The 56771-nt window shown below is 66.0% G+C and carries 51 protein-coding genes and 1 tRNA gene (2 of these 52 cut by a window edge); 32 read left to right on the top strand and 20 right to left on the bottom strand.

Annotation, left to right across the window (positions count from 1 at the left end; genetic code table 11):
• The 4 genes in view from EUB48_RS18175 to EUB48_RS18160 are tightly spaced (at most 48 nt apart) and all read right to left on the bottom strand, a layout consistent with a single transcriptional unit that may run on beyond the window.
• A protein-coding gene (locus EUB48_RS18175) for a DUF3108 domain-containing protein (protein ID WP_142820436.1) crosses the window boundary here: on the bottom strand, positions 1-604 show its 5' portion. The gene continues 476 nt to the left of window position 1, outside the view; 604 of the gene's 1080 nt are visible here — the first part of the coding sequence; the start codon lies at positions 602-604; the stop codon falls past the left edge of the window.
• A complete protein-coding gene (locus EUB48_RS18170) occupies positions 583-2361 on the bottom strand; it encodes a M61 family metallopeptidase (RefSeq protein WP_142820435.1) in 1779 nt (592 codons plus the stop codon). Before EUB48_RS18170 ends, EUB48_RS18175 begins: the two co-directional genes overlap by 22 nt.
• Before the next feature lie 34 nt (positions 2362-2395).
• Positions 2396-3121 (bottom strand): DsbC family protein, encoded by a 726-nt coding sequence (locus EUB48_RS18165; RefSeq protein WP_420821421.1) that lies wholly within the window; start codon positions 3119-3121, stop codon positions 2396-2398.
• A 48-nt stretch (positions 3122-3169) separates the two neighbouring features.
• Positions 3170-4297: an FAD-dependent monooxygenase gene (locus tag EUB48_RS18160; RefSeq protein ID WP_142820433.1), complete on the bottom strand. Its 1128-nt coding sequence runs from the start codon at positions 4295-4297 to the stop codon at positions 3170-3172.
• 58 nt (positions 4298-4355) lie between these two features.
• Here EUB48_RS18160 and EUB48_RS18155 point away from each other — a divergent pair, with 58 nt between their 5' ends.
• Together EUB48_RS18155 and ychF are read left to right on the top strand one after the other, a co-directional pair.
• A complete protein-coding gene (locus tag EUB48_RS18155; protein WP_142820432.1) occupies positions 4356-5222 on the top strand; it encodes an MOSC domain-containing protein in 867 nt (288 codons plus the stop codon).
• A 72-nt stretch (positions 5223-5294) separates the two neighbouring features.
• On the top strand, positions 5295-6386 hold the full coding sequence (ychF, locus tag EUB48_RS18150; RefSeq protein ID WP_142820431.1) for a redox-regulated ATPase YchF: 1092 nt from the start codon (positions 5295-5297) through the stop codon (positions 6384-6386).
• Positions 6387-6464: 78 nt separating this feature from the next.
• Here ychF and EUB48_RS18145 read toward each other — a convergent pair whose 3' ends face one another.
• Complete coding sequence (locus EUB48_RS18145; RefSeq protein ID WP_142820430.1) at positions 6465-6947, bottom strand: YqaA family protein; 483 nt, start codon at positions 6945-6947, stop codon at positions 6465-6467.
• Positions 6948-7071: 124 nt separating this feature from the next.
• Between EUB48_RS18145 and dusB the strand changes: the two genes are divergently transcribed.
• The 8 genes from dusB (at position 7072) to EUB48_RS18105 (ending at position 14999) form a co-directional block, all read left to right on the top strand.
• Complete coding sequence (gene dusB / locus EUB48_RS18140; RefSeq protein WP_142820429.1) at positions 7072-8148, top strand: tRNA dihydrouridine synthase DusB; 1077 nt, start codon at positions 7072-7074, stop codon at positions 8146-8148.
• Positions 8129-8365: a Fis family transcriptional regulator gene (locus tag EUB48_RS18135; RefSeq protein ID WP_077564047.1), complete on the top strand. Its 237-nt coding sequence runs from the start codon at positions 8129-8131 to the stop codon at positions 8363-8365. The genes dusB and EUB48_RS18135 overlap by 20 nt, the downstream gene beginning before the upstream one ends.
• Positions 8356-9945, top strand: a complete 1590-nt coding sequence (gene purH, locus EUB48_RS18130; RefSeq protein ID WP_210411769.1) for a bifunctional phosphoribosylaminoimidazolecarboxamide formyltransferase/IMP cyclohydrolase — start codon at positions 8356-8358, stop codon at positions 9943-9945. The genes EUB48_RS18135 and purH overlap by 10 nt, the downstream gene beginning before the upstream one ends.
• Positions 9946-10262: 317 nt before the next feature.
• Positions 10263-11042: a putative hydro-lyase gene (locus EUB48_RS18125; RefSeq protein ID WP_244618450.1), complete on the top strand. Its 780-nt coding sequence runs from the start codon at positions 10263-10265 to the stop codon at positions 11040-11042.
• Positions 11043-11094: 52 nt separating this feature from the next.
• A complete protein-coding gene (locus EUB48_RS18120) occupies positions 11095-12351 on the top strand; it encodes an MFS transporter (protein ID WP_142820426.1) in 1257 nt (418 codons plus the stop codon).
• Positions 12348-13136, top strand: a complete 789-nt coding sequence (gene pxpB, locus EUB48_RS18115; RefSeq protein ID WP_142820425.1) for a 5-oxoprolinase subunit PxpB — start codon at positions 12348-12350, stop codon at positions 13134-13136. The genes EUB48_RS18120 and pxpB overlap by 4 nt, the downstream gene beginning before the upstream one ends.
• Positions 13133-14185, top strand: a complete 1053-nt coding sequence (locus EUB48_RS18110; RefSeq protein WP_142820424.1) for a 5-oxoprolinase subunit C family protein — start codon at positions 13133-13135, stop codon at positions 14183-14185. The genes pxpB and EUB48_RS18110 overlap by 4 nt, the downstream gene beginning before the upstream one ends.
• A gap of 40 nt (positions 14186-14225) precedes the next feature.
• Complete coding sequence (locus EUB48_RS18105) at positions 14226-14999, top strand: LamB/YcsF family protein (protein WP_142820423.1); 774 nt, start codon at positions 14226-14228, stop codon at positions 14997-14999.
• Between the two features lie 133 nt (positions 15000-15132).
• Here EUB48_RS18105 and EUB48_RS18100 read toward each other — a convergent pair whose 3' ends face one another.
• From EUB48_RS18100 to thiD, 3 genes are all read right to left on the bottom strand, one after another.
• The gene (locus tag EUB48_RS18100; RefSeq protein ID WP_142820422.1) at positions 15133-16011 is read right to left on the bottom strand and encodes a LysR family transcriptional regulator; all 879 of its coding nucleotides are present in this window, start codon (positions 16009-16011) and stop codon (positions 15133-15135) included.
• 69 nt (positions 16012-16080) lie between these two features.
• Positions 16081-17394 (bottom strand): glutamate-1-semialdehyde 2,1-aminomutase, encoded by a 1314-nt coding sequence (gene hemL / locus EUB48_RS18095; RefSeq protein ID WP_142820421.1) that lies wholly within the window; start codon positions 17392-17394, stop codon positions 16081-16083.
• On the bottom strand, positions 17378-18322 hold the full coding sequence (thiD, locus tag EUB48_RS18090; protein WP_142820420.1) for a bifunctional hydroxymethylpyrimidine kinase/phosphomethylpyrimidine kinase: 945 nt from the start codon (positions 18320-18322) through the stop codon (positions 17378-17380). The genes hemL and thiD overlap by 17 nt, the downstream gene beginning before the upstream one ends.
• A gap of 95 nt (positions 18323-18417) precedes the next feature.
• Here thiD and EUB48_RS18085 point away from each other — a divergent pair, with 95 nt between their 5' ends.
• From EUB48_RS18085 to EUB48_RS18005, 17 genes are all read left to right on the top strand, one after another.
• Positions 18418-18591, top strand: coding sequence for a rubredoxin (locus EUB48_RS18085; protein ID WP_077564055.1), 174 nt, complete (start codon positions 18418-18420; stop codon positions 18589-18591).
• Positions 18592-18654: 63 nt separating this feature from the next.
• The gene (locus EUB48_RS18080; RefSeq protein ID WP_142820419.1) at positions 18655-19065 is read left to right on the top strand and encodes a response regulator; all 411 of its coding nucleotides are present in this window, start codon (positions 18655-18657) and stop codon (positions 19063-19065) included.
• Positions 19052-19417, top strand: a complete 366-nt coding sequence (locus EUB48_RS18075) for a response regulator (RefSeq protein ID WP_142820418.1) — start codon at positions 19052-19054, stop codon at positions 19415-19417. Before EUB48_RS18080 ends, EUB48_RS18075 begins: the two co-directional genes overlap by 14 nt.
• 14 nt (positions 19418-19431) lie before the next feature.
• Positions 19432-19962: a chemotaxis protein CheW gene (locus EUB48_RS18070; RefSeq protein ID WP_142820417.1), complete on the top strand. Its 531-nt coding sequence runs from the start codon at positions 19432-19434 to the stop codon at positions 19960-19962.
• A gap of 177 nt (positions 19963-20139) precedes the next feature.
• Complete coding sequence (locus EUB48_RS18065) at positions 20140-22245, top strand: methyl-accepting chemotaxis protein (RefSeq protein WP_244618449.1); 2106 nt, start codon at positions 20140-20142, stop codon at positions 22243-22245.
• A gap of 44 nt (positions 22246-22289) precedes the next feature.
• Positions 22290-28181 carry a FimL-related protein gene (locus EUB48_RS18060; RefSeq protein ID WP_142820416.1) on the top strand — a complete coding sequence of 1964 codons (5892 nt, stop codon included), beginning with the start codon at positions 22290-22292 and terminating at the stop codon, positions 28179-28181.
• 166 nt (positions 28182-28347) lie between these two features.
• Positions 28348-28947 carry a YqgE/AlgH family protein gene (locus tag EUB48_RS18055; protein WP_077564061.1) on the top strand — a complete coding sequence of 200 codons (600 nt, stop codon included), beginning with the start codon at positions 28348-28350 and terminating at the stop codon, positions 28945-28947.
• Complete coding sequence (gene ruvX / locus EUB48_RS18050; RefSeq protein WP_142820415.1) at positions 28944-29360, top strand: Holliday junction resolvase RuvX; 417 nt, start codon at positions 28944-28946, stop codon at positions 29358-29360. The genes EUB48_RS18055 and ruvX overlap by 4 nt, the downstream gene beginning before the upstream one ends.
• Positions 29357-29854, top strand: a complete 498-nt coding sequence (gene pyrR, locus EUB48_RS18045; RefSeq protein ID WP_142820414.1) for a bifunctional pyr operon transcriptional regulator/uracil phosphoribosyltransferase PyrR — start codon at positions 29357-29359, stop codon at positions 29852-29854. Before ruvX ends, pyrR begins: the two co-directional genes overlap by 4 nt.
• Positions 29827-30819, top strand: a complete 993-nt coding sequence (locus EUB48_RS18040) for an aspartate carbamoyltransferase catalytic subunit (RefSeq protein WP_420821461.1) — start codon at positions 29827-29829, stop codon at positions 30817-30819. Before pyrR ends, EUB48_RS18040 begins: the two co-directional genes overlap by 28 nt.
• A gap of 81 nt (positions 30820-30900) precedes the next feature.
• A complete protein-coding gene (locus tag EUB48_RS18035) occupies positions 30901-32199 on the top strand; it encodes a dihydroorotase (protein WP_142820412.1) in 1299 nt (432 codons plus the stop codon).
• 189 nt (positions 32200-32388) lie between these two features.
• Entirely contained in the window at positions 32389-33132 is a 744-nt protein-coding gene (locus EUB48_RS18030) for a lysophospholipid acyltransferase family protein (protein WP_142820411.1), read from the top strand.
• A gap of 306 nt (positions 33133-33438) precedes the next feature.
• Positions 33439-34650 carry an amino acid ABC transporter substrate-binding protein gene (locus tag EUB48_RS18025; RefSeq protein ID WP_142820410.1) on the top strand — a complete coding sequence of 404 codons (1212 nt, stop codon included), beginning with the start codon at positions 33439-33441 and terminating at the stop codon, positions 34648-34650.
• A gap of 24 nt (positions 34651-34674) precedes the next feature.
• Positions 34675-35538 (top strand): branched-chain amino acid ABC transporter permease, encoded by an 864-nt coding sequence (locus EUB48_RS18020; protein WP_142820409.1) that lies wholly within the window; start codon positions 34675-34677, stop codon positions 35536-35538.
• Positions 35535-36482, top strand: coding sequence for a branched-chain amino acid ABC transporter permease (locus EUB48_RS18015; protein ID WP_142820408.1), 948 nt, complete (start codon positions 35535-35537; stop codon positions 36480-36482). Before EUB48_RS18020 ends, EUB48_RS18015 begins: the two co-directional genes overlap by 4 nt.
• Positions 36479-37213: an ABC transporter ATP-binding protein gene (locus EUB48_RS18010; protein ID WP_142820407.1), complete on the top strand. Its 735-nt coding sequence runs from the start codon at positions 36479-36481 to the stop codon at positions 37211-37213. The genes EUB48_RS18015 and EUB48_RS18010 overlap by 4 nt, the downstream gene beginning before the upstream one ends.
• Complete coding sequence (locus EUB48_RS18005; protein WP_142820406.1) at positions 37210-37938, top strand: ABC transporter ATP-binding protein; 729 nt, start codon at positions 37210-37212, stop codon at positions 37936-37938. Before EUB48_RS18010 ends, EUB48_RS18005 begins: the two co-directional genes overlap by 4 nt.
• A 137-nt stretch (positions 37939-38075) precedes the next feature.
• Here EUB48_RS18005 and EUB48_RS18000 read toward each other — a convergent pair whose 3' ends face one another.
• From EUB48_RS18000 to EUB48_RS17965, 8 genes are all read right to left on the bottom strand, one after another.
• Positions 38076-38963 (bottom strand): DMT family transporter, encoded by an 888-nt coding sequence (locus tag EUB48_RS18000; protein ID WP_142820405.1) that lies wholly within the window; start codon positions 38961-38963, stop codon positions 38076-38078.
• Positions 38964-39093: 130 nt separating this feature from the next.
• Positions 39094-39168 (bottom strand) — tRNA-Arg (locus EUB48_RS17995).
• 44 nt (positions 39169-39212) lie between these two features.
• Positions 39213-43085, bottom strand: a complete 3873-nt coding sequence (locus EUB48_RS17990; protein ID WP_142820404.1) for a translocation/assembly module TamB domain-containing protein — start codon at positions 43083-43085, stop codon at positions 39213-39215.
• A complete protein-coding gene (locus tag EUB48_RS17985) occupies positions 43085-44956 on the bottom strand; it encodes an autotransporter assembly complex protein TamA (RefSeq protein WP_244618261.1) in 1872 nt (623 codons plus the stop codon). Before EUB48_RS17985 ends, EUB48_RS17990 begins: the two co-directional genes overlap by 1 nt.
• 4 nt (positions 44957-44960) lie before the next feature.
• Positions 44961-46163, bottom strand: a complete 1203-nt coding sequence (locus tag EUB48_RS17980; protein WP_142820403.1) for a vWA domain-containing protein — start codon at positions 46161-46163, stop codon at positions 44961-44963.
• A gap of 13 nt (positions 46164-46176) precedes the next feature.
• Positions 46177-46770 carry a GNAT family N-acetyltransferase gene (locus EUB48_RS17975; protein WP_142820402.1) on the bottom strand — a complete coding sequence of 198 codons (594 nt, stop codon included), beginning with the start codon at positions 46768-46770 and terminating at the stop codon, positions 46177-46179.
• Position 46771: 1 nt separating this feature from the next.
• The gene (locus tag EUB48_RS17970) at positions 46772-47002 is read right to left on the bottom strand and encodes a hypothetical protein (RefSeq protein ID WP_142820401.1); all 231 of its coding nucleotides are present in this window, start codon (positions 47000-47002) and stop codon (positions 46772-46774) included.
• 14 nt (positions 47003-47016) lie between these two features.
• Positions 47017-47859, bottom strand: a complete 843-nt coding sequence (locus EUB48_RS17965) for an AAA family ATPase (protein ID WP_142820400.1) — start codon at positions 47857-47859, stop codon at positions 47017-47019.
• A gap of 102 nt (positions 47860-47961) precedes the next feature.
• Here EUB48_RS17965 and EUB48_RS17960 point away from each other — a divergent pair, with 102 nt between their 5' ends.
• The gene (locus EUB48_RS17960) at positions 47962-48633 is read left to right on the top strand and encodes a c-type cytochrome (protein WP_142820399.1); all 672 of its coding nucleotides are present in this window, start codon (positions 47962-47964) and stop codon (positions 48631-48633) included.
• A 172-nt stretch (positions 48634-48805) separates the two neighbouring features.
• On the opposite strand, the gene EUB48_RS17955 is transcribed toward EUB48_RS17960, so the two are convergent.
• Positions 48806-49240, bottom strand: coding sequence for a DUF1841 family protein (locus EUB48_RS17955; protein WP_142820398.1), 435 nt, complete (start codon positions 49238-49240; stop codon positions 48806-48808).
• A gap of 103 nt (positions 49241-49343) precedes the next feature.
• Here EUB48_RS17955 and EUB48_RS17950 point away from each other — a divergent pair, with 103 nt between their 5' ends.
• Complete coding sequence (locus EUB48_RS17950; RefSeq protein WP_142820397.1) at positions 49344-49565, top strand: hypothetical protein; 222 nt, start codon at positions 49344-49346, stop codon at positions 49563-49565.
• A 19-nt stretch (positions 49566-49584) separates the two neighbouring features.
• On the opposite strand, the gene EUB48_RS17945 is transcribed toward EUB48_RS17950, so the two are convergent.
• Complete coding sequence (locus EUB48_RS17945; protein ID WP_142820396.1) at positions 49585-50388, bottom strand: IclR family transcriptional regulator domain-containing protein; 804 nt, start codon at positions 50386-50388, stop codon at positions 49585-49587.
• 132 nt (positions 50389-50520) lie between these two features.
• On the opposite strand from EUB48_RS17945, the gene EUB48_RS17940 reads away from it, so the two are divergent.
• From EUB48_RS17940 to pcaF, 3 genes are read left to right on the top strand one after another with little or no spacing between them, the layout of a single operon-like run.
• Entirely contained in the window at positions 50521-51225 is a 705-nt protein-coding gene (locus EUB48_RS17940) for a 3-oxoacid CoA-transferase subunit A (protein ID WP_142820395.1), read from the top strand.
• 54 nt (positions 51226-51279) lie between these two features.
• Positions 51280-51924 (top strand): 3-oxoacid CoA-transferase subunit B, encoded by a 645-nt coding sequence (locus EUB48_RS17935; protein WP_142820394.1) that lies wholly within the window; start codon positions 51280-51282, stop codon positions 51922-51924.
• Positions 51925-51942: 18 nt separating this feature from the next.
• Complete coding sequence (gene pcaF, locus EUB48_RS17930; RefSeq protein ID WP_142820393.1) at positions 51943-53148, top strand: 3-oxoadipyl-CoA thiolase; 1206 nt, start codon at positions 51943-51945, stop codon at positions 53146-53148.
• Between the two features lie 176 nt (positions 53149-53324).
• Here the strand turns inward: pcaF and EUB48_RS17925 are convergent, their stop codons facing one another.
• Both EUB48_RS17925 and EUB48_RS17920 read right to left on the bottom strand, forming a co-directional pair.
• Entirely contained in the window at positions 53325-56285 is a 2961-nt protein-coding gene (locus EUB48_RS17925) for a DEAD/DEAH box helicase family protein (protein ID WP_142820392.1), read from the bottom strand.
• Positions 56282-56771 carry the 3' end of a site-specific DNA-methyltransferase gene (locus EUB48_RS17920; RefSeq protein ID WP_142820391.1) on the bottom strand. Its footprint extends 1721 nt past the window's final position, so 490 of the gene's 2211 nt are visible here — the last part of the coding sequence; the start codon falls outside the window, past its right edge; its stop codon occupies positions 56282-56284. Before EUB48_RS17920 ends, EUB48_RS17925 begins: the two co-directional genes overlap by 4 nt.

The raw sequence follows: 56771 nt of genomic DNA, 5'->3' as shown, positions 1-56771 counted from the left end.
GGCTGGTCATGCTCATGCTGAGCAGCCAGCCGATGTTCACCTCGATGCGGGACTGGTACTGGTCGCCCTGGCGTTGCCACAGCACCTGCGCGTCGCCGTGCAGCGCCCCGCGGTAGTTGCCACTGAGACGATAGATCAGGCGCGTGTCGTCGGGCCAGATGTCCAGGTAGTTCGTGGCGGCATGGGGGTTGGCGCTGTCGTCCAGCGGCGTGACGCTGTTGGTGCCGGCCGGGATGGATGCCGGCGCCTCGGGGGCGCTGGCGGTAGCGGTGGCGGCGCTGCCGGCCACCTCGGGCGCGGAGGCGGCAGGCTCCGGCGGCGCCACGGCGGGCGGCTGCGGGGTCGCCGTGGCTTCGATTGCTATTGATTTGGTAGCTTTGTGTGCACGTGTGGCATGGGCTGGCGCTGCTTTTCTCTGAAGAACGGGCGGCGGCGCCGGGGCCGTGGGCACGATCTCGCGGGTCAGCATCGGCGCGGCCATGGGCCGCAGCACGGAGGTTTCCTGCCAATGGGCGGCCAGCCAGGCCAGCACGGCCCAGTGCGCCAGCAGCACGGCCAGCGTCAGTGCGGCAACCGTGCGGCCTAGTCCTGGGATGCGAGCCACGGCTTGGCCAGTGCGGCGTCGCGCAGGGCCAGACGCCACGTGGTGACGGCGGGGGGCAGGGCCAGCGTCAGCCGCAGCAGGCGCTTGTCGCGCGCGATGATGACGGTCACTTTTCTGGAAGACCCCGCGTACAGCAGCAGCTCGTCGAGCTTGTTCAGGCGCCAGCTGCTGGGAGACGCCTTGGTGCCGACTTGGACGCCCAGCCATTCGTCGCCCGCGGCCAGGCCGGCGCGCTCGGCCGCCCCGCCGCGCAGCACGGTCTTGACCTGGATGCCGTTGCTCTCGCTCACGCGCAGGCCCAGCCGCTGCGCCAGCTGGGCCGGCTCGTCGAGCACGGCCACGCCGTGCCGCTCGAGCAGGTCGCGCAGCGGCAACTCGCGCGTGCCGTGCACCCAGCGGGCGATCTCCTTCGAGAAGGAGCGGCCGCCCAGCTCCTGCAGCACCGCGGCGAAGTCGGCCTCGGTCAAGGGGCCGGCCTGGCAGCGCCGCCACAGGGCGCGCATCACGTGGTCGAGCGTGGTGTGGCCTTCCAGGCGCAACGTCAAATCAAAACACAGCGCCACCAGCGCGCCCTTGGTGTAGTAGCTCACCGTGGCGTTGGGCGTGTTCTCGTCGACCCGGTAGTACTTGACCCAGGCGTCGAAACTGGCCTGCGCGACCGACTGCAGCGCGCGTCCCGGCGTCTGCTGCACCTGGTTGAGGGTCTTGTTCAGCAGGCGCAGGTAGCCGGCATCGTCGACCAGACCGGCGCGGCGCAGCAGCAGGTCGTCGTAGTAGCTGGTGAAGCCCTCGAAAAACCACAGCAGCTGCGTGTAGTTTTCCTGCGTGTAGTCGTAACGCGTGAACTCCTCCGGGCGCAGGCGCTTGACGTTCCAGGTGTGGAAGTATTCGTGGCTGATCAGGCCCTGCAGCGTCGTGTAGCCCTCGGGCGGCTTTTTCTCGCCGAGCCGCGGCAGGTCGCGGCGGTTGCAGATCAGCGCCGTGCTGGTGCGGTGTTCCAGCCCGCCGTAGCCGTCGTCCACGGCGTTCAGCATGAACAGGTAGTTGGCGTGCGGCGCGCGCGCCTTGGCACGGGCGCCCGTGCCAAAGGCGCCATGCCAGAAGCGGATTTCGGCCTCGCAGATTTTTTGGGCGTCCGCCAGCAGCCGGTCAAAGTCGAACGAGGGCGCTGCGCCGGCCACGACAAAACGGTGCGGCACGCCGGCGGCCACGAAGGCACCGCTCAAGAACGTGCCCATTTCCACCGGGCAGTCCACCAGCTCGTCGTAACTGGCGGCGAGGTAGCGGCCGAAGCCCTTTTTATCAATCTTTTGCGCTGTAGCCGGCGTGGCTACTTGCCAGTGCGCTATGGATTGACTAGCAACGAGTTCCAGCCCATGCGGCTGGTCTTCCTGGCCCAGGACGCGCAGGCACAAACTGGTGCCATTGAAAAAGCCACGCGCGGCATCCAGCCACGCGGTGCGCACCGAAGGGTCCAGCGCATACACCTCATAGCTGAGCACCAGCGGCTTGGCCGGCAGGCATTCCACCTCCCAGCTGCATTTGTCGAGTTGGCGCAGCGGGGCAGCCCGGGTGCCTTGGCGCGCCTGCAACTGCTGCAGGTTCTTGGAGAATTCGCGCACCAGGTAGCTGCCCGGGATCCACACCGGCAACGCCACGCGCTGCTGTGCGGCGGGCTCGGCAATGGTGAGCGTGACGCGGTACAGGTGCGCGTGCAGGTCGGCCACCTCCACGCGGTAGTGCAGGGGCGGGACCATCAAGCGGGACTTCAAGATGTGCGGCCGATGCGGTCTATTTGGCGGCAGCCAGCTGTTTTTCGACCTGCTGCGCGTCGATGTAGCCCGGCACGCGCGAGCCGTCGGCGAAGAACAGGGTCGGCGTGCCGGTGATTTTGTAACGGGTCGCGAACGCCAGGTTGCGGGTCAGCGCGCCGGTGTCGCAGGTGGCGGCCGGAGGCGCGGCGTCCTTCAGCATCAGGTCCTGCCAGGCCTTGGCGCGGTCCTTGGCGCACCACACGTTCTTTGATTTCTCGGGCGAGTCGTGCCCCAGGATGGGCAGCAGGAACATGTGGATGGTGACGTTGTTGACCGCCTGCAGGTCGCGCTCGAAGTGCTTGCAGTACGGGCAGTTGGGATCCTCGAACACGGCCAGCTTGCGCTTGCCGTTGCCGCGCACCACGGTGAAGGCGTCCTTGATGGGCAGGGCGGCGAAGTCCACCGCCGTGAGTTTGTCCATGCGTTCTTCGGTCAGGTTGCGGCGCAGTTTGGTGTCGATCAGGGCGCCCTGGATCAGGTAATTGCCCTCCGAGTCGGTGTACAGAATGTCGGAGCCGTTCACGCGCAACTCGTACAGGCCGGGCATGCCGGTTTTGCTGACCTCGTCGATCTTCGGCATCTGCGGCACGCGCTCGGCCAGGTTCTTGCGAATCACCGCCTCCTGGGCGCTGGCGCCCAGGCAGCTCGTCAGGGCGGCCACCGCGAGCACCGTGTGCAGCAGGGTTTTCAGTAATTTCGTCATCATGGTTCCGGTTATTTTCAATTCCTGCCGTGGCGGCCGCGATTCAGCTCAGGTGCGGCGCAGCCCCATCGCCTGCCGGGCCAGCCAGGTCTTCAGCGGCCCGCTGCGTTCAAACCCGTTCATGCCCCAGTTGCGCAAGGCCTGCAACGGCCCCGCGCCGCGCGCAAACAACTGCTGCAAGCCGTCGGTGGCCAGCCCCATCGACAGCACGTCGACCTTGCGGGCGCGCTCGTAGCGGCGCAGCAGTCGCAGGTCGCCCACGCTGCGCCAGTAGTCGCGCTCGTGCAATACCGCGGCCAGCTCCGCCGCATCGGCCAGGCCCAGATTCAGTCCTTGCCCGGCCAGCGGATGCACCGTGTGTGCGGCGTCCCCGGCCAGCGCCCAGCTTTTCCCCGCGTGCGTGCCGACCCAGCGGCCGGCCCGCGCCAGTTGCAGCGGCCAGGCGGCGCGCTCGCTGCCCAGCGTCAGCGCGCCCAGGGCGCCGTGGCTGGCGACACCGAGCTGCCGTGCAAATTCTTCGGGGCTCAGGGCCAGCAGCTGCGCCGCACGCTCCTGCGGGACAGACCACACAATCGCCACCGAGTTCCCCTGGTCACCGCCCAGCGGCAGAAACGCCAGGATCTCGTTGTTCGCAAACCACTGGCGCGCGATCTGGCCATGCGACTTTTCACAAACCAGCCGGGCCGCAATCGCCCGCTGCGGATAGGGTGTCACGTCAAAATCGACGCCGAATTCCGCGCGCGCGCTGCTGGCGCGGCCCTCGCAGATCACCGTCAGCGCCGCACTCTGCGGCGGCGCGTCCACAACCTCGACCAGCGGCTGGTAGCGCACCGCCTCGGCCAATTGGGCTTCGAGGGCGGGCACATCGACAATCCAGGCCAAGGCCGGCGCGCCTTGCGCCGCGGCGCTGAAGTTGACCTCGCCGCCGTCATCGCCGCACACCTGCATGCCCAGCACCGCGGTGGCAAAGGCGTCGTCGGGCCAGCCGCGCAGCGATTCGAGCAGCGCGCGCGCCGCGGCGTTGAGCGCATAGGCGCGCACATCGGTGGCGGCTGCGGCCGGCGCCGTGGGCCCGGCCACCAGGGCCACGCGCAGCCGGTCGCGCGCCAGCAACAAGGCGAGCGTGCGCCCCACCACCCCGGCGCCGCGAATACATACATCAAAGGGTTGAGCCATAAGTCCACAATTGTAGGAGGCGGGGCAAAATCGGAGCTTTCGTTGAAAGGATGCCCCCGTGACCTCTTCCAGTCCCGACGTGACGGGCCGCATTGCGCGGCTGTTCCTCTACCCCATCAAGTCGTGCGCCGGCATTGAAGTGCAGGAGGCCCTGCTGCTGGAGACCGGGCTGGAGTGGGACCGCGCCTGGATGGTGGTGGACGAGGCCGGCGACTTCGTGACGCAGCGCACGCTGCCGCGCATGGCGCTGATCCGCCCGCAGCTCAAGACCTCCGAGATGGTGCTGCGCGCGCCCGGCATGCTGACCCTGCACGTGGCGCTGGACGCCGTGGAGCAGCCCGCGCGCGTGCGGGTCTGGGACGACGTGGTGGACGCCTGGGACATGGGCGCGCTGGCGGCGCAGTGGTTCAGCGACTTTCTGGGCAAGAAGCTGCGCCTGGTGCGCTTCGATCCCGACGTGCAGCGCCTGTCCAGCCTGAAGTGGACCGGCGGCGTCGAGGCGCCGGTGCAGTTCAACGACGGCTTTGCGCTGCTGGTGACCAGCGACGCGGCGCTGGACGACCTCAACACCCGGTTGCAGGCGGGCGGCCACGGGCCGGTCGGCATGGAGCGCTTTCGCCCCAACCTGGTGCTGTCGGGCGTGCAGGCACACGATGAGGACCATCTGGACACCCTGCACGTGACGACCGAACAGGGCCCGGCGCAGCTCAAGCCCGTCAAACCCTGCGTGCGCTGCCCGATTCCCAACGTCGACCCCGCAAGCGGCATCCCCAGCCCCGAAGTGAGCGACACCTTGCAGACCTACCGGCAGGACGCGCGCATGGACGGTGGCATCACCTTCGGCATGAATGCCATCGTGCTGGCCGGCGCCGGCCAGCTGCTGCGCGTCGGCCAGAGCGTGGCGGCGGACTACGTTTTCGACTGACCGGGCCAAACCGGGCCGTCGCTTGCGTCGCTTGGGTCGCTTACACTTGGCCCCTGATTTTTGGGGTTTGTTATGAGTCTGAAGTGCGGCATTGTGGGCCTGCCCAACGTGGGGAAATCCACCCTGTTCAATGCCTTGACCAAGGCCGGCATCGCGGCCGAGAACTATCCTTTTTGCACCATCGAGCCGAATGTGGGCATCGTGGAACTGCCGGACCCGCGCCTGGACCAGCTGGCCGCGATCGTCGAGCCCGAGCGCATCGTGCCCGCCATCGTCGAATTTGTCGACATCGCCGGTCTGGTGGCCGGCGCCAGCAAGGGTGAGGGCCTGGGCAACCAGTTCCTGGCGCATATCCGCGAGACCGACGCTACCGTCAACGTGGTGCGCTGCTTCGAGGACGAGAACGTGATCCACGTCGCCGGCAAGGTGGACCCGATCTCCGACATCGAAATCATCCAGACCGAACTGTGTCTGGCCGACCTGTCGTCGGTCGAGAAGGCGCTGCACCGCCACACCAAGACGGCGCGCTCGGGCGACAAGGAGGCGATCAAGCTGGTGGCCCTGCTGGAGCAGTGCCAGGCCGCGCTGAACCAGGGCCAGCCGGTGCGCGCGCTGAACTTCAACAAGGAAGACCAGCCGCTGATCAAGCAGCTGTTCCTGATCACGGCCAAGCCCGCGATGTTCGTGGCCAACGTGGCCGAGGACGGCTTCGAGAACAACCCGTTCCTGGACCGGCTGCGCGAGTACGCGGCCAAGCAGAACGCGCCCGTGGTGGCAATCTGCGCCAAGATGGAAGCCGAAATGGCCGACATGGAGGAGGAGGACAAGCAGATGTTCCTGGCCGAACTTGGTCAGAGCGAGCCGGGCTTGAATCGCCTGATCCGCGCGGCCTTCAAGCTGCTGGGCCTGCAAACCTATTTCACCGCCGGCGTCAAGGAAGTGCGGGCCTGGACCATCCACGTCGGCGACACCGGCCCGCAGGCGGCCGGCGTGATCCACACCGATTTTGAGAAGGGCTACATCCGCGCCCAGACCATCGCGTTCGACGACTTCATCGCCTACAAGGGCGAGCAGGGCGCGAAAGACGCGGGCAAGATGCGCTCGGAGGGCAAGGAGTACGTCGTCAAGGACGGTGACGTGATGAACTTCCTGTTCAGTTCCTGAGATTTACAGGAAATAGGGCTTCGGCCCATGATTGGCGTTGGCTGGTAGCTATGTATTTAGTAGCAAACCGGCGCCCAGTCAAAACGTGAACCGCCCCGGGAACACCCAGATCAGCGCCGCCGTCATCGCGACGTAGCGCAGGAACTTGCCCACCGCCATCCAGGCCAGGCAGGGCCAGAACGGCAGCTTGAGCCAGCCGGCGACGGCGCACAGCGGGTCGCCGATGCCGGGCAGCCAGGACAGCAGGCAGGCGATGGGGCCGAGTTTTTCGAGCCAGTTCAGGGCTTTCAAATGCGTCGGCGAATGGCGGTATTTGTCCAGCACCCTGTGCGCGCCGTAGCCCATCCACCAGTCCAGCGCACCGCCCAGCGTGTTGCCCGCCGTGGCGACCAGAATGGTCGGCCAGTACAGCTCGGGGTTGAGCTTGATCAGGCCGAACACCACCGGCTCGGAGCCCAGCGGCAGCAGCGTGGCGGAAATGAACGACACCACGAACACCGTGCTGAGGCCCATTTGGGGCAGCGCCAGCAGCGTGAGCAGTTGTTGGATCCAGGCTTCCATGGGAGCCACGAGTATAGGCAGACCGTTGCGTGAAATTTCAATTGCTGAAATTTTGGGCGACTACAATGGCAGACCCCACCCAGAGCCGTTTTTTTCAGCAACGCGTTTGCGTCTTCACCGCCCCATGAACATCGGCCCCTTCACCCTGGCGAACAACCTGTTCGTCGCCCCGATGGCGGGCGTGACCGACCGGCCGTTTCGTCAGCTCTGCAAGCAGCTCGGCGCCGGCTATGCGGTGAGCGAGATGGTGACCTCGCGCCGCGATTTGTGGAACACGCTGAAGACCTCGCGCCGCGCCAACCATGCGGGCGAGCCCGGCCCGATCGCCGTGCAGATTGCCGGCACCGACGCGCCCATGATGGCCGAAGCCGCGGCCTACAACATCGACCGCGGCGCGCAGATCATCGACATCAACATGGGCTGCCCGGCCAAGAAGGTCTGCAACAAATGGGCCGGCTCGGCGCTGATGCAGGATGAGGCGCTGGCGCTGGCCATCGTGCAGGCCGTGGTGGCCGTGTGCGCGCCGCGCCAGGTGCCGGTCACGCTCAAGATGCGCACCGGCTGGTGCCAGTCGCACAAAAACGCCGTTACGCTGGCGCGCGCGGCGGAAGACGCCGGTGTGCAGATGGTCACGGTGCATGGCCGCACGCGCGAGCAGGGCTACAAGGGGCGCGCCGAGTACGACACGATTCGTCAGGTCAAGGCCGCGCTGCGCATTCCGGTGGTGGCCAACGGCGACATCGCCACACCCGAGCAGGCCCGGGGCGTGCTGCGGGAGACCGGGGCCGACGCCGTGATGATCGGCCGCGCGGCGCAAGGCCAGCCCTGGATCTTTCGCGAGATCGCGCATTTTCTGGCGACCGGCGAGCATCTGGCGCCGCCGCTGGTGGCCGAGGTGCGGCGCGTGCTGCTGGACCATTTGCAGGACCACTACGCGCTGTACGGAGAGTTCAGCGGCGTGCGCACCGCGCGCAAGCACATCGGCTGGTACGTGCGCGCCCTGCCGGGCGGCGAAGCCTTTCGCGCGCGCATGAACCTGCTGGAAAACTGCCAGGCGCAATGCGCCGCGGTGGCCGATTTTTTTGACGAACTGGGTGCCTCCAACGACCGGCTGCCGCGCGGCTTGGCCCGCGCACCCATAGACCTGGGCGAAGAACAAGAGCGACAAGGGGAACAAGGGTATGAGCAAGAAGCACATTGAAGAGTGTGTGCGCGCCAGTCTGGAAGGCTACTTCAGGGACTTGCGCGGCACCGAGCCGGGCGGCATGTACGAGATGATGGTCAAGGTGGTGGAGCGTCCGCTGCTCGAAGTGGTGATGAACCAGGCCGACCACAATCAATCCAGGGCCGCCGAATGGCTGGGCCTCAACCGCAACACGCTGCGCAAGAAGCTGGTTGAACATAAGTTATTGAAATGAACGCACTGATTTCCGTCTCCGATAAAACCGGCATCGTCGAATTCGCGCGTGCCCTGCACGCGCTGGGCATCAAGCTGATCTCCACCGGCGGCACCGCCAAACTGCTGGCCGACCAGGGCCTGCCGGTGACCGAGGTCGCGGCGCTGACCGGCTTTCCCGAAATGCTGGACGGGCGCGTCAAGACGCTGCACCCGAACGTGCACGGCGCCCTGCTGGCGCGGCGCGACGTGCCCACGCACATGGCGGCGCTCGCACAGCACCATATCGACACCATCGACCTGCTGGTGGTGAACCTGTACCCGTTCGAGGCGACGGTGGCCCGACCCGGCTGCACACTGGAGGACGCGATCGAGAACATCGACATCGGCGGGCCGGCCATGGTGCGCTCGGGTGCCAAGAACTGGAAAGATGTGGCGGTGCTGACCGACGCCTCGCAGTACGCCGGCGTGCTGGACGAACTCAAGGCCGGCGGCGCGATCAGCGACAAGACCAAGTTTGCACTGTCGGTCGCGGCCTTCAATCGCGTGAGCTGCTACGACGGCGCGATTTCCGACTACCTCTCGCGCATCCAGGGCGACGGCAGCCATGCGCTGTTCCCGGGCCAGGCGAATGGCCGCTTCATCAAGCTGCAGGACCTGCGCTACGGCGAAAACCCGCACCAGCAGGCCGCGTTCTACCGCGACCTGTACCCGGCGCCGGGCTCGCTGGTGACGGCGCAGCAGCTGCAGGGCAAGGCGCTGTCGTACAACAACATCGCCGACGCCGATGCGGCATGGGAATGCGTCAAGAGCTTTGGCACGGAAGCGGCCTGCGTCATCGTCAAGCACGCCAACCCGTGCGGCGTGGCGCTCGGCGCCGATGCGCTGCAGGCCTACAGCCGCGCGTTCCAGACCGACCCGACTTCGGCCTTCGGCGGCATCATTGCCCTGAACCGGCCGGTCGATGCCGCGGCCGCGCAGGCGATCAGCCAGCAGTTCGTCGAGGTGCTGATGGCGCCCGGCTATACGCCCGAAGCGCTGGACGTGTTCAAGTCCAAGGTGAACGTGCGCATCCTGCAGATTGCGCTGCCGCCCAACGCCGGCCCGGGCAAGAGCGACTGGGACAACGGCCGCAACGCCGTGGACGTCAAGCGCATCGGCTCCGGCTTGTTGATGCAGACCGCCGACAACCATGAGCTGGCACTCAGCGATCTCAAGGTGGTGAGCCAGAAGCAGCCGACGCCGCAGCAGCTGCAGGACCTGCTGTTCGCCTGGAAGGTGGCGAAGTACGTCAAGTCCAATGCCATCGTGTTCTGCAAGGACGGCATGACGATGGGCGTCGGCGCGGGCCAGATGAGCCGGCTCGACTCGGCGCGCATCGCCAGCATCAAGGCGCAGCATGCCGGCCTGTCGTTAGAGGGCACGGCGGTCGCGAGCGACGCCTTCTTCCCATTTCGCGATGGGCTCGACGTGGTGGTGGACGCCGGCGCGACCTGCGTGATCCAGCCCGGCGGCAGCATGCGTGACCCCGAGGTGATCGCGGCCGCCGACGAGCGTGGCGTGGCCATGGTGTTCAGTGGCGTGCGCCACTTCCGCCACTGACATTCAAGAGAAAAGTGCCTGCAGCCCATGAGGGGTGGGCGCTGTATGCTGCTATTTTGATAGCAATCTGAAAATGCTGCAGACCACGCCAGCCATCCCGGCGATGGCTTATGCACTGTCGTCGCCGCAACGGCGGGCGGCCGACCTCCCATCGAAGAAATCGATCATGGCATAACGAAATTTAGCGTTTGTCGCGCCCTGCCGCGCGCTCGATACTGCGCCCCATCTGCACCGTGCAACGGAGCACACGCAGCAAACCGCAGGAGAGTTATGTGACCGTTCTTGATCCTTCTCCATCGGCCGCGGCCGAACGTCCCGTGTTCGCCAACGCGCGCGAGGCGCGCCAGGCAATCCGCGCCGGCCGCTGGCGCGAGCACACCAGCGGCCTGGCGCCGGCCAATGTCCAGGGCAACGTGGTGATCCTGCCGGCGGCGCTGGCGTCCGACTTCCTGCGCTTTTGCCAGCGCAACCCCAAGCCGTGCCCGCTGCTGGCCGTGTCCGAGCCGGGCGATCCGATGCTGCCGACCCTGGGCGCCGACATCGACATCCGCAGCGACGTGCCGCGCTACCGCGTCTGGCGGGACGGCGAGCTGGCCGACGAGCCGAGCGACATCGGCGCGCTCTGGCAGGGCGGCCTGGTGAGCTTCGTGCTCGGCTGTTCGTTTTCCTTCGAGCACGCGCTGATCGAGGCCGGCATCGAGCTGCGCCATGTGCGCGAGGGCAGGAACGTGGCAATGTACCGCACCAACATCCCGACCACGCCGGCCGGCCCGTTCCATGGTCCGATGGTGGTGTCGATGCGTCCCATGAAGGCCGCGGATGCGATCCGCGCGGTGCAGGTCACGGCGCGCGTGCCGGCCGTGCATGGCGCGCCGGTGCACCTGGGCGACCCGGCCTTGATCGGCATCGCCGACATCGGACGCCCCGATTTTGGTGACCCGGTCGAGATCAAACCCGATGAGCTGCCGGTGTTCTGGGCCTGCGGCGTGACGCCGCAGGCCGTCGTGATGGCGGCGCGACCCGCGTTCTGCATCACCCACGCGCCGGGCTACATGCTGATCACGGACCGGCTCAACAGCGATCTGCCGTTCGCCTGAGCCGGCGGCCCCCTTCATCTTCATGCCCGACAACATTCACAGGAGACAAACCATGTGGCTACAGGAAACCAGCAAGGCCGAGCGCAAGACCCTGGTCGCGGCGTTCGCCGGCTACGGCGTCGATGCCTTCGACTACATGATCTACACCTTCATGATCCCCACGCTGATCGCGCTGTGGGGCATGACCAAGGCCGAGGCCGGCTACATCGCCACCGGCGCGCTGATCACCTCGGCCATTGGCGGCTGGCTCGCCGGCATCCTGGCCGACAGGTACGGCCGCGTGCGCATCCTGCAGCTGACCGTGCTGTGGTTCACCGTGTTCACCTTTCTGAGCGGTTTCACGACCTCGCCCGAACAGCTGCTGGTCACGCGCGCGCTGCAGGGCCTGGGCTTTGGCGGTGAATGGTCGGTCGGCTCGGTGCTGATCGCCGAGATGATCCGGGCGCGCCACCGCGGCAAGGCGGTCGGCTTGGTGCAAAGCAGCTGGGCGGTGGGCTGGGGTGTGGCGGCGATCGCATTCTGGGCCGCGTATTCGCTGTTCGCGCCCGAGATGGCCTGGCGTGTGCTGTTCTGGCTCGGCATCCTGCCCGCGCTCCTGATTCTCTACATCCGGCGCCAGATCAAGGACCCCGAGGTTTATCACGCCACACGCGCACAGATGACGAAGGACGGCGACACCGGTAACTTCCTCGAGATCTTCTCGCCCGCGCTGTTGCGCACGACGGTGTTCGCGAGCCTGCTGGCCACCGGCATGCAGGGCGCCTACTACGCCGTGACGACCTGGCTGCCGACCTTTCTGAAGACGGAACGCCATCTGTCGGTGCTGAACACCAGCGGCTACCTGCTGGTGCTGATCATCGGTTCGTTCGCCGGCTACCTGACCAGCGCCTGGCTGTCCGACCGTCTCGGCCGGCGCCAGTGCTTCATCCTGTTCGCGATCAGTGCCGGCGCGCTGGTCGTGGGCTACACGCTGGTTCCGGTGACCGACGCGCTGATGCTGGTCTTGGGCTTTCCGCTGGGCTTCTTCCTGTCGGGGATTTTCTCGGGCATGGGGGCCTACCTGAGCGAGCTGTTCCCGAGCCGGGTGCGCGGCTCGGGCCAGGGCTTTTGCTACAACTTCGGGCGCGCGGTCGGCTCGGTCTGTCCCGCGCTGGTGGGCTACCTGAGCACGTCGATCCCGCTTGGCACGGCCATCGGCTACCTCGCGGGCGCGGGCTACCTGCTGGTCGTGATCGCCGCACTGGCGCTGCCTGAAACGCAGGGGCTGGAACTGAGCGCCGGCGACGAAGCGCTGGCCGCCAAGGCATGAGCGCTGCTGTCCAGCCAGCGCTGCCCGAGGCGCGCCTGCTGCCGCTCGGCGACGCGGCGCTCACGGTGGAGTTCGGCAGCGCGATAGCGCCGCCAATCCACGCCCGGGTGCTCGGCTTCGCCAGTGCGCTGGAGGCGCTCGCCGCGAGCGGGCGGATCGATGGCGTGCTCGAATGGGTGCCGACCTTCCGCTCGGTCACGGTGCATTTCGACCCCGACCGCATCGACGCCGACGCCCTGGCCGCGCAGCTGCAAGCGCTCGCGCGCACCAGCAGCAGCCTCACGGTGGCCGGCTCGCACTGGCGCATCCCGGTGTGCTTCGACCCCGAGTTTGCCCCCGATCTGGATGAGCTTGCCAGCGCCAAGTCGCTGCGCCGCGAGCGCGTGGTCGAGCTCATGACGCAGACCGTGTTCAGCGTTTACATGCTGGGCTTTCAGCCCGGCTTCAGTTACATGGGCGGCCTGCCCGAGGCACTGGAAATGCCGCGCCTGGCCTCGCCGCGCAAGCGTGTGCCGGCGGGCTCGGTCGCCGTGGCGCAGCGCATGTGCGCCGCCTACCCGTGGGAAAGCCCGGGTGGCTGGCGGCTGCTCGGGCGCACGCCCGTGCCGCTGTTCGATGCGGCCGATGCCGAGCGGCCGGCGCTGCTGGCGCCCGGCGACCAGGTGCGCTGGCAGGCGGTCGATCGCGCAGCCTACGAGGCGCTGCAGGCGCGCTGCGCGGCCGGTACGTTCGATCGCGCGAGCCTGTGCCTCGAAGCAAAGCATGGCGCCAAGGTGACCCGATGAGCGCGCAGCTTGAAGTGGTGGAGAGCGGGTTGGCCGTGGCGGTGCAGGATCGCGGTCGCTTCGGCTACCGGCGGCTCGGCGTGCCGGTGTCGGGCGCGCTCGATCCACTGCTGCTGGCGGCGGCGAACGCGCTCGTGGGCAACGCGGCCGGCACCGCGGCGCTGGAGATCCTGCTCACCGGCCCCGCGCTCAAGGTGCGCGCGGGCCGCGTGCGCTTCTCGCTCGCGGGCGAGATAGCCGCCAAGGTGCAGAGCGCCCAGGGCAAGCTGCTGCCGGTGGAACCCTGGTGCACGGTCACGCTCGGGCCCGGCGACAGCATCAAGTTCGGCGCCGCCGCCGCGCCCAAAGCGGGCGGCCTGAGCATCGCCTATGTGGGCATCAGCGGCGGGGTCGACGTGCCGGTCGTGCTGGCGAGTCGCTCGACCTACGCGCGCGCCGCGCTCGGCGGCATGCACGGCCGCGCCATCACCGCGGGCGACCTGCTGCCGTGCCGCAGCGTGGCGGGCGATGCGCCGCTCGAATTCCGTGGCGCCGGACCCCTCGTGCACCCCGAGGGACCGATCCGCGTCGTGCCCGGGCCGCAGGCCGACCATTTCACCGACGAGGCGCTGCAGGCCTTTTTCAGCCAGCCGTTCACGGTCACGCGCGACAGCGACCGCATGGGCATGCGGCTCGAGGGCCCGGCGCTGACTCACAGCGCGCTCGGCGCCGACATCGCCTCCGACGGCGTCACGCCGGGGGCGATCCAGGTGCCGGCCAACGGCCAGCCGATCATCCTGATGGCCGATTGCCAGACGGTGGGCGGCTACCCGAAGATTGCGACTGTGATCCGCGCCGATCTGCCGCGGCTGGCCCACGCCCGGCCCGGCGCGCAGTTGCGCTTTGCGCGCGTGAGCCTGCCGGAGGCCGCGGCCGCGCGCGCGGCGCAGGCGCAGCAATTGGCGCTCTGGGCCGGCCGCATTGCCGGTTTTCGCCCGGCCGGCATCATCGATGATGCCGCGCTGTACGGCGGCAACCTGGTCAGCGGCATGATTCGCGCCGACGCGTAGGACGGAGCCGCGCGCTGCGCCATTTTTGGGAGTCACCACCATGTCGAGAATCATCAACCTCAACGCCGACCTCGGCGAGAGCTTCGGCGCCTGGACCATGGGCTCGGACCGCGAGATTCTGCAGTCGGTCGGCTCGGCCAACGTGGCCTGCGGCTTTCATGCGGGCGACCCACTGGTGATGCGCAACACGCTGCGGCTGGCCAGGGCGGCCGGTGTCAGCGTCGGCGCGCATCCCTCGTACCCCGACCTGCAGGGCTTCGGGCGCCGGCGCATGCAGATCGAGCCGGCCGAGCTGGAGGCGCTGCTGATCTACCAGATTGCCGCGCTGGACGGCATGGCGCGTACCGAAGGTATGCGCGTCGGCCACGTCAAGGCGCACGGCGCGCTCAGCAACATGGCCTGTGCCGACCTGGCGCTGGCGCGCACCGTGGCCGGCTCGGTCAAGGCCTACGACCCGGCGCTGATCCTGCTCGCGCCCGCGCTGTCGTGCCTGTGCACCGCAGGGCGCGAGGCCGGGCTTGCGGTGGTCGAGGAAATTTTCGCCGACCGTGCCTACCTGGACGATGGGCAACTGGTGCCGCGCAGCCGCGCCGACGCGATGATCCACGGCGCCGCGCACTCGCTGGCGCACGTCGAGGCCATGCTCGACGCGCAGGCGTTGATCTCGGTCAGCGGCAAGCGCCTGCCGACGGCGATCGGCAGCATCTGCGTGCACGGCGATGGTCCCGAAGCTGTCGCCACCGCGGCCCATCTGCGCGCCGAACTCGCTCGCAAGGGCTACCAGTTGCGGCCGCTGAGTGCACCCGCAGTGTGATGCCGATGGGTGGTGCGAGGGAGGGTTGTTTGCTATTAATAATATAGCAAAAAGCGTATATTCCACGCTGACTGAGGAGACATTTCATTCAAAGTCTCAGCAACGCGCGGCAGCCGGCCCGACAGCCGCGCGACTACTGCGCCCGCACAAACACCAGCGCCTCGTGCAAAGCCTTCGCGAGCCCCGGCGCCACCGGGCCGCTCCAGTAGCTCGCCACCATCGGCAGCGGCGCCAGCGCGGCATCGCAGCGCAGGATCGCGATCCGGTTGCGCGCCAGCAATTGCTCCACTGCGGCGCGCGGCAGCGTGGCGATGCCGAAGCCGCTCTCGGCAAGCCGCACCAGCGCCGAGATCGATGACACCGTGTGCACGCGCTTGCTTGCTGCGCCGAGCGAGCGCAGCAGATCGAGCAGCGCGACGTGCGGCGCCGAGCCGCGCTGGAAAGTCATCAAGTCGCGCGCCAGCAGTTCGTCGACGCTCAGCGGCCTTTTTCTCGCCATGCTCAGGGGGCCAACGAACACCATCTCGAGCGGTGCCAGCACCTCGTTGGCAATCTGCTCGCCGAGCGCGGGCAGCGCGGCGAACGCCAGGTCCAGGCTGCCGCGGCGCAACTGCTCGACCAGCACCGGTGTGGTCTCGATGGTGAGCTCCAGTTCGAGCTGCGGGTTGGATTTTTTCAGCAGATCGACCATCGGGATCAGCCAGGTGTGCAGTGCGGTCTCGATGCCGCCGATGCGCAGCGACAGCGGCAACTGCTCGGGGCTGCCCAGTTCGGTCTTCATTTCGCGCTGCAGCGCCAGCAGGCGCTCGGCGTACTGCAGGAAGCGCCCGCCCGCGGGGGTCAGCTTGAAAGCGCGTTCGCGCCGGTCCAGCAGCGCGATCCCGAGTTCCTGCTCCAGCGCCGCCACACGGTTCGAGACCGCCGACTGCGTCAGGCACAGTTTTTCGGCGCCGCGCGTGATGCTCCTGAGCCGCGCGACCCAGACGAAGGCTTCGACGAAGCGCAGGTTCATGGCGCCGCTCCCGATCCCCAGAAACCAAGCAGGAAGTGCTTGAAGCGCCGGCGCATCGGTCTTTTCTTGCTACGGTTTTTGCAGTGTCTGGAAGACTTCGCGCGCCGCGCCGACGGTTTCGGCAATATCCTGCGCGCTGTGTGCGGCGCTGACAAACCCGGCTTCGTACAGCGCCGGCGCGAGATACACGCCGCGCTCCAGCAGACCATGGAACAGGCGGTTGAAACGCGCGCCGTCGCTCTTCATGACCTGGGTGTAGTTCTGCGGCAGCGCGTCCAGCAGGAAGAAGCCGAACATGCCGCCTTCGCTGTCCGCGCTGAAGGCCACGCCCGCGTCGCGCGCGGCGCCGGTGAGGCCGTCGACCAGCGCGCGCGTCTTGCGCGACAGGTCCTCAAAAAAGCCCGGCCTGGTGATTTCCTGAAGCGTGGCCAGGCCGCAGGCGGTGGCCACCGGATTGCCCGACAGCGTCCCGGCCTGGTACACCGGGCCGAGCGGGGCCAGCTGTTCCATGACGGCGCGCGAACCGCCAAACGCGGCCAGCGGCATGCCGCCGCCGATCACCTTGCCCAGCACCGTCATGTCCGGCGCGAACCCCGGGATGCTTTGCGCATAGACGCTTTGCGCGCTGCCCAGCGCGACGCGGCAGCCGGTCATCACCTCGTCGAATATCAGCAGGGCGCCGTGCTGGCTGCACAGTTCGCGGCAGCGCTGCATGAACGGCACCGAGGCGCGCACGAAATTCATGTTCCCCGCAATCGGCTCGATGATCAGGCAGGCCAGCTCGCGGCCGTGCAGCGCGAACGCTTCCTCCAGTTGTTTGACGTTGTTGTACTCCAGCACCAGCGTGTCCCGCACCACCTCGGGCGGCACGCCCGCGCTGGTCGGGTTGCCGAAGGTGGCCAGGCCCGAGCCGGCCTTGACCAAGAGCGCGTCGGCATGGCCGTGGTAGCAGCCCTCGAACTTGATGAACTTGCTGCGGCCGGTGGCGCCGCGCGCCAGGCGGATCGCGCTCATGCCGGCTTCGGTACCCGAGCTGACCAGGCGCAGCATCTCGATGGAGGGCACGAGGTGGATGATGGCTTCGGCCAGCTCGACCTCGCGCTCGGTCGGTGCGCCGAACGAGAAGCCTTCGAGCAGGGCCTTTTGCACCGCCTGCAGCACCGCCGGGTGGCCATGGCCCAGAATCATCGGGCCCCAGGAGCCGATGTAATCGATGTAGCGCTGGCCGTTGGCATCCCAAAAATGGGCGCCTTGCGCGCGCTGCACAAAGCGCGGCGTGCCGCCCACGGCCTTGAAGGCGCGCACCGGCGAATTCACGCCGCCCGGGATGAAGCGTTTGGCGCGCTCGAACAGCGCTTCGTTGTGGTCAGTGTTTGGTTTCATGGGGAGGCATGGCAAAGCCTTGCAAATCGCCGGTTTCGGCTTCGGTCACCTCATCGGCATCGGCATCGGCCTCGGGCTGGGCCCAGAACAGGCGGTCCGGCAGCACGTTGCCCATGCCGGGGCGAAAGCCGCCATCGAGGCAGCGGTCCAGATAGCTCAGCGCCTCGCTGGTCGCTGCGGCCAGGTCGCTGCCGCTGGCAATCAGGGCCGCGAGCGCGGCGGCCAGGGTATCGCCCGCGCCGCAGAAAGTGGCCTCGAAACGCTCGAACTTTTCGCCGCCGAGCACCGCCTGCGGCGAGGCCAGCACATTGTCGATGAACTGCTCGGGCAAGGGGATGCCGGTGACCAGCGTGTAAGTGACGCCCATCGCCGCCGCCGCCTTGGCAATATCGCGCGCGCCGGGGCTTTCGTCGCCGTTCCAGTCCGGCAACAGCCAGCGCCACAGCGTGCTGTGGTTTCCAACCAACACGGTGGTCTGCGGCAAAAGCAGTTCACGAAAGGCATCGAGGTATAGATCGATCTGTCCCTCGTCCCACCACGACAGGTTGGGCATATAGGCCACAAGTGGTACATCGGCGTAGTCCGAAGCGATTTCGGCGATGGCGCTGAGGTTCTCGGGGCTGCCCACAAAACCGACCTTGATCACCTGCACCTGGATGTCTTCGAGGATGGTTCGGGCCTGCTCGGTCACGGCTTCCTCGTCGAAGGAGATGTGCTCGAAAATCTCGGCCGTATCCCGTATATAGGCGCCCGTCACGACGGGCAAGGCATGTGCGCCGACCGATGCGATGGCGCTCACATCGGCCGCCAGGCCACCCGCGCCGCTGGGATCGCTGGCGTTGAACACCAGCACGCAGGCCGGGCTCGAATCTTCGTCCTCGTCAGCGAGGGTGGTTGGGGGCAAATCCTGGGGTTTGTGGTTTGTCATAGGCCAAGTCTCGACAAATATCGGCTGATGGTGCTAACTTGGTCACATGAAGCCTAGATACAATTGTTGCATTCTATTCGAAGGCCCCTTAAGCTGTGACTGACTTTAAAACGTGGATGTGTTTGATTTGCGGATGGATTTATGACGAAGCGGCCGGAGACCCCGACCATGACGTTGCGCCCGGGACCGTCTGGGCACAGGTTCCCATGAACTGGACCTGCCCCGAGTGTGGCGCGCGCAAGGAAGACTTCGAAATGGTCCAAATATAGAACATATCGCGTGCAAGGCTATCGGCCAAGGTCGTTGAAGAAATAATTCGGGAGCAGCTGCCAATGACCACGACTGGATCGGGTTTCAAAGTTCTGGTAATCGATGACAGCAACACCATTCGGCGCAGCGCCGAAATCTTTCTCAAGCAGGGTGGCCACGACGTGGTGCTGGCAGAGGATGGTTTTGATGCGTTGGCCAAGGTCAACGACCATCAACCCCAACTGATTTTCTGTGACATCCTGATGCCGCGGCTCGACGGCTACCAGACCTGCGCCATCATCAAGCGCAACGCCAGGTTCGCTGGCGTTCCGGTGGTCATGCTGTCGTCCAAGGATGGTGTCTTCGACAAGGCGCGCGGCCGCATGGTGGGCTCGCAGGACTATCTGACCAAACCATTTACCAAAGACCAGCTGTTGCAAGCCGTGCAACAGTTTGGCGAAGCCCGTTCAGGAGTGATTGATGCCGGTTCATAAAGTGTTGGTGGTGGACGATTCCAAAACCGAGTTGATGGTTTTGACCGACATGCTGGAAAAAAATGGCATGTCCGTGAAAACCGCCGAGAACGCCGAGGAAGCCTTTCGTCGGCTCGCCCAGGAAAAGCCGGACCTGATTTTGATGGATGTCGTGATGCCCGGGAAGAATGGATTTCAGTTGACGCGCGCGATCTCGCGTGATCCGCAGTACGCGGATGTGCCCATCATCATGTGCACCAGCAAAACCCAGGAAACCGATCGGGTCTGGGGCATGCGCCAGGGCGCACGGGACTACATCACCAAGCCGGTGGATGCCAGCGAGTTGATGGCCAAGATCAAAGCCTTGCGCTGACGCACATCACCCGCATGGCCAATCGCGAAGCCCTCCGACAATTCCAGAGCCATTTGGCGAGCCGCTTGAGCGCGGCGCGGACCACGGGCGTCGCCGCCTCCTGGCTGGCGGTGGAAGCGGCCAATGTGAAGTATCTTTTTCCATTGAGTCAGTCGGGGGAGATTTTCCCCTGGGCCAATACCCAGCCAGTGCCTTATACCCAGCGCTGGTTTCTCGGCGTTGCCAATTTGCGCGGCGGCCTTTACGGTGTGATCGACCTGGGCGGCTTTGTCGCCGGCACGGCGCCTGCCTCCCGCGCGGAACCGGTCCGTGATCAGGCGCGGCTGGTGGCCCTGAATTCGGTGCTCGACGTCAATTGCGCGTTGCTGATTGACCGCCTTGTTGGCCTTCGCAGCATGGATTCATTTATTGATTCGGCGCCTGCCCCCGACACAGCGCCCGGTTATTTCGGCAGCGGGTACACCGACGCCGATGGCGCGCACTGGCAGGAAATCAACCTGCAGTCGCTCTCGCAACAACCCCGATTCCTGAGCATCAGCGCTTGAATGTCTTCGCAAGGTCGCACTACCATGTCCCTCGTCAATCAAATTGAAAAACCGTTCCAGGCCAGCGCTTCGGCAGTGACCGACGTCACCATGGCGGGTACCGTGGACATGAGTGCGGACCGGGCCGAAGCCATGGCGTCGGAACACGCTCATTCCGAAGACTTCAGCGACAGCCGCATGCCGCCCGGGGACGCGGAACAGGAGTCTTCGGACGCAGAGTTACTCAGCATTCCCTTGTTGGGGAATCGCACTGCGGCGCAGCACCAGCGGATTCTTGCAATATTGCTGGGCCTGGCTTTGGTGGTGCTGGCGCTGGTCACTTTCTTCGCACTGAACCAGGCCGACAGAGTGGCCCAGCAGGTGGCGGCCACCGGCCAGTCACTGATGCAGTCGCAGCGCCTGGCCAAGTCGGTCTCCCAGGCGCTGGTGGGCAGCGCGCCGGCGTTTCCGGATGTGAAGGAAAGCGCTGATGTGCTGGCAAAAACGGTGCGCGGGCTCAAGAGCGGCAGCAACTCGATGGGGCTGACCGCGGTGAGCGACGCCGACGCGTCCGAGCTTGACAAAATTACCCCTTTGATGGAGCGCGCCGAGAAGAACGCCAAGATCGTGCTGGGCCAGCAAAAGATTCTGACCCAGGTCGGCAGCGCGCTGCGGACCATCAATCGGCAGTCCTCCGACCTGCTGGAAATCGCCGAGACGGTTTCATCGCTCAAGCTGCAGCAAAATGCGCCCTCGACGGAAATTTCCGCCGCCGGCCAGCTGGTGATGCTGACCCAGCGCATTGGCAAATCCGCCAATGAGTTCCTGACCACCGAAGGGGTCAGCCCCGAGGCGGTGTTCCTGCTCGGCAAGGATTTGAATTCCTTCAAGGAGATTTCTCAGGGCCTGCTCGATGGCAGCCCGGAGCTGCGCCTGACGCCGGCGAAGGACCCGCAGACCCGGGAGCAGCTCGCGGCCCTGATGAAGCTGTACGAGCAGACGCGCACCCAGGCCGGCGCCATTCTTGGCAATTTGCAGGGGTTGGTGGCGGCGCGCGAGGCGCAGGCGGCCATCATCTCGGACAGCGAGCCCCTGCGGCGCGATCTGGAAAGCCTGCAGGGCCAGCTTTCGTCCCGCAGCGGGCTCAGTTCGGGCTCCCTGGTGGCACTCATTTTGTCTGCACTTTTCGCTTTGGCCTGTGCGGCCGGGCTGGCCTACGTCCAGCTGCAGGACAGTCGTCAGCGCCAGGGGCTGGCGGACCAGCAACGGCTTGAAGCCGAGCGCCAGGAACAGGAGGCCAAGCGCATCAACGATGCCAACCAGGCGGCGATTTTGCGGCTGATGAACGAATTGCAAACCGTGGCGGAAGGCGACCTGACGCAGGAAGCCACCGTGACGGAGGACATCACCGGGGCCATCGCCGATTCCGTCAACTACACCGTGGAGGAGTTGCGTTTGCTGGTGGGCAACGTGCAGACCACGGCGTCGCGTGTCGCCCAGACCACCGCCCAGGTGGAGAACACCTCCACCGAATTGCTGGCCACTTCCGGCGAGCAGTTGCGCGAGATTCATGCGGCCGGCCAGTCCGTGCTGGACATGGCCGGCCGGATCAACCAGGTATCTTCGCAGGCGCAGGAGTCGGCTTCGGTGGCCCGGCAGTCCTTGCAGGCGGCCGAGTCGGGTCTGATGGCCGTGCAAAATGCCATCGGGGGCATGAACTCGATCCGCGACCAGATCCAGGAAACCTCCAAACGGATCAAGCGACTGGGCGAGTCTTCGCAGGAGATTGGCGAAATCACGGAGTTGATCTCCGACATTACCGAGCAGACCAACGTGCTGGCCCTGAATGCTGCCATTCAGGCGGCCTCGGCGGGCGATGCCGGTCGCGGCTTCTCGGTGGTGGCGGAAGAAGTGCAGCGCCTGGCGGAGCGTTCCGCCGACGCGACACGCCAGATCTCCGCACTGGTCAAAGCCATTCAGACCGACACGCAGGATGCGGTCGCGGCCATGGAGCGCTCCACTCACGGTGTGGTCGAGGGCGCCAAGCTGTCCGACAACGCCGGCACGGCGTTGTCGGAAATTGACCGTGTCTCGCGCAGGCTGGCAGAGCTGATCGAGCAGATCTCGCATGCGGCGTCACAGGAGGCGGCCTCCGCCAACGTGGTGGCGGGCAACATCCAGCATATTTTCGCGGTAACGGAGCAGACTGGTGAAGGCACGCGCTCGACGGCACAGCAGGTCCGTGAGCTGTCCCGCATGGCCGAGGAACTGCGCCAGTCCGTGTCCCGATTCAAAATCAGCTGATTCCTGCCCTTCCCGTATCCGTTATTGCCCGAGTGGATCTCTCCATGCAGTTCAACCAAGCCGGCTCCGCAGTCCTCGCCACTGACCCCGACCAGGCGGCCCACGATCTCGGGCCGCTGGCATGGGTGCTGGACGAGATTCGCAAGTCGCTGGACGGCGCCACCCGATCCCTCAAGCGATTTGCACGGGAGGCTGAAACCGCCAGAGGATCGGATCTCGCCGATATCGATACCGGCCAATTGCGCATTGCACGCCAGCAACTTCATCAATCCGTGGGCGCGATGGAGATGGTGGGCCTGGGGGCGCCGGCCCATGTGCTGCGCGCCATGGAGGCCGCCGTACAAAGGTTCTTCCAGCATCCGGAGTTGTGCACCGACGAAGCGGCCACCAAGGTCGAGCGTGCCGGCTTCGCCCTGACGGAGTATCTGCAAGCGGTCTTGAGCGGCAGGCCGGTATCGTCCGTGGCCCTGTTTCCCCAGTACCGGGACGTGCAGCTGCTGGCCGGCGGCGATCGCGTGCATCCGGCCGACCTGTGGCCGATGGAGTGGCACTGGATGGACCCCGTTCTGGCGCCCGGACAGCCGCCGCGCCACTACGACGCGGTGGCACGCAGTGAGGTCGATGAAGCAGTACTGAAGATCATGAGGAGCGGCGACGTGGCGGCCGCACAGGGTTTGCGCGACCTCAGCCTGAGCCTTGCCGCCGCGCAAACAGCGCCACAGCAGGCGTCTTTCTGGAAAATTTGCGCTGCGTACTTCGAAGCCCTGGCGGCAAAGCTGGTCCCGGTCGATATCTATGTCAAGCGGGCCGCTTCGCGCATCCTGCTGCAGTACTCCACGCTCGCGCGGGGTGATCAGGGTGTGTCGGATCGGCTGGCGCAGGACCTGCTCTTTTTCTGTGCGCAGGCCGTGCCGGCCCGTCCGGATGAGGCGCCGGCGCTGTCGGCCGTTCGTCTGGCCTATGGATTGGCGCATTTCGAGCCGGTCGACTATGAGGTGCGCCGGTTTGGCCGCTACGATCCGGCGTTGCTGGTCCAGGCCCGCAAGCGTATCGAGACGGCCAAGGAAAGCTGGTCGGCGTTGTCCGGCGGCGATGTCAGCAAACTCAGGAATGTGGCTGACCACTTCAATCTGGTGAGCGAGCTGCTGGTCAGGCTGCACCCGGTCAGCGAGTCGATGGCGCAGGCCCTGGTGAATACCGTCGACGCCACGGTTCGTTCCGGCAGGCCCCCCGCAACCGAGCTGGCGATGGAGGTGGCCACCTCTATCCTGTATCTTGAGGCGGCCTTTGAGGATATGGAGCTCGGCGAACAGGAACTGGGCATCCGAACGGCCCGATTGGGCGACCGGCTCGAGCGCGTGCGCAATGGCGGACAGCCCGAGCCGCTGGAGCCGTGGATGGAGGAGCTGTATCGCCGCGTCAGTGACCGCCAGACCATGGGGACCGTGGTCGGTGAACTGCGCACGGCATTGTCCGAAATCGAGAGGGCGCTCGACCAGTTCTTCCGCGACCCGCGCGACAAAACAGTGTTGCGGGAGGTGCCGGGCCAGTTTGCGCAAATGCGCGGCGTGCTTTCGGTTTTGGGCCTGGAGCAGGCGTCGCTCGCGGTGCTGCGCATGCGTGACAGCACGGAGCAGATGCTGGTCACCGATATCGACGAGGCACACGTCCACACCGCAGGAACCTTCGACAAACTGGGCAATAATCTGGGCGCGCTCGGCTTCCTGATCGACATGCTGAGTTACCAGCCGGCGCTGGCCAAGAAGCTGTTTGTCTACGACGACATAGGGGGTGAGCTCAAGCCCCTGATGGGGCGCGCCGCGCCGCCGGCCACGGTGACACCGGCCGCGGTGCCCGCCCCCGTCAGCGCCGACGGGCTAGCGCAGGAGTTGCGCTCGGTCGTGAGCGGTGCGGGCCCGGGCCTCGCAGAGGCGGGCCTGACGGCCAAACTCGATGCGCTGGCGGCCCGCGCCGCACTGGCCGAGCAGCCGGGTCTGGCCAGGTCGGCACGCAATGCGTCAGCTGCGATGTCGGCGCAGGATGGCGGCGCTGCCGCGGATGCCATGGCGCAGCTGGCTGCGGCCGCGGGCCCGGCGCCGGCAATGGACGCGCCTGCCGTGGCGGAGCCCGATATCGAAGAGGACGATCTGCGCGGCATCTTCCTGGATGAGGCGCGCGAGGTCCTGCAAAGCGGTCTGGCAGCGGTGGGGTCGCTGGCCGAGGACACCCAGGACCAGAGCCGGCAAACAACGCTGCGCCGCGCCTTCCATACCCTCAAAGGCAGTGCGCGGATGGTCGGATTGCACGAATTCGGCGAAGCCGCCTGGGCAATGGAGCAGTTGTTCAACACCCGGCTGGCCGACCACGCGCCCGTCGACGCTGCACTGCAGGGTTTGTCCCACGACGTGCTGCTTGGTTTTGGCCGTTGGGTGGAAGCGATTGCCACCCAGCACGACACTGCCTGGCTGGCCGCAACTTTTGTCACCGCCGCAGATGCGCTGCGGACTGAAAATCGGCGCCTCGCATTGGTGCTGCCCGGCGATGCGGCGGCTGCGGCCACCCCGCAGCAGGTGGCGGCCCCCGAGGTGTATCCGGATTCCGAGAATACGCAGCCTGCGCAGGAAGCCGCCGAGGGCCTGTCTGCCGAATCGACACGCGCGCCGCTGACAGATTTTGGCGAGATCGACTTTGCCGGCCTCGTGTCGGTCTCCGAGGCGACACTGCCCGCGCCACTGGCGGGTGAGGCTGTCCCGTTCGATCTGGACAACCTGTTCTCCACGGAGCCCTATCGAGAGACCCAACCACCCGCAACAACCGCGGTGCCGGAGCCCGACGAGTGGGTCGCTTTCGCGACGGCTTTGGAAACTGGGCTGCCCGCGGTGCCCGCGCATGAACCAGCGTTGACGGGTGCGCCTGCCGAGCCCGAATCGGCCCGGCCGGAACCACCTTTGGGGTCGGAGCCTGAGGGTCCGGCCGGCGCGGCCAGCGACGAGCCGGTCAAGGTGATTGGCCCGCTACGCATCGGTATCCCGCTGTTCAACGTTTATCTGAACGAAGCCGACGAATGGTCGCGCCGGTTGGTCACCGAGTTGGCCGAGTGGGCCATGGAATTGCACCAGCCACTCCCCGATTCCACCGTTGCGCTGGCGCATTCGCTGGCGGGCAGCTCTGCCGCCGTGGGTTTCCATGCGCTGTCGGAGCTCGCCCGTGGCCTGGAACATGCGCTCTTGCACGTGCAGTTGCAGACGCGCGGAACGCCCTGGCAGGGCAAAGTCTTCAACGACGCCGCCGATGACATCCGGCGCTTGCTGCATCAGTTCGCCGCCGGTTTCCTGAAGGATCCCAATGAGGAGCTGTTGTTGGCGCTCAGGGGTGTTCTGGCTGCGGAGCCGCCTGCCGAGGCCGTCGTTCAGGACGCTCCGCAAGAGGAGACGCCAGCGCAGGATGCCGCGCCCCTCACCAATGTGGTTGAGCTGGGTCGCCTGGCCCCGGTGCCGATGCGATTTGCGGCACCCCCGCAAACGCCTGCCGAAACCCGCACGATCACGCAGGAGCGGCACGACGATATCGACGCGGTCGACGCCGTTGACCACGATTTGTTCCCGATCTTTGAAGAAGAAGCGGCGGAACTGCTGCCCCAGCTGGGCGGAGCCTTGCGCCAGTGGTCGGCCCGCCCCGCCAATCAGGGTGCGCGCAGCGAAGTGCTGCGCACCCTGCACACGCTCAAGGGCAGCGCGCGGCTGGCCGGTGCGCTGCGGCTGGGCGAAATGGCACACCTGCTGGAGTCCGACATCGAGCATCTCGGCACGGACGAGCTGCAAACGCAGCAGCTGGAGCCGCTGCTGGCCCGCTTTGATGCGATGCAGGGTATTTTTGACCACTTGCGGCAGCAGGCCATGGCCGAGCCTGCGCACCTGTTGCCATTGACAACAACCCTGCAGGAGTCGGCGCCGCCGGCCACTCCAGCCGCTGCGCCTGTCGCCGAATCCGGCGCGGTCGCAGCAGCGCCAAAGCGCGGCGTGATTGCCCTGCCGGCAAGCAACGTGCTGGCGCCGCTGCGCCAGGCCTCGAATCACGCCGTGCGGGTGCGCTCCCAACTGCTGGACCGGCTCGTGAACCAGGCCGGCGAGGTCATGATCACGCGCACGCGGCTGGAGTCCGAGATCGCCCAGTTGCGCGGCTCGCTGGGCGACCTCACAGGCAACCTGGACCGCTTGCGCCAGCAGTTGCGCGACATCGAGTTGCAGGCGGAAACGCAGATGCAGTCGCGTCTGGCCCAGGCCAAGGATTCGCAGCAGACCTTCGACCCACTGGAATTCGACCGCTTTACCCGGGTGCAGGAGCTGACCCGGATGATGGCCGAATCGGTGAACGACGTCGCCACCGTGCAGCGCAGCCTGCAGCGCACGGTAGAGGCCACCGAAGACGATTTGAACGCCCAGGCGCGCCAGACCCGCGAGCTGCAGCGCGACCTGCTGCGCACGCGCATGGTGGAGTTCGAGGGCATTTCGGACCGCCTGTACCGCGTGGTGCGGCAGGCTTCCAAGGACACGGGCCGGCAGGTCAAGCTCGACATCACGGGCGGCTCCATCGAGATGGATCGCGGCGTGCTGGACCGCATGACCCCCGCGTTTGAACACCTGCTGCGCAACTGCGTCGCGCACGGCATCGAGGACGCCGAGGTGCGCACCCGGCTCGGCAAGGATCCCGTGGGCACCATCACGATTGGCCTGCATCAGGCCGGCAACGACGTCTCGGTCGAGTTTCGCGACGATGGCGCCGGCCTGGATGTTGCCGGCATTCGCGCAAAAGCGCTGGCCCAGGGCCTGATTTCGGCGCACCAGGCGCTGTCGGATGCAGAGGCCGCCGATTTCATTTTCATGCCGGGTTTTTCCACGGCGGCCCAGGTGAACGAGCTGGCCGGGCGCGGTATCGGCATGGATGTCGTGCGTGCCGAAGTCAACGCACTGGGCGGGCGCATCGAGACCTCGACCGAGGCGGGCAAGGGCGCCGGCTTCAAGCTGGTATTGCCTTTGACCACGGCGGTCACCCAGGTGGTCATGCTGCGCACGGGCAGCCAGTTGATCGGCGTGCCTTCCAACCTGGTGGAAATTGTGCGCCGTGCCACCGCCAGAGAATTGCAGCAGGCCTACAACAGCGGCACGTTCGAATTCGGTGGGGAGTCGATCCCGTTTTTCTGGTCGGGTGCGCTGTTGCAGTCGTCCCGCAGAAGCAGCGAAACCCAGGGCAAGACACTGCCGATCCTGGTGCTGCGCAGCGCGGCGCAGCGCGTGGCCTTGCACGTCGATGAAGTGCTGGGCAACCAGGAAGTGGTGGTGAAAAACCTCGGGCCGCAGCTGTCGCGACTGCCCGGGCTGGCCGGCATGACCGTGCTGGCCTCGGGCGCGGCGGTGCTGATTTACAACCCGGTGGCGCTGGCATCGGTGTATGGCGAGCAGGCCCGCTTGATGAGTGCCGACCAGGCGCAGCCCGACGTTCTGGAGCACGCGGGCTCGGGCGCTGCGGGAGGGGCCGCCGGGCTCGCGTTGCCACCCCAGGTTCCCTTGATACTGGTGGTCGACGATTCCATCACGGTGCGCCGTGTGACGCAGCGCCTGCTGCAGCGCGAGGGCTATCGGGTGGCACTGGCCGTGGACGGTTTGCAGGCGCTGGAGCGGCTGGCCGAGGAGCGTCCGGCGCTCGTGCTGTCCGACATCGAAATGCCGCGCATGGATGGCTTCGATCTGGCGCGCAACATTCGGGGCGACCAGCGCATGCACGATTTGCCGATCGTCATGATCACCTCGCGCATTGCCGAGAAACACCGCGAGCATGCCAAGCAACTGGGCGTTAACCACTACCTGGGCAAGCCCTATTCGGAAGAAGAGTTGCTCAGCCTGGTGCGGCGCTATTGCGCCACGGAAATTCCGGCCTGAGCAGGGCTTAACCCAGGCATGACGGGAGCTTTTAGCTATCTGATTGATAGCTATCGGTTGACCCTCGAGTCGCGCGGCGAGGTACGCGCACCTGCTGCACGGCCGGCCAGTCCCCGGCCTTTGCAGGAAGGCGAGGTGTTCCGACGGCAAGGGTAAAATTGGCATCATGCCCGCGGACTCTGCCCCCATCAACCTGACGCATCACTTCCTGATCGCCATGCCGGGGTTGCGCGACGCGACGTTTGCCAAAAGCGTCATTTACCTGTGCGAGCACAGCGAACGCGGCGCGCTCGGGCTGATCATCAACAAGCCCAGCGACCTCAACCTCAAAAACCTGTTCGACAAGGTCGAGTTGTCGCTGCAGCGCGACGACCTGGTCGAGGTGCCCGTGTTCCAGGGCGGACCGGTGCAGACCGAGCGCGGCTTTGTGCTGCACGAAACCATGCTGACGGGCGACGCCAGCTCCAGCGAGACCGCCTATGCCTCCACCATGTCGATTCCGGGGGGGCTGGAAATGACCACCTCGAAGGATGTGCTGGAGGCCCTGTCGACGGGCGCCGGGCCGCGCCGCGTGCTGGTTTCGCTGGGCTACTCGGCCTGGGGCGAGGGCCAGCTCGAATCGGAACTGGCCGAGAACAGCTGGCTCACGGTCGGGGCGGACACCGCCGTGATTTTCGACACCCCGGTGGAGCAGCGCTACGACCGGGCTCTGGCCCTGCTCGGCCTTGAGGCCTGGACGTTGTCGCCGCAGGCGGGGCATGCATGAGCTCGTTGGTCCGACCCGACGTACCTCTTCATCTGCAAACGTTTCTGGCTTTCGATTTTGGACTCAAGCGCACTGGCGTGGCCGTCGGCAACCGGCTGCTGCGCAGCGCACAGCCGCAGGCCACCATCAAGGCCGAAGGCGACGCGCGTTTTGCGCTGGTACAGGCGCGCATCGAAGAGTGGCAACCCGATGCACTGGTGGTCGGCGTTCCCTTTCATCCGGATGGCGCGGCCCATGAGAACACCGCACGCGCGCGCAAGTTCGCGCGCCAGCTGCGGGGCCGCTTCGGATTGCCGGTGTTCGAGGTGGACGAGCGCTACAGCACCACCGAAGCGCTGGCGGCCGGTGCCAAAGACGCCGACGCGGCGGCGGCCTGCATCATTCTGGAGCAATTTTTGAGGAGCATCCCATGAGTATTCTCGCGCTCGATGCCGAAGCGCTGTACCGCGAGTTGCTGCGCGGCGTCGGTTTGCTGTGCGGCCCGCAAACCCGGCTGGTGGGCATCACCTCGGGCGGCGCCTGGCTGGCGCAGCGGCTGCAAAAAGACCTGAACCGGCCGCATGAGTCCGGTGTCATTTCGTCGGCCCTGCACCGCGACGATTTTGCGCAGCGCGGCCTGTCGTCGGGCGGACAGACGGTGCTGCCGTTCGATGTGAACGGGGCCGACATCATCGTGCTCGACGACGTGCTGTATACCGGCCGCACCATCCGCGCGGTCCTCAACGAACTTTTTGATTTCGGCCGCCCTGCCAGCGTCCGGCTCGCGGTGCTGGTGGACCGGGGCGGGCGCGAGTTGCCGATCCAGGCGGACTTTGCGGCCGCGCGGGTCACCCTGCCAGCCTCCCAGTCGCTGGCGCTGGCGCGCGACGAGGCCGGCGTATTCAGCTTTCATGTGGAGGACCACTGACCGTGCAGAACCAACGCAATCCGCAACTCAACAAGAACGGCGAGCTGGTCCATTTGCTGTCCATCGAGGGGCTTCCCAAAAGCACCCTGATGCATATTCTCGACACCGCGGCCAACTTCGTCAGCGTCAGCGACCGCGAGGTCAAGAAGGTCCCGCTGCTGCGCGGCAAGAGCGTGTTCAACCTGTTCTTCGAGAACTCCACGCGCACCCGCACCACCTTCGAGATCGCGGCCAAGCGCATGTCCGCCGACGTCATCAACCTCGACATCGCGCGCTCCTCGGCGTCCAAGGGCGAGTCGCTGCTGGACACCATTGCCAACCTCAGCGCCATGGCGGCCGACATGTTCGTCGTGCGCCATAGCGAATCGGGCGCGCCGTACCTGATTGCCCAGCACGCGGCGCCGCATGTGCATGTGGTCAACGCGGGCGACGGGCGCCACTCGCATCCGACACAGGGCCTGCTGGACATGTACACCATCCGGCACTTCAAGAAGGATTTTTCCAACCTCACGGTGGCCATCGTCGGCGACGTGCTGCACTCGCGCGTGGCGCGCTCCGACATTCATGCGCTGACCACGCTGGGCTGCGCCGAGGTGCGCGTGGTCGGCCCCAAGACGCTGGTGCCCGCGGACATGGCGCCCATGGGCGTGCGCGTGTGCCACACGCTGGAGGAAGGCATCCGCGGCTGCGATGTGATCATCATGCTGCGCCTGCAGAACGAACGCATGAGCGGGGCGCTGCTGCCCTCCAGCCAGGAGTTTTCCAAGAGTTACGGACTCACCACCGCCAAGCTGGAACTGGCCAAACCCGACGCCATCGTGATGCACCCCGGGCCCATCAACCGCGGTGTGGAGATCGACTCGGCCGTGGTGGATGGCCGGCAAAGCGTGATCCTGCCGCAGGTGACCTTTGGCATCGCGGTGCGCATGGCGGTGATGAGCATCGTGGCGGGCAACGAGGCATGAGCGCCGCGCCGGGCCGCCCCAAGCAAGCTCGCACCGCAGTGCGCACGAAGGTATTCCAGTGAGCGACAAGGCAGACACAGCATGAAGATCCTGATCAAGAACGGCCGGGTCATCGATCCCGCCACGAATTTCGATGAAATATGCGATGTAGCCCTTGCTGCAGGCCGCATCATAGCTATTAAAAATGTAGCGGATGGTTTTTTGCCAAACCGGACTCTGGATGCGTCGGGTTGTGTTGTGGCGCCCGGCCTGGTGGACCTGGCCGTGCGGCTGCGCGAGCCCGGCCATGAGCACGAAGGCATGCTGGAGTCCGAAATGGCCGCGGCCGTGGCCGGCGGCATCACCAGCCTGGTGTGCGCGCCCGACACCGATCCGGTGCTCGACGAGCCGGGCCTGGTGGAGATGCTGAAAATGCGCGCCGAAAAGCTGCATCAGGCCCGCGTCTTTCCGCTCGGCGCCCTGACGCGCAACCTGCACGGCGAGGTGCTGACCGAGATGGTCGAGCTGACCGAGGCGGGCTGCGTGGGCTTCGGGCAGGCCGAGGTGCCGCTGGCCAACACGCAGGTGCTGCTGCGCGCGCTGCAGTACGCCGGCACCTTCGGCTACACGGTCTGGTTGCGTCCACAGGAGCTGTATCTGGGCACGGGCGTGGCGGCCAGCGGCCCGCTGGCCACCCGCATGGGCCTGGCGGGCGTGCCGGTGGCGGCCGAGACGATTGCGCTGCACACCATCTTCGAACTCACAAAGGCAACCGGCGCGCGCGTGCACATTTGCCGCCTCAGCAGTGCGGCCGGCGTGGCCCTGGTGCGCCAGGCCAGGGACGAGGGCCTTGACGTGACCTGCGACGTCAGCATCAATTCGCTGCACCTGACCGACACCGACATCGGCTACTTCGACAGCCGGGCCCGCCTGAACCCGCCGCTGCGCCAGCAGCGCGACCGCGATGCGATCCGCGAGGGCCTAGCCGACGGCACCATCGATGCCCTGGTGTCCGACCACACACCGGTCGATGAAGACGCCAAGGCGCTGCCATTTGCCGAGGCCGAGGCCGGCGCCACCGGCGTCGAGTTGCTGCTGAGCCTGGCGCTCAAGTGGGGTCAGGAAAGTGGCGTGGGCCTCACGCGCGCGCTGGCGGTGCTGACCAGCGAGCCGGCGCGCGTGCTGGGCGCGGCGCTGGGCACCTTGCAGGCCAGCGCCGGCCAGCTGGTGGCGGGCGGCGTCGCCGATGTCTGCATCTTCGACCCCCAGGACGAATGGACGGTGCGGCCCGACGCGCTGTGCAGCCAGGGCAAGCACACGCCGTTTTCCGGTTACGCGCTGCCCGGGCGCGTGCGCTGCACCATCGTGGGCGGACAGGTGGCGTTTGAACGTGCCACGTAAAACCCCCACGCTTGCCACTGCGTGTGCTGCGCTGGGCTCGCGTAGCGTCCGTGCGCGCAGCTGTACAGTGAAGCGAGCCCATGCCGGGCCTGCGCTATGCACGTGCCGAGGCATCACACTTCGGCCCGGCCCCGAGAGGGCTGAACTTGCTCGGGGCGGCCCTTCGCTGCGTTCTCGACGTTTACACGCATGAACCAGCTCAGGGCGGCGTGGAAGCTGCTGCGCGGGCTGGTTCATGTCCTGGCCGGCCTGTGCACCATCGTGCTGCTGTTCCCGCGCTTGTCCCAGCCGCAAAAAGATGTACGCGTTCAGGCCTGGGCCCTTGAACTGCTTCAACATTTAGCTATCAAATTGGTAGTCCGCGGGCAGCCGCCCGCCATCGGGCCGATGCTGCTGGTGTCCAACCACATCTCGTGGCTGGACATCGTGGTGATGCATGCGGCGCGCCACTGCCGCTTTGTCTCCAAGTCCGACGTGCAGGGCTGGCCGCTGGTGAGCACCCTGGCCAACGCGGCCGGCACGCTCTACATCGAGCGCGCATCGCGGCGCGACGCGATGCGCGTGGTGCACCATATGGCCGAAGCCCTGCGCGCCGGCGACGTGGTGGCGGTGTTCCCCGAAGGCACCACGGGCGACGGCGGGCGGCTGCTGCCGTTTCATGCCAACCTGATTCAGGCGGCCATTTCAGCGCAGGCGCCGATACAGCCACTGGCGTTGCAATTCGTCGACGCGGCCAGCGGCGGGCCAAGCCGTGCGCCGAGTTATGTTGGTGACGAGACGCTGGGCGGCTCCATCTGGCGCACGCTCAGTGCACGAGGCCTGGTTGCCGTAGTGTCGTTCGGCGAGCCGCAGCGGGCGCACGGCCGGGACCGGCGCGCCTGGGCGGCCGATTTGCGCGCGGCGGTCGCCGGGTTGCAGAAAATCCGGCGTTAAAACAGCGTCGCAAGACACCGGTGCCCTCCATGTTTTCCCTGATGGGCGAGGGGTTTCACCGCATGGTTTTTGACGTTGCTTCAAGCTTGAAGTGCTGCAATAAATATAGCATATGGCGAATAACTGGTGCGGTCTGCAGCCATTATTTTTTTAAAATCCGAATAAATGAGAGACATTTGCCGATGTCACCGAATGGCCCTAAACACGGCTGGATCGTTTGCATTCATATGATTGAAAGCGTAAGCTCGCCTCCCCGGAGTGCCGTGGGTGGCAACTCCTACAGAATCCAACCAGAAAGGATGCGCCATGTCGCTAAACCGTTCGCGCCTGCTGTTCAGTCTTCTCGCCGCCTGCATTGCCGCGGCTCCCGCAGGTGCGGCACTGGCCCAGGATGTCGTCCTGGGCGCCTCGGTGCAGTTGACTGGCCCGGTCGCCAACACCGGCCGCTATTACCGCGATGCCTATCAACTCGCCATCGACAAGATCAATGCGGCGGGCGGTGTCAAAATTACAGGCCAGTCGCACAAGCTCGCGCTCAAGCTGTACGACAACCAGTCCGACGTGAACCTGAGCGTGCGCCAGTACACGCAACTGGTGTCGCAGGACAAGGTCAATCTGCTGCTGGGCCCGTTCGCCAGCAATTTCGCGCTGGCCGACTCGGCCGTGTCGGAAAAATACAAGGTGCCGATGGTGCAGGGCGGCGGCGCCTCGGACCAGATCTTCGCGCGTAATTTCAAGTACGTCTTCGGCACGCTGGCGCCGGCCAGCAACTATTTCGGCAGCACCATCGACATGCTGAAGGCGCTCAAGACGCCGCCCAAAACCGTGGCGCTGCTGTACGCCGACGACGCCTTCGACGTGTCCGTGGCGGAAGGCACGCGGCCGATGCTGAAGAAGGCCGGCTTCGACGTGGTGATGGATGAACGCTACAGCAGCAACACCAGCGACTTCAATTCGCTGCTGTCGCAGATCAAGAGCAAGAACGTCGACGTGGTGCTGGTAGCGGGCCACGAAACCGAGATCCTGAATTTCGTGCGCCAGGCCAAGAGCCTGGCCGTCGCACCCAAGATGTATTCATTCACGGTGGGCGTGCCGAGCGAGGACTTCCGCAAGGCGCTGGGCAAGGATGCCGACTATGCGTTCGGCATGACCGCATGGCTGCCGACGCCGGCATTGAAAGACCGCTGGTTCGGCGATGCGGCGCAGTTCGCCAAGGAATACAAGGCCAAGTTCGGTTACGACCCCGATTACCACGCCGCCTCCGGTGTGGCTGACGTCGAAGCACTGGTGCAGGCGATGGAAGACGCCGGCAGCATCGAGCCGCAAAAGGTGCGCGATGCGCTGGCCAAGGTCAAATTCGACAGCCTGTACGGTCCGATCGCATTTGCCGCGAATGGCCAGATCAATCTGCCCCAGGTGGTGATCCAGGTGCAGGGTGACAGTCTGGCGGAAATCTACGGCGCCAAGGGATTTGTGAAGCAGCCGAAGTATCCGATGCCGGCCTGGAACGCGCGTTAAGCCCCCAGCCGGTCGGAACTTCAGGTGGATCTGCTCGCACAAATCCTCGTCAACGGTACTCTCCTCGGCGGGCTGTACGCCGTCATGGCGCTCGGCCTGGCCCTGGTCTGGGGGGTACTCAATATCGTGAACCTGGCGCACGGCGCCTTCATCATGCTGGGTGCCTATGTGTCCTGGCATCTGTACACCTACCTGCACATCGACCCGTTCCTGGGGCTGCCCATTACCGCCGTCGTCATGTTCGCACTCGGCTACGCGCTGCAGCGCGGGCTGCTGAATCTGATTGTGCGGGCGCCGATGTTCAACACCCTCTTGATCACCTTCGGCCTGGAAGTGGTGCTGACCTACCTTGCGCAACTGGCGTTTTCGGCGGACTTCCGCACCATCAACCCACCCTATGCCGGTAACAGCCTGCAGTGGGGGCCGGTGGTGCTGCCGGTGGCGCGGCTCGGCGCGTTCTGCATGGCGATTGTGCTGACGCTGGGCATGTGGCTGTTTTTGCTGCACACGCGGCTCGGGCGCGCGATCCGTGCCACGGCGCAGAACCTGGTTGCGGCGCGCCTGTACGGCGTCGAGCCACGGCACCTGTACGCCGTGACCTTCGCCATCGGCATCGCGCTGGCCGGCGCGGCCGGCGGGCTGTATGGCACGGTGTCGCAGATCAACCCGTACATCGGGGCCTCGCTCACCGCCAAGTCGTTTGCCATCGCCATCATCGGCGGGCTGGACAACCCGCTGGGCGTCATTGTCGGTGGGCTGTTCCTCGGCATCGTGGAGTCGTTGACGACCCTGTACATCGGCCCCACTTTCGCCGACGTTGCCAGCTTCGGCATCCTGGTGCTGGTCTTGATCGTGCGGCCCACCGGCCTGCTGGGGAAAACCGCATGAAGGCGTGGCACATCGGTTTGATTGGGGCCGCGGTGCTGGTGCTCGCGGGCGTGCCCTGGTATGGCTCGGACGTGCTGATCCAGTTCGGCATCAACGCACTGCTGCTGGCCGTGCTTGCGCAGGGCTGGAACATCATCGGCGGCTACACCGGGTACGCCTCGTTCGGCAATTCCGTGTTTTACGGACTGGGCGCCTACGGCGTGGCCATCGCCATGGTGCAGTGGCATTTGCCATTCGAGGTCGGCATGGTGTTCGGCGTGGTGCTGGCGGTGGTCTTTGCCGTGCTGCTGGGGATTCCCGTGCTGCGCCTCAAGGGCCATTACTTTGCGATTGCCACGCTGGCGCTGTCGCAGGTCATGGCAGCCATTGTTTCCAACATTCCGCTGGCGGGCCAGAACATTGGCCTGGTGTTGCCGCCGCTGAACAACGACCGGCTGTTCTACGAGTTGTCGCTGGGCCTGCTCGTCATCGCAACGCTGACCATCTTCTGGCTCACGCGCAGCCGCTTCGGCTTCGGGCTGATCGCGATTCGCGAGAACGAGGAGGGCGCGGCCGTCATGGGCGTGAACACCACGCTGTACAAGGTCATGGCGTTTGCGCTCTCAGGCATTTTCAGCGCGCTGGCAGGCGGCATCCACGCCTACTGGATCACCTTTCTGGACCCGGACAGCGCGTTTGACATCAGCCTGAACGTGAAGATGATCATCATGGCCGTGTTCGGCGGCGCGGGCACGGTGCTGGGGCCCATCGTCGGGGCGCTGTCACTGTCGGCCATTTCAGAATTCCTGTCGAGCGAGGTGACCAGCATCGCCGGCCTGTTCTTCGGCATCGTGATTGTTGCGGCCGTGGTGCTGATGCCGCGCGGCCTGGCAGACATGTTCAGGCGCTTTCGGAAAACCGGCTGGCGCTATTTCAGCGAAAACATCCGGGCACACCGTCTATGACCGCGCTACTCGAAGTCCGCCACGCAACCCGGCGCTTTGCCGGGTTGGTGGCTGTCAGCGACGTCAGCTTCACGCTGGCGCCCGGTGAAATCCTGGGGCTGATCGGCCCCAACGGCGCCGGCAAGACCACGCTGATCAGCCTGATCAGCGGCACCCTGCCGCCGAGCGAAGGCGAGGTGCTGTTTCAGGGCGAATCCATCAACCGCCTGCCGGCCTTTCGCCGCGCGCGTCTGGGCATTGGCCGCACGTTCCAGATCATGCGGCCGTTTCCGGGCCTGTCGGTGCTCGACAACGTGGCCGTCGGCGCCTTGTTCGGGCGCGGCGGTGGCCAGGCGCAACTGGCCAGGGCGCGAGAGCAGGCGCGTGCCTGCCTCGAGTTCGTGGGCTTGGGCAAATTCATCGACCAGCGCGCCGATGAGCTCGGCGGCCCGGGCCGTAAGCGGCTGGAGCTGGCCAAGGCGCTGGCGATGCAGCCCAAGGTGCTGCTGTGCGATGAAGTCATGGCCGGCCTGAACCACGTCGAGATCGACGAGGTCATCGATGTGATCCGCAAGGTGCGCGACCAGGGCATCAGCGTGCTGGTGATCGAGCACGTGATCAAGGCCATCAAGAGCCTGTCGGACCGCCTGCTGGTGCTGCACCATGGCGAGAAAATCGCCGACGGCACGCCCGATGAAGTGCTGGCCAACCCGACCGTGGTGCAGGCCTATCTCGGAAAGAAACGCACATGAGCGCTCCTGCAGGCCGCACTCCCTTGTTGAAGGTCGAAAACCTCGGCGCCGGCTACGGCGGCATGCCCGTGCTGCATGAGGTGGCGCTGGAGGTGTATCCGGCGGAGATGGTGGCGCTGGTCGGCAGCAACGGGGCCGGCAAGACGACGCTGCTGCGCGCGCTGTCGCGCATGCTGCCCTGCACCGGCAGCATCGTCCTGAACGGGCAGGAACTCGCCGGCATGACGCCCGATGAGGTGTTCGGCCTGGGGCTGGTGCAAGTGCCCGAAGGGCGCCAGCTGTTCGACCGCATGACCGTGCAGGACAACCTGCTGATGGGCGGCTACCGGCGCCACGACAAGGCGGCCGTCGCGCGCGACCTCGACAAGATGTATGCGCTGCTGCCGCGCCTGGCCGAGCGCCGGCGCCAGCTGGCCGGCAGCATGTCGGGCGGCGAGCAGCAGATGTGCGCGATGGCGCGCGCGCTGATGGCCGCGCCGGTGCTGATGATGGTCGATGAAATGAGCCTGGGCCTGGCCCCCGTCGTGGTGGACCAGCTGATGGAGGTGCTGGCCGCCATCCAGCGCGACGGCGTCACCGTGCTGCTGGTCGAGCAGGACGTGCAGCTCGCGCTATCGGGCGCCGACCGCGGCTACGTGATGGAAACCGGCCGGGTCGTGCACAGCGGGCTGGCCAAAGACCTGATCGATGACCCGGCGGTGCAGCAGGCTTATCTGGGATTGTAGCGGTCGCTCCTGAAAATATAGCGATATGTGCAGGGTGGATAAGGGCGTCAGCACTATTTCATGCTGAATGAGGCCAAGCCACGATGCGTGGTCTCCCGACAGGAATCGTGCGCACAAGGGCGCCCTTGCAGGCGGGATCAGCGTTGCCGCGCCCCCACGCCGCTGACGGCCACCAACCCCAGTAGAACGAAAACGATGCCGAGCAACTCCATGGCCGACGGCTGCTCATGCAGGATCAGCCACGCCAGCAGCACGCTGACGATCGGCACGCCCAGGCTGGACACGCTGGCGGCTGTGGTGGACAGTCGTTGCAGCACGATCGCCCACAGCCACCACGCCAGGCTCGACGCCAGCACGGCGCTGTAGGCGAGCGCGCCGATGAACGGCCAGTCCCACTCGATCGGCCGTTGCGGCACCGCCAGTGCGACGAGGCCGAGCGCGCCGCCACCGATCAGCATCTGCCACGCGGTAAGACCCAGCACGGAGACGCTTTGCTGCCGGCGGAACAGGCGCTTGCTGAGCACGGTGCCCGCGGCCCAGGCGGCACCACCGGCAATCGCCAGCGTGGTACTCACGACGCTGCCCATGGCGTGCCATGGCGCGATGATGCACAAGAGCCCGAGTGCAGCGAGCGCCAGGCCGAGCCAGTGGCGCGCACTCGGCTTGTCGCCGAGCAGCAGCCACGCCAGCAGTACCGCCCAGAACGGCATGGTGTAGGCCAGAAGCGCCACGTGGCCCGCGCCGCCGCCCAGCAACGCCAGTTGTTCCAGCCCCTGAAACGCGGCGGTCTGGCACAGCCCGATCAACACCGTTGGCAACAGCGGCGGTGGCCGCAGGGATTGTCGTGCGAGCAGCAGCGCCGCAAACAGCACTGCCGCGCCGAGCAGATAGCGCAGCGCCGCGAAGTCGAGTGGCCCGGCATGCGCCAGCACCTGCTTCATCACGACCCAGCTGTACGCCCAGATCAGGATGGTGGCGAGCAGCGCAGACAGTGCGCCGCGCCGGGATGATGCAAGAGATGCCATGGGGCAATGTCGGGCTGGAGGAGGGGTTGAAGGGGGGGCGCGAATTTGCTATGGGAAAAATAGCAACCCACGCCCGACTGGTAAGGGCTAGAGGTTGATTTCCCATGCAACCGGGTGTCACGCCAGGTCCTGGTCCCCTCGACAGGAATCGGACCTGTATCTGGCGCTTAGGAGGCACCCGTTCTATCCATTGAACTACGAGGAGACAGCCGGAATTGTAGGGCCAGCAGGCGGGTGGGCCCGGGGCGCTCAGTCGTACGGCACCGTGAAAATCAGGTCGATCGCGCTTCGATCGCCTGTCTGCGCGCGCAGGGTAAAGCGCCGCGACAGATCGTAGAAGATGGAGAACGTGCCCACTGCGCCGGCCAGGCTGCGCTCGTAGGCCACATAAAAGCCGCGTGACAGCCGCTTGCCGAGCGTGACGGCCGCGGCGGAGCTGCTGCCGTCGGCGTTGCTGGCGGCGCCCCGAAACGACAATTCATCCAGGCCGAGGGACTGCGCCAGGCCGCCGGACAAGCCTTTGCCGTTGCCGCCCAGCAGGGCCAAGGCGGCCTGCTGCAGCATCACGGTTTCGGCGCCGCCTTCGGCGCCCGAATGGCCGAGCACCAGCCACGCCAGCTTTTCTGCGTCGGGCAGGTCGGGGTCGGCGTACAGGCGGATGCGCGGCGACAGCGCCGTGCCGCTGATTTGCACGCCGACGCGCACGGTCAGATTCGGCCGGATGGCCAGAATGTCGAGCGCCGGGTTGTCATAGGGGCCGGTAAAGCGCAGCACGCCTTCCTCGATGTCCAGCTGCTGGCCATAGGCCTTGTAGCTGCCACGCACGGTGCTCACTTCGCCGGTAAGCCGGGGTGGTGCTTGCGTGTTGCCGGCACTGGCGAGCTGCAGCGTGCCCGCGAGCCGCGTGTCGAGTCCGCGGCCCCGCACGTGAAAGTCGGGACCCAGATCCAGTGTGACCGCCACGTCGGTTGCGAGGCGCGACCCGGGCGGGGCTGCGGCGGGTGGGGCGGCCGCGTTCTCGGGGCCGCGAGCGGCGCCCTGCGCCGCACTCTTGCTGGAGGATTTGACCACCACGTCGCTGCCTAGCGTCGGCGCCGTATCGTCAGGCACGACAAACAGCGCCTGATCGGCCCTGAGCGCGCCGCGGATCTCCAGCGTGGCGTCGCTCAACCTGGCTTGCAGTGCCCCCGAAACGGTCAAGCGCCGATCAGCGCGGGACAGGACGCGCAGGCTTTGCGCCTGTGCCTGCAGCGCCATGCGGATTTTGGACAGACCGGGCTTCGCGGAAGTGCTGTCCGGCAGCCATTCGGCGAAACCCTTGAGCGTGACCTGGCCGCCGCTGCTGGCGCCCGCACTGGCGCCTTGCAGGCTGAATTCCTGGATGTCCATGCGCTGGCCGGTGAAGCCGGCGCGCAGCCTGCCGTTGCTGAATTCGATGCCATCGACCACCGAGCGCAGCGCCAGGTCGTCGGCCGTCAAGGTGCCGCTCCATTGTGGCGACGCGCGGGTTCCGGCCAGGGCGACGTTGGCGTCCAGCGTGCCGCGCACGCGCCAGCCCGGCGGCGCCAGCACCGACCAGACGCCGACCTGCGGCAACCGCGCCCGTACGTTGCCTGTCAGGGGCGCATCGGCCGGCCAGCGCCAGCCCTCGCCCGTGTGCGCGTTGCCGCGGCTGAGCCGGGTAGCGAAGTCGGCCTGGACCTGCCCCGCGCGCTCGCTGTCCCAGCGCAGGGCGCCCTGCAGGGCCTCGCCATCGGCCGTCACGGTGATGGAGGCTTGCCGCACGCCCGCGTCAATGCCTTGCAGCGCGCTGATGCTTCCTTTGACGGCGACATTTTCATCGGCCTGGACACGGATGTCGCCGCTGCGCCGCACCAGCGAGGCCCGCAGCTTGAGGGTGTCGGCGGCCTGCACATCCCAGTCCCCGTCCAGCAGCATGGTGCCGCGCAGGCCCAGCCTGGCCAGTGGTTCGCTGCCGAGCAGGTCGAGCCAGGCCAGAGGCAGCGCCCGCAACTGGCCCCGCGTCTGGAGTTCGCTTCGGGGCCCGTCAACGCGCCAGTGCACGGGTTGCCAGCTGAGCGTGGCCGCGCCCGGCAGCGGACTGCTCAAGCTGGCCTCGCCCGCGCCAAGCGTGCCTGCGCCGCTGCCGGGGGTCCAGCCGATGGCGAGCGGCTCGCGCAGCTGCACCGTCCAGTGGCCCGGTTGCGGGCTGTTCTGCGCCTGCAGCGTGGCCGACTGGATCCGTGCCTGCCAGTCGCCATGGCTGCCACGACCCCCGCTGGCCTGGGTTTGCAGGTTGAAGCGGCGCGTGCCCGTTTGCAGCCCGCCGCTGGCGTGCAGGTTCAGCGCGTCGAGGCGCCCCGCCAGATCGGCACTAAGTTCACTCAGGTGCAGCGCCTGCTCAGGCGTTTGATCGTGGGTCCGCAGGTCCATCCGGGGCACGCGCAATGCGGCCTGCAACATCAGTTGCGCACCCTGGTGTTGCCAGCCACCCTGCCAGCGGCCCGTGAGCTCCCCGTGGCCCTGCACCGACGTGCTTGAGAGGGATGGGGGCAGGCCGGGCAGCTTCGCCAGCCAGCGCGAGGCCTTGCCGGCATCGGCCAGGTGCAGCGCAAAGTCGCCGGCGCCCGCCTGCGCGCTGAGATGGCCGGCGATATCGGCCTGCCCGCCCGGCACGCTCAAATGCAGTTGGCCGCGGCTCGCCTTGCTGGCCAGTTGCACATCCGCCTGGCCTTGCAGCAAGGCGTCGTCTGTCTGCACACTCAGGGTTTGCAGGCGCAGCGTGCCACCGGACCATTGCCCCCGGGCTGACGCGCTGCGCAAATGCAGGCCCTGCAGGCGTGATGCAGCGGGCTGCTTGCCCGATGGCTGCAACTGCGCGTCGAACGCAATGGCCTGGCCCACTGCCCTGGCGTCCAGCTTGCCATCCAGCCGCGCAGCGGCCAGCGACGAGTACAGCGCCGCGGGGTTGATGTTTTGCAGCTGTGCACGGCCTTGCCAGCCGGGCGCAGCGCCCGCCGCGGCAGAGCCGGCAAATTGACCCTGCATCTGCAGGCGTCCGCCCCCAAGGCCGGCGGTGAGCGATTCAATGCGCCACTGGCCGGCGTCAAAGCGGACCTGGCCCTGCGCGCTGTCCAGCGGCAGGCGGCCCTTGTCCCAGGGCCCGCTCAGCCGATTGGCAACGCGCCCCTGGCCCCGCCAGCCGTTGCCGTCGGGCTGCACCTGCGCACTTCCCGTGAGCAAGGTCTGGGGTGCCTCGGGCCACAGCACGGCGAGGTTCAGGTCGCTGAACGTCGCATCGGCACGGGCCACGGGTTGCGTCGCCCACGGGCTGATTTGCGCTGACACCGTGGCCTGCATGGCTTGGCGGGCCGCACTCCCGGCGGCAGGCGGGGCAGCAGAGGGCGCCGGCTGCAGCAGGGCCTGTACGCTCAGCAGGGCATCCGGGCCCGCAAGCTGGCCGCTCGCAGAGGCATCCGCCACCAGCGGCAAGGCCTGGGTGCTGCCCGGCACGGGGGCGGTCAACGTGCCGTGCACTTGCAGCGCCAGCATCAACGGCGCGCGCGCCAGCAAACTGGCTTGGGCGCGGTACCGGCCGGCTGCCACCTGGACAGTGTCCACGCTCAATTCGTGGCGGCTGCCGTCAAACCGGTAGCGGCCCGACAGGCCACTGGCCTGCACCGCAGGCGACCCGTTCCAGTGCAGCGCATCGATGGCAAACGCCAGCCCCACCTGAAACGGCAGTACGACGCTTTGCGGCGGCGCGGTGGCTGCGGCCGGATTCTGGTCGTCGATGTCGAGCTGCGCGATGTGCACCGTGTCCAGCTGCAACCGCCATTGCAGCAAGGCCGCCGGCTGCCAGGCCAGCTCGATCTGGCGGGCTTCGACGACCAGCCCCTTGCTTTCCCAGCGCAGGCGTCCGATGCGCCCACCCCGGCGCACGGAACCCTGCACCTCCTCGGCAATCAAGGTTTGCCCGGCCGGCAAATAGCGCGATGCCTGCTGCAGCGCGCTGGCCAGCGAAGTGTCGGTGCCGGTCCAGACCCACAGGGCCGACAGCAGGCCGGCCACCACGAGCAGCGGCGCCAGTACCAGCCACAAAATGACGCGGCGCGGCTTCATCAGAAGGTAAACCCCACGCTCAGGTGCAGGCGCAGGCGCCTGACGGCCACGCCATACGCCAGGTCCATCTGCAGCGGCCCCACCGGGCTTTTCCAGCGCACGCCGGCGCCGATGCCCACCTTGCCCCGGAGCTCGGCCGGTTTGTCGGCAACGGCACCTGCATCGACGAAAACGGTGCTCTCCCAGTCGGTGAGCCGGTCGTTGACGGTGATGGGGTGCTGCCATTCAACGCTGCCCACCGCGAGGTAACGCCCGGCCGCAGTTTGCCCATTGGGCAAGACGCTGCCAATGCTGCGGTAGTCGTAGCCGCGCACCGTGGTGCCGCCGCCGGTCAGGAACAGCTGGGTGCTCGGCAGATTGGCCTGCTCACGCGCCAGCACGGCGCCGCCCTCGGCCCGCAGTTCGATGCGCCCGGCCCGCATCGATGCGGGGGTTCCGTCTTTGCTGCTGGCCAGCGGTACATAGCCCAGCCAGCGGATATCGGTGCGCACGAACGGTTGCCGGTCTGCGCCCAGCGTGACGCCGCCGCCCAGTTCCACCCCCAGCCCGTAGCCGCGGGAGGGGAAGGGCAGGGCGTCAAAATTGCGCTGGGTCCAGGCGTAGTTGGCGCTGAGGGCCTCTGCCGTGGTGGCGGCACCCACATTGTTGGGCTGGGCCCGGTCGTATTGCAGGTAGTAGCTGCGGTCGATGCGCTCGCCGCTTTGGGTGCGGCCCGCGCGCAGGCGCTGGCTGGTGACTTCAAAACTGCCCGACTCTTCCCGCTGCACCAGGGCCGAGGTGACCCAGCGCCAGTTGGCGTCGTCGGGCGGCGCGGTGAGCTCGGTCCCGATCGACTTGGTGACGCGATCGAGCGAGAGCTTGGACACGGCGCGCCAGCCGATGCCGGGCAGTTGGTGGTTCGTGTGCTCCACCGACAGGCGCGCTCCGCTGTCGGTGCTGGCGCCGATGCCGAGCACGATTTTCTTCAGCTTGGCCTCGCGCACCTGCACCAGCACGGGTGCTGCGGCCGGGTCGCCCGTGGTGTCCAGCGACACCACCGCCGAGTCGAAGTAGCCACTGTCGGTCAGGCGTCGCTGCGCCTCGACCAGCCGGGTTTGATCGTAGTCGGCACCCGGTGCGAGGCGTGCCAGCCGCTGCACCAGGTCGCTGCCGTAACGCTGCGTGCCGCTGATCTGCAAGGCGCCCAGCCGATAGAGCGGGCCGGAGTCGAGCGTCACGCTCAGGCGCGCGGTCTTCGTCTCGGGGTCGATGTCGGCGCGGGTGCTCGAGAGCCGGCCTGCCGGGTAGCGCCGGGTGGTGAGTTCGCGCAGCGCCTGCGTCTTGGCGGCGTCCCACGCCGCCTGCGTGAACGTCATGCCCGCGCCGAGCAGCCAACCGGCCTGGATCGCCCGGCGCTGCGCCGCAGCCGCCTCGTCGGTCGCGATCGGACCGGTGAATTCGAAGGTGACGCCGCTCACCCGGACCGGCTCACCGGGTTGCACCGTGATGACGACCAGGCGCGGTGAGCGGGGGTTGTCCGGCGTCTCGCGCAACTCCAGGTGGATGTCCGGCGAAAAATAGCCCAGGGTGCCCATGAGCTCGCGCACATTCGGCTCGGCCATGCCGACCAAACGCGCCAGTTCGCTGGCGTCCAGGTCGGTGAGGCTTTGGTAGCGCAGGAGTTCAAGGTGGCGCAGCAGGTAGTCCTGCACGGGTTTGGGCGCCTGGATTTCGATCTCGAATGCGTGCGCGATGCCGGCAGGCGCAGCCGGTGCCCCGTCGGACGGCAGCGTCTGTGCCTGCGAGCCTGCCGCAGCGGCTGCCATCAAAATAAAAAAGGCTGGCACCAACACCAGCCTTTCGAGCAGCTTGCCCACCCAGCGCTTGATCATCGGGCTATTTTGACAGCAGGCGCATGGCCTCTTCGAGCCCCTTGAGGGTCAGCGGGTACATGCGATGGCTGACTAGTTGCTGGATCACGCTGATGCTCTGGCGGTACTGCCACACGCCCTGCGGCTCGGGGTTGATCCAGACGAACTTGGGGAAGGCATTGGTCAGGCGCTGCATCCACTCGGCGCCGGCCTCCTCGTTGTTGTACTCCACGCTGCCGCCCGGCTGCAGGATCTCGTACGGACTCATGGTCGCGTCGCCGATGAAGATCAGCTTGTAGTCCTTGTTGTACTTGCGGATGATGTCCCAGGTGGCGAACTTTTCGCTGAAGCGGCGCCGGTTGTTCTTCCACATGAAGTCGTACACGCAGTTGTGGAAGTAATAGAACTCCATGTGCTTGAACTCGGTCTTGGTGGCCGAGAACATTTCTTCCACGCGTGCGATGTGCTCGTCCATGGTGCCGCCCACGTCCATCAGCAGCAGCACCTTCACGTTGTTGTGGCGCTCGGGACGCATCTTGATGTCCAGCCAGCCGGCGTTGGCGGCCGTCTTGCTGATGGTCTCGTCCAGGTCCAGCTCTTCCTCGTGGCCTTCGCGCGCGAACTTGCGCAGGCGGCGCAGCGCGATCTTGATGTTGCGGGTGCCCAGCTCCTGGCTGTCGTCGTAGTCCTTGTAGGCGCGCTGGTCCCAGACCTTGACGGCGCTCTTGTTGCGGCTCTTGTCCTGCCCGATTCGAATGCCCTGCGGGTTGTAACCATAGGCGCCGAACGGCGAGGTGCCGCCCGTGCCGATCATTTTGCTGCCGCCCTCGTGGCGCTCCTTCTGCTCTTCGAAACGTTTTTTGAGCGTTTCCATCAGCTCGTCCCAGCCCATCTTCTCGATCCTGGCCTTCTCTTCGGCGCTGAGTTCGAGCTCGAGGTTCTTGCGCAGCCATTCGAGCGGGATGTCCTTGGTGAAGTCGGCAATCAGCTCCACACCCTTGAAGTAGGCCGCAAAGGCGCGGTCGAATTTGTCGTAATGCTTTTCGTCCTTCACCAGCGCAGTGCGGCTGAGGTAGTAGAAGTCGTCGATCTTGTAGCCGCTGCCGTCCGCGTTGTCGCTGGCCGGCCCCACGACCCCCATCTGGAGGGCCTCGAGCAGCGTCAGGTATTCCTTGACAGAGACGGGCAGCTTGGCCGAGCGCAGGGAGTAGAAGAAGTCGATCAGCATGGTGCCTGTCCTCCTAGCGGGGCTTGTCCAGCAGGTACAGCAATTGGGTGCGCACTTCGGGCCACTCGCCGCTGCGCAGGCTGTACATCACGGTGTCGCGGATGCTGCCGTCGCGGCGCAGCGCGTGGCCGCGAATCACGCCGTCCTTGCGCGCGCCCAGGCGTTCGATGGCGCGTTGCGAGGCATGGTTGAAGTTGTCGGTGCGCCAGCCCACTACGTGGCATTGCAGCGTCTCGAAAGCGTGGGTGAGCATCAGCAGCTTGCAGGTGGTGTTGACGTGGGTGCGCTGGCAGCACTTCGCGTACCAGGTCCAGCCGATTTCCACGCGGCGTATGGGGGGCACGATGTCGTGGTAACTGGTGCTGCCCAGCACCGTGCCTGTGGCCTCCTCGGTCACAGCAAAGGCGAAGCGATTCCCGGCCTCGCGCATGGCCAGCGCGTCCGCAATGTACTGGCGTGTCTGGCCGGGCTCCGGCACGGACGTGACGCGGATGCGCCAGAGTTCGCCGTCCGCGGCAGCGGCGCGCAGGCCTTCTTCATGATCCAGCGACAACGGCACCAGCCGGATGCCGCGTGCCGCCAGCGTGGTGGATTCCACGAATGCCATCTCAGTTCTCCGGGGCGTTCTGGTTGCGGGAGGCGGCACGCCAGCGCCGCGCCAATTGCAGTCCCATGCCGCCACCCAGGCCAACCAGCACGATGCCGAAAACGGTCGCGGTTTCGTAACCCGGTGCCAGCGGGTCAAGGCCGATCACCCTGGCAAGGCCGTAGCCCAGCAGCGCGCCGCCGACAAAGCCGATGGCGTCCGACAGGCCTTCGATCCACAGCGGCTTGTGCATGGCAGCGCGGGTGCTCAGCGGTTGTGCCGCTGCATGAACACCAGTTTCTCGAACAGGGTCACGTCCTGCTCGTTCTTGAGCAACGCGCCCACCAGCGGTGGCACCGCCACCTTGTCTTCCTTGCTTTGCAGGACTTCGAGCGGAATGTCCTCGGCCACCAGCAGCTTGAGCCAGTCGAGCAGCTCGCTGGTCGAGGGTTTCTTCTTCAGGCCCGGCAGGTTGCGCACGTCGTAGAAGGTTTTCATGGCGGCCGTGAGCAGCTCTTTCTTGAGGCCGGGGAAGTGCACGTCCACGATCAGCTTCATGGTGTCGGCGTCGGGGAACTTGATGTAGTGGAAGAAGCAGCGGCGCAGGAACGCGTCGGGCAATTCCTTCTCGTTGTTCGAGGTAATGAACACCAGTGGGCGGTTCTTCGCGCGGACCAGCTCGCGCGTCTCGTAGCAATAGAACTCCATGCGGTCGATCTCGCGCAGCAGGTCGTTCGGGAACTCGATGTCGGCCTTGTCGATCTCGTCGATCAAGAGCGCCACCGGTTCATCGGCCGTGAAGGCCTGCCACAGCACGCCCCGGACGATGTAGTTGTGGATGTCTTTGACCTTCTCGTCGCCGAGCTGCGAGTCGCGCAGCCGGCTCACCGCGTCGTATTCATACAGGCCCTGCTGCGCCTTGGTGGTGGACTTGATGTGCCACTGCAGGAGCGGCATGTTCAGGGCCTGCGCCACTTCTTCGGCCAGCATGGTCTTGCCGGTGCCGGGTTCGCCCTTCACGAGCAGCGGGCGCTTGAGGGTGATGGACGCGTTGACGGCCAGCATCAGGTCCTGGGTGGCGACGTAGTTCTGGGAGCCTTGAAACTTCATGGGGTATGCCGAGGCGAAGGTGTTGAATGGGGGTGGAGGTTGTGCCGCATATAATCGTTCGCTGATTACAGGCCCGAATTCTTACTGGATTGTGCGCGAAAAATGAACAAGTTGTTGACCGCCGTATTTGCCCTCGCTGTCGCTTGCGTGACCGCCACCGCCTCTGCCCAGGAAATCAAGGGCGATGCCGTCGCCGGCTCGAAAAAGGTGGCCATGTGCGTTGGCTGCCATGGCATCACGGGCTACAGGACCAGCTTCCCCGAGGTCTATCAGGTTCCGAAGATCGCGGGGCAGGGTGCCCAGTACATCGTGTCCGCCTTGAATCAGTACAAAAAAGGCGATCGCAAATTCCCCAGCATGCGCGCCATTGCCGCGTCGCTGAGTGACCAGGACATCGCCGATGTGGCGGCTTACTACAGCACGCTGGGTGTGGTGGCCGGCGCCACCTTGCCCGACAAGCCCAGCATTGAACCCAGTCCGAAAGTCGCGGCCATCCTGGCCAAGGCGAATTGCATTGCCTGCCATGGCGCCAATTTTGCCAAGCCCATCGATCCGACCTACCCCCAGCTCGCCGGACAGCATGCCAGCTACCTGTACGTGGCCCTGAAAGAGTACAAGGAGGGCAACAACAACCCCCACTTCGGCCGCGCCAACGCCATCATGGCAGGCATTGCCAAGCAGTTTTCCGATGCCGACCTCAAGGCGGTGGCGGAATACGTGGGATCCCTGGACGGCGACATCAAGACGGTGTCGGAATCCAGGTTCATCAAGTAGTCGCGTCCTGCCGTCAGGAAAAAGCCCGCATCCAGCGGGCTTTTTTGATGGTGAAAATTTCCTTTTTGCCCGCGTCGCTGACCCCCCGCTGCTGCCCTCGCCCAAAAGGGCACGGAGTCAGGTCGGGCGGTTCTCTCAAGCGCCGCGCGCAGCGACAAGCGTGAAGGCCACACTAGTCTCGCGTGGCGCGCCGCTGCACGCAGTCGATATAGGCCGCGCCATCGGGTGGGCGGCCCGAGCGCTGGCTCTCCCACATCATCCGGCCCAGGCATTCCATGGCCTCGTGGTGTGCGTCGTGCAGAGACTGGCGACGGCGGCTGAGCAGCTCCACCGCCTGGCGGATGCCGTGCGGCTGGTCGATGGAGCACTGCTCGCTGATCGACAGGTGCATCGATAAATGCAGGAACGGGTTGCTCTTGCCGCCTTCCACGTCGTAGGATTTTTCCAGCGCGCTATCGGCATCGGCCAGGTCGGCGTGGTACTCGGGATGCTCGTCGATCCACTGACTTGCTATGATTTCAATAGCTTCCAGTGCATGTCCCTGCTGGGCTTTGGCATAAACCGAGCAAAAGAAACGGCGGACATCGGCTTGGGACGGGCTGAACATGCGCAAAGCGTATCACGCACGAAGGCCCGGCGGCCGGCGCCATGACGCGCGGGTTTGCGGTTACCCTTGCCAGCTACCCCAACAACAAAACGAGGAGCTTCAAATGAACGTGACGCGCATCGCAGGTATCGTATTGATCGTGGCAGGTGTCGCGGGTCTTCTGTGGGGCAGCTTTAGCTACAACCAGGACACCACGGCGGCCAAGCTCGGCCCCTTGCAGCTGACGGTCAAGGAGCAAAAGACCGTCGATATCCCCAAGTGGCTGAGCCTGGGCGCGATCGCGCTCGGCGCCATCGTGCTGGTGCTGGGCGCGCGCAAGCCCTGACCTCCGGCAGCCTGGACGTTCAGGCGCGCTGGTTGCTGAGCAGGCGCGAGATCGCCTGGGCCGCTTCGAGCAGGGCCGGGCGCATGCTGTCCTGCATCACGCGCGCCGAGGTCCGGTTCGCCTGACCGCTGATGTTCAGCGCCGCCACCGTGCGGCCGGTCCGGTTGGTGATCGGCGCCGCGATGGAGATCAATCCCTCTTCGAGCTCCTGGTTCACCAGACACCAGCCCTGCCGGCGCGCCTGGTCGATTTGCGCCAGCACGTCGTCGGTATCGGTCAGCGTGTGCCGGGTCAGCGACTGGATCTTCGAGGCGGCCAGAATCTTGCGCACCTGCGCCTGTGGCGCATCGGCCAGCAGCATACGCCCCATGGAGGTGCAATAAGCCGGCAGGCGCGAGCCCACGCCGAGCGAAATGCTCATGATCTTGTGCGTCGATACGCGCAGCACATACACGATGTCGGTGCCTTCCAGCACGGCGGCAGAGCTGGACTCCTTGATCTGCTCCACCAGGCCCTCCATCACCGGCTCGGCCAGGTTCCAGATCGGCATCGACGACAGGTAGGCAAAGCCGAGGTCGAGAATGCGCGGCGTCAGGCGGAAGTATTTGCCGTCGGTCTCCACATAACCCAGGGTCAAGAGCGTGAGCAAGATGCGCCGCGCCCCGGCGCGCGTGAGCCCGCTGCGCGCGGCGACCTCAGTCAAGGTTTGCTGCGGAGCCTGCGCGCTGAAGGAGCGGATCACCTCCAGCCCGCGCGCGAACGACTGCACATAGCTGTCGCCGGGCTGCGGTGTTTTCGCGGCGGCGGATTGAGCGGTTGCCATGGTCGTATAAATCTCCTAGAATTCATTATACGAACATATGTTCTTATTATGAACAAATAGGATGAACCCGCCAGCCAGATTGGCGAAGCGGGTCAGACCGGCCACCCTCAGTCCCCTTTTTGGAGATTTTTCTTGATCAACAAGATCGCCGCTTCCGTGGCCGACGCGCTGGCGGACGTGAGAGACGGCGCCACCGTCATGATTGGCGGCTTCGGCACGGCCGGCATTCCCGATGAACTCATAGCCGGCCTGATCGCGCAGGGGGCCAAAGACCTGACCGTGGTCAACAACAACGCCGGCAATGCCGACGTCGGGCTGGCGGCGATGCTCAAGGCGGGGCGCGTGCGCAAGATCATCTGCAGCTTTCCGCGCCAGGCCGACTCGTATGTGTTCGACGAGCTGTACCGCAGTGGCAAGATCGAGCTCGAACTGGTGCCGCAGGGCAACCTGGCCGAGCGCATCCGCGCGGCCGGCGCGGGCATCGGCGCCTTCTTCACGCCCACGGGCTACGGCACCGAACTCGCCAAGGGTAAGGAAACCCGCGAGATCAACGGCAAGCACTACGTGCTGGAGCTGCCGATCTACGGCGATGTGGCGCTCATCAAGGCCGAGTGCGGCGACCGCTGGGGCAACCTGACCTACCGCAAGGCCGCGCGCAATTTCGGCCCCGTGATGGCGATGGCCGCGAAGAAAACCGTGGCCACGGTGCACGAGATTGTCGAGCTGGGCGGGATGAACCCGGAGCACATCGTGACGCCCGGCATCTTCGTGCACCAGATCGTGAAGATCGACCGTGTCGCGACGCAGGCCGGCGGCTTCAAGCAGGCCGTGGCGTGAGCATCCTTCGTCAATATCTGAATAAAATCGGCCTGCAGCCCAAGGAAACTCTGCATGAGTAGCTATCAAAAACGCAGCAAAGACCAGCTCGCCGCGCGGGTGGCGCAAGACATTGACGAGGGCTCTACGGTGAACCTCGGCATCGGCATGCCGACGCTGGTGGCCAACCACATCCCCGCCAGCCGCGAAGTCATCCTGCACAGCGAAAACGGCATTCTCGGCATGGGCCCGGCGCCGGCCGCAGGCGAGGAAGACTACGACCTGATCAACGCCGGCAAGCAGCCGGTCACGCTGAGGCCCGGCGGCGCGTTTTTCCACCATGCCGACAGCTTTGCCATGATGCGCGGCGGCCATCTGGGCATCTGCGTGCTGGGTGCGTTCCAGGTCAGCGCCACGGGCGACCTGGCCAACTGGCATACCGGCGCGCCCGACGCCATTCCCGCGGTCGGCGGCGCGATGGACCTGGCCATTGGCGCACGCCAGACCTGGGTCATGATGGATCTGCTCACCAAAAAGGGCGAGAGCAAGATCGTCAAAACCTGCACCTATCCGCTGACCGGCATCGCCTGCGTGAAACGGATCTATTCCGAACTGGCCACGCTAGCCTGCACGCCCCAAGGCCTCAAACTGATTGATAAAGTCGAAGGCTTGGCGCACGCCGAACTCGAAAAGCTGGTCGGCCTTTCGATCCAGCCCTAACCCAACCAGGAGATTCCCATGTCAAACCAGGCCTTTATCTGCGACGCCGTCCGCACCCCCTTTGGCCGCTACGGCGGCGCCTTGAGCAGCGTGCGCACCGACGACCTCGGTGCGATCCCTTTGAGGGCGCTGATGACGCGCAACCCGAAGGTGGACTGGCAGGCCGTCACCGACGTCCTCTACGGCTGCGCGAACCAGGCCGGCGAAGACAACCGCAACGTGGCGCGCATGGCCAGCCTGCTGGCGGGCCTGCCGATCGATGTGCCGGGCGCCACCATCAACCGCCTGTGCGGCTCTGGGCTCGACGCGCTGGGCAGCGCGGCGCGCGCCATCAAGGCGGGCGAGGCCAGCCTGATGATTGCGGGCGGGGTCGAGAGCATGAGCCGCGCGCCCTTCGTGATGCCGAAAGCCGAGAGCGCCTTCAGCCGCGCCAATGCGGTGTACGACACGACCATCGGCTGGCGCTTCATCAACAAGCTGATGAAGACGCAATACGGCGTGGACTCGATGCCCGAGACGGCGGAGAATGTCGCCACCGATTACAAGATCAGCCGCCAGGACCAGGACAAGATGGCGCTGGCCTCGCAGCTCAAGGCCGTGGCGGCGCAGAAGTCGGGCTATTTCGACGCCGAGATCACCCCCGTAACCATTGCCCAGAAAAAGGGCGACCCGGTCGTGGTGAGCAAAGACGAGCACCCGCGTGACACCTCGATGGAGGTGCTGGCCAAGCTCAAACCCATCGTGCGTGCCGACGGCACCATCACCGCGGGCAACGCCAGCGGCGTCAACGACGGCGCCTGCGCACTGTTGCTGGCCGACGAAGCCAGCGCCGCCAGGCATGGCCTCACGCCGCGGGCACGCGTCGTCGGCATGGCGACGGCGGGCGTGGCCCCGCGCATCATGGGCATGGGGCCCGCGCCGGCCTCGCAAAAGGTGCTGGCACTGACCGGCCTGACGATTGCGCAGATGGATGTGATCGAGCTCAACGAAGCCTTCGCCGCGCAGGGCCTGGCGGTGCTGCGCCAGCTCGGCGTGCCCGACGACGACCCGCGCGTCAACCCGAACGGCGGCGCGATTGCGCTGGGCCATCCGCTCGGCGCTTCCGGTGCGCGCCTGGCCACTACGGCCGTGAATCAGCTGCTCAAGAGCGGTGGCCGCTACGCGCTGTGCACCATGTGCATCGGCGTGGGGCAGGGCATTGCGGTGATCTTGGAACGGGTCTGAGTTTTCAGGAACGGCGGCGCATCGGCTCCCGTGCTGTTTTGCCGTTGCGTTGATGCCGGCACGTTCCTCACAGGCGTCAAGCTACTTTGGGACGGGTTCCACTGAGAGAGTTAGATTGCTCCTGATTTAGGAGCGGCTTGTACAGACTGCACAAGGGCTGAAGCGTGATTTGATGCCTAAATGAGCCTTTCCTGTAGCGAGGCATCCGCCAGCGGCCTGAGCCGCGCATAGTCCAGCAGCCCGGCCAGACGCGCGCCTTTACCCTGCCATTCCACCACCACGTTCTCTGCGAGCAGCACATAGTGCCAGGGCAGGCCGCTGCGCTGGTCGGCGCTCAGCCCGTTGATGCGTTCGCACCAGGCCACGGCGGCTTTCAGCTTGCGCTGCACGTTCGGGTGGATGGTTTGCTGCTGCGCCTTGGTCTCCACCAAATACACGGCGTCTGCGGTTCGCACCAGAAAGTCGGGCGAGTAGAACGCCGGCAGACCATCGTCCTTCACATAGCGCAGCCGCGCGAACGTGTGGCGGTTTTCGCTGATCTTGCAGAAGGCCTGCACCTGCGTGTCGGCCTGTGCCCAGTGAATGAAGGTGCGCTCCAGGCCGCCGCTCTGCGCCGGCCAGGCCAGTCGCGTGTAGATGCACTTGCTGACCTCCACCGAATGGCTCTCGCGCACCATCAGCCGTGGTACTTCGCTCAAATGCCGAAGATGGACCTCGGTTTGGCCCATCACATGCTTTTGCTCCGATTCGAGCAATGCCACGGCAAACACCTTGGTGATGTGGTCCACCACTGGCTGCAGCAGCAAGACGCGCCAGTTCTCACCGTCAAGCGGGTTGAACGTGGCGCCGAACAGTTGGGTCCAGATGTAGTCGTCCAGCCAGCCGGTCAGCTCGGCCGTATTCACCTGCAGGTAAGGCTTGGCCAGATGCGTCGCCACCTTGTTGCCCTTGGGCAGTGGCTCGCTCAGTGCCTGGCTGATGCGTCGCGTCAGGCGCGCCAGGTAGTCGTTGTAGCCGCCCACGTTCATCACCGCGCCATCGACCCGATAGTCGCCAAACAGCGTGGCGCTCTGCAGATCCTGCGAAATGAAGGTGTCGCCCTTGCCCAGCAACCCGCTGAGCTGTTCGACTGTCATGGCCGTGAAGGTGGGCAGGGGCGCTAGGTCCAGTGCGTGATGGTCGCGTACTTCATCGGCTTCGCGCAGGATGAACGGGATGCCGAAGTCGAACGCTTCAAAGCCCTCGCGCAGCTCGGCGGCGATCACGTCGCCGGTCGCGCTGGTGTCGTCCATGTCGTCGCCGGTCGCGCCCGCCAAGCCTTCCTGGATCAAGTCGTCGTAGAAAGACTGGAAGGCTGGGTGTTCCACGATCGACAGCACATCGAGCAGGCTGCCCGGCTCCTGCCCGGCGTTGATGCGTTCACGGTTTTCACGCTTCAGATCGGTGTATTCATCATCGCGCCACATCAGCCGCAGGCCGCGGCCAATGGTCTGCTCCAGCAGAATCTGGGCCTGCGAGGTACGCAGCGGCACGATCACGCAGATGTTGTTCACGTCGAAGCCCTCGCGCAACATCAGCACGCTGACGATCACGCGCGGGCTGGCGTGCCGGTCTACGCTGAACAGGCGCTCGCGCAGCGGCGCCCAGTCTTTCTCGCCCAGTTCGGCCTTCTTGCCGGAGTCGATGGTCATGACGTCATCTGGCGTCAAGCCCTCGTCTTGGAGAAAGGCATTGACCAGCGGCGAGACCGTGGTGTCCTCGCACACCACCAGCATCTTCGGATGGCGTGCGGGGTCGAGCCGCGCAAAGTCGGCTTCGAGCTTGCGCAGTTTTTTCAGGCCTGCCCGCAGCATCACGCGCTGGCCTTCGCTCAGTATCGGATTGCCGTCGTCGTCGCGCTCGGCCTTGAACTCCAGCGGCAGCGCGCCGATCTCCTTGCGTCGGTCCAGCACCAGCGACTTGACCAGCCCCGCGCGCATGGCATCCTTCAGGTCGAAGTCCGTGATGATGTGCGGGAAGTAGAGCTTGCGTTTGTTCTTGCCGCTGCCCACGTCGTTGTAGGGCGTGGCCGAGAAGTCCACCTGCACGAAGCGCCGGCCCTTGCTTTCGGCGATGCGGGACAGGCTCTTTTGCCATTCGACCTCGGTGGTTTCTCCCTCGCGCTTGAACTCGTGAATATGGTGTGCCTCGTCGTTGAACACCATCAGCTCCGGCAGTTGGGCCAGAAACTCCAGCACATTGCCGCGTGCATAACGCCGGTCCAGCACGTCCAGACTGTTGCCGGTCGCACGACCGGGCGTGAGCGGCAGCACGGCGTCGATCACCTGCTGTGGCTCCAGCGGCGCGCCCAGGGCTTCGACTTCTTCAATTTCTTCCGGCACCTCGCCCTCGGCCAGCAAATGCCAGTTGGTGATGGCGACCATGCCGTTGCCCGTGGCTTTCAGACCGATCTCGGCCTTGCCGCAGACATTGCCGCGCACGAAGGCAAACACCGTCTCGCGGTACGCGTCGGGGATGAACAGGTCGGCGAATTGGGCGATGTCGGACGTGGCGAAGTCGCGCGAGCCGTTGCCGTTTTCAATGAGCTTGCCGCAGAACGCATCCAGCAGCCGCTCATAGACGATTAGCCCCGGCGCCACCACCATGAACTGGCGCGTGAAGCGCGCATCGTCCAGTCCTTCAGCCAGCGCTGCCGTCTTGTTGAGCAACTGCCAGATCAGCAGCGCCTGCAGTACCCAGGTCTTGCCGGCGCCGGTCGCCATCTTGAAGCAGTACTTGGGGTGTGCATGCTTGTCCTGCGCTACCTCGCCCAGCCGCGTGCCGGCCAGCAGCGCATCGGGCGCGCAAGCGCGGTACAGGTCCAGCAATGTCCAGTGCGCGTGGCCTTGGCCCAGCACCTCGTGCGCGACGATCGCGTTCAGAATCGCCTGCTTCTGCCCGGTATGAAATTTCAGCCCGCCGCGTGCTAGCACCATGTCTTCGCCAAACCACCACTGCAATAGTTCAGCTGTGGTCGGCGTGACCAGTTCCAGAATGTCGGCCGCGCCCGATTCGAGGCCAAGGCAGAGCTGGTTTGTTTTGGCGGTGAGACCTGCGGAAAGCGCCAGTTGCTCGTTGGCCTTGGTGGTGCCGCTCATGCCATACCCACCATGGTGACGACTTCGGCCTCGAAGCCAAACACGTCGACCACGCGCACGCAGACCTTGCGCGGGCCGGGCTTGACTGGGGTCGTCACCACCGCTTGCGTCACCACTCGCAGCGAATCCGCATCGTTCGCGGTGTTGCCCCGGTAGTCCTGCCAGACCGATCTGAACACTTTGCCGTCATAGTCCGGGTCCACCGCCCAGTATTCGATCAAGGCCAGCGGCTCGGCATTGGCCACCTGCTGCAGCTTGGCGCGGTTGGCGTCGTCGAGGTTGATGGCCTCGGGCGAGAGCAGCACGTAGTTCTTGAGCCGCACCGTCAGCGTTTCCTGCATCAACTCCCTCCCCTCTTGGGGGACGGCAGGGGTGGGGGCTCCCCGCTCCACCGGATGAATCGTCAGGTATTGCAGCGACGAGAACCGCACCTGCCCGCGCAGCTTGTCCAGTCCGCCTTTTTTCTTGAGCCGGTCCATCAGGTCG

Origin of the sequence: Rhodoferax sediminis (genome assembly GCF_006970865.1) — a bacterium.
Lineage (GTDB): Bacteria > Pseudomonadota > Gammaproteobacteria > Burkholderiales > Burkholderiaceae_C > Rhodoferax_A > Rhodoferax_A sediminis.
Note: the sequence above shows the minus strand (reverse complement) of the source record. Positions and strands in the feature narration are given on the sequence as shown.

Coding starts and splice junctions, on each gene's coding strand:
- EUB48_RS18170 (WP_142820435.1), bottom strand. CDS start 2,361: ATGGTCCCGCCCCTGCACTACCGCGTGGAGGTGGCCGACCTGCACGCG.
- EUB48_RS18165 (WP_420821421.1), bottom strand. CDS start 3,121: ATGACGAAATTACTGAAAACCCTGCTGCACACGGTGCTCGCGGTGGCC.
- EUB48_RS18160 (WP_142820433.1), bottom strand. CDS start 4,297: ATGGCTCAACCCTTTGATGTATGTATTCGCGGCGCCGGGGTGGTGGGG.
- ychF (WP_142820431.1), top strand. CDS start 5,295: ATGAGTCTGAAGTGCGGCATTGTGGGCCTGCCCAACGTGGGGAAATCC.
- EUB48_RS18145 (WP_142820430.1), bottom strand. CDS start 6,947: ATGGAAGCCTGGATCCAACAACTGCTCACGCTGCTGGCGCTGCCCCAA.
- dusB (WP_142820429.1), top strand. CDS start 7,072: ATGAACATCGGCCCCTTCACCCTGGCGAACAACCTGTTCGTCGCCCCG.
- EUB48_RS18135 (WP_077564047.1), top strand. CDS start 8,129: ATGAGCAAGAAGCACATTGAAGAGTGTGTGCGCGCCAGTCTGGAAGGC.
- EUB48_RS18120 (WP_142820426.1), top strand. CDS start 11,095: ATGTGGCTACAGGAAACCAGCAAGGCCGAGCGCAAGACCCTGGTCGCG.
- pxpB (WP_142820425.1), top strand. CDS start 12,348: ATGAGCGCTGCTGTCCAGCCAGCGCTGCCCGAGGCGCGCCTGCTGCCG.
- EUB48_RS18110 (WP_142820424.1), top strand. CDS start 13,133: ATGAGCGCGCAGCTTGAAGTGGTGGAGAGCGGGTTGGCCGTGGCGGTG.
- EUB48_RS18105 (WP_142820423.1), top strand. CDS start 14,226: ATGTCGAGAATCATCAACCTCAACGCCGACCTCGGCGAGAGCTTCGGC.
- EUB48_RS18100 (WP_142820422.1), bottom strand. CDS start 16,011: ATGAACCTGCGCTTCGTCGAAGCCTTCGTCTGGGTCGCGCGGCTCAGG.
- hemL (WP_142820421.1), bottom strand. CDS start 17,394: ATGAAACCAAACACTGACCACAACGAAGCGCTGTTCGAGCGCGCCAAA.
- thiD (WP_142820420.1), bottom strand. CDS start 18,322: ATGACAAACCACAAACCCCAGGATTTGCCCCCAACCACCCTCGCTGAC.
- EUB48_RS18080 (WP_142820419.1), top strand. CDS start 18,655: ATGACCACGACTGGATCGGGTTTCAAAGTTCTGGTAATCGATGACAGC.
- EUB48_RS18075 (WP_142820418.1), top strand. CDS start 19,052: ATGCCGGTTCATAAAGTGTTGGTGGTGGACGATTCCAAAACCGAGTTG.
- EUB48_RS18070 (WP_142820417.1), top strand. CDS start 19,432: ATGGCCAATCGCGAAGCCCTCCGACAATTCCAGAGCCATTTGGCGAGC.
- EUB48_RS18065 (WP_244618449.1), top strand. CDS start 20,140: ATGCCGCCCGGGGACGCGGAACAGGAGTCTTCGGACGCAGAGTTACTC.
- EUB48_RS18060 (WP_142820416.1), top strand. CDS start 22,290: ATGCAGTTCAACCAAGCCGGCTCCGCAGTCCTCGCCACTGACCCCGAC.
- EUB48_RS18055 (WP_077564061.1), top strand. CDS start 28,348: ATGCCCGCGGACTCTGCCCCCATCAACCTGACGCATCACTTCCTGATC.
- ruvX (WP_142820415.1), top strand. CDS start 28,944: ATGAGCTCGTTGGTCCGACCCGACGTACCTCTTCATCTGCAAACGTTT.
- pyrR (WP_142820414.1), top strand. CDS start 29,357: ATGAGTATTCTCGCGCTCGATGCCGAAGCGCTGTACCGCGAGTTGCTG.
- EUB48_RS18035 (WP_142820412.1), top strand. CDS start 30,901: ATGAAGATCCTGATCAAGAACGGCCGGGTCATCGATCCCGCCACGAAT.
- EUB48_RS18030 (WP_142820411.1), top strand. CDS start 32,389: ATGAACCAGCTCAGGGCGGCGTGGAAGCTGCTGCGCGGGCTGGTTCAT.
- EUB48_RS18025 (WP_142820410.1), top strand. CDS start 33,439: ATGTCGCTAAACCGTTCGCGCCTGCTGTTCAGTCTTCTCGCCGCCTGC.
- EUB48_RS18015 (WP_142820408.1), top strand. CDS start 35,535: ATGAAGGCGTGGCACATCGGTTTGATTGGGGCCGCGGTGCTGGTGCTC.
- EUB48_RS18010 (WP_142820407.1), top strand. CDS start 36,479: ATGACCGCGCTACTCGAAGTCCGCCACGCAACCCGGCGCTTTGCCGGG.
- EUB48_RS18005 (WP_142820406.1), top strand. CDS start 37,210: ATGAGCGCTCCTGCAGGCCGCACTCCCTTGTTGAAGGTCGAAAACCTC.
- EUB48_RS18000 (WP_142820405.1), bottom strand. CDS start 38,963: ATGGCATCTCTTGCATCATCCCGGCGCGGCGCACTGTCTGCGCTGCTC.
- EUB48_RS17990 (WP_142820404.1), bottom strand. CDS start 43,085: ATGAAGCCGCGCCGCGTCATTTTGTGGCTGGTACTGGCGCCGCTGCTC.
- EUB48_RS17985 (WP_244618261.1), bottom strand. CDS start 44,956: ATGATCAAGCGCTGGGTGGGCAAGCTGCTCGAAAGGCTGGTGTTGGTG.
- EUB48_RS17980 (WP_142820403.1), bottom strand. CDS start 46,163: ATGCTGATCGACTTCTTCTACTCCCTGCGCTCGGCCAAGCTGCCCGTC.
- EUB48_RS17975 (WP_142820402.1), bottom strand. CDS start 46,770: ATGGCATTCGTGGAATCCACCACGCTGGCGGCACGCGGCATCCGGCTG.
- EUB48_RS17970 (WP_142820401.1), bottom strand. CDS start 47,002: ATGCACAAGCCGCTGTGGATCGAAGGCCTGTCGGACGCCATCGGCTTT.
- EUB48_RS17965 (WP_142820400.1), bottom strand. CDS start 47,859: ATGAAGTTTCAAGGCTCCCAGAACTACGTCGCCACCCAGGACCTGATG.
- EUB48_RS17960 (WP_142820399.1), top strand. CDS start 47,962: ATGAACAAGTTGTTGACCGCCGTATTTGCCCTCGCTGTCGCTTGCGTG.
- EUB48_RS17955 (WP_142820398.1), bottom strand. CDS start 49,240: ATGTTCAGCCCGTCCCAAGCCGATGTCCGCCGTTTCTTTTGCTCGGTT.
- EUB48_RS17950 (WP_142820397.1), top strand. CDS start 49,344: ATGAACGTGACGCGCATCGCAGGTATCGTATTGATCGTGGCAGGTGTC.
- EUB48_RS17945 (WP_142820396.1), bottom strand. CDS start 50,388: ATGGCAACCGCTCAATCCGCCGCCGCGAAAACACCGCAGCCCGGCGAC.
- EUB48_RS17935 (WP_142820394.1), top strand. CDS start 51,280: ATGAGTAGCTATCAAAAACGCAGCAAAGACCAGCTCGCCGCGCGGGTG.
- pcaF (WP_142820393.1), top strand. CDS start 51,943: ATGTCAAACCAGGCCTTTATCTGCGACGCCGTCCGCACCCCCTTTGGC.
- EUB48_RS17925 (WP_142820392.1), bottom strand. CDS start 56,285: ATGAGCGGCACCACCAAGGCCAACGAGCAACTGGCGCTTTCCGCAGGT.